60 protein-coding genes and 1 tRNA gene (2 of these 61 running past the window's edge) are annotated in these 55,178 nt (G+C 65.1%); 31 read left to right on the forward strand and 30 right to left on the reverse strand.

What is annotated here, in order from left to right:
• From N2602_RS10830 to N2602_RS10860, 7 genes are all read right to left on the reverse strand, one after another.
• A protein-coding gene (locus N2602_RS10830; RefSeq protein WP_172789764.1) for an IS110 family transposase crosses the window boundary here: on the reverse strand, positions 1–1,249 show its 5' portion. The gene continues 5 nt to the left of window position 1, outside the view; only the first 1,249 of its 1,254 coding nucleotides appear in the window; the start codon lies at positions 1,247–1,249; its stop codon lies beyond the left edge, outside the window.
• 325 nt (positions 1,250–1,574) lie between these two features.
• Entirely contained in the window at positions 1,575–2,768 is a 1,194-nt protein-coding gene (locus N2602_RS10835) for a CaiB/BaiF CoA-transferase family protein (protein WP_260382630.1), read from the reverse strand.
• A gap of 34 nt (positions 2,769–2,802) precedes the next feature.
• Entirely contained in the window at positions 2,803–3,732 is a 930-nt protein-coding gene (locus N2602_RS10840; RefSeq protein ID WP_260382631.1) for a glycine reductase, read from the reverse strand.
• A 281-nt stretch (positions 3,733–4,013) separates the two neighbouring features.
• Positions 4,014–4,595, reverse strand: a complete 582-nt coding sequence (locus tag N2602_RS10845; protein ID WP_260382632.1) for an NUDIX domain-containing protein — start codon at positions 4,593–4,595, stop codon at positions 4,014–4,016.
• A 188-nt stretch (positions 4,596–4,783) separates the two neighbouring features.
• Positions 4,784–5,227, reverse strand: a complete 444-nt coding sequence (locus N2602_RS10850) for a GNAT family acetyltransferase (RefSeq protein WP_260382633.1) — start codon at positions 5,225–5,227, stop codon at positions 4,784–4,786.
• A complete protein-coding gene (locus N2602_RS10855; protein WP_260382634.1) occupies positions 5,224–6,651 on the reverse strand; it encodes an FAD-binding oxidoreductase in 1,428 nt (475 codons plus the stop codon). The genes N2602_RS10850 and N2602_RS10855 overlap by 4 nt, the downstream gene beginning before the upstream one ends.
• Positions 6,652–6,667: 16 nt before the next feature.
• Positions 6,668–7,657, reverse strand: coding sequence for an L-threonylcarbamoyladenylate synthase (locus tag N2602_RS10860; RefSeq protein WP_260382635.1), 990 nt, complete (start codon positions 7,655–7,657; stop codon positions 6,668–6,670).
• A 68-nt stretch (positions 7,658–7,725) separates the two neighbouring features.
• Here N2602_RS10860 and N2602_RS10865 point away from each other — a divergent pair.
• Positions 7,726–7,802 (forward strand) — tRNA-Pro (locus N2602_RS10865).
• A 447-nt stretch (positions 7,803–8,249) separates the two neighbouring features.
• Here the strand turns inward: N2602_RS10865 and N2602_RS10870 are convergent.
• The 3 genes from N2602_RS10870 to N2602_RS10880 form a co-directional block, all read right to left on the reverse strand.
• Positions 8,250–9,377, reverse strand: coding sequence for a DSD1 family PLP-dependent enzyme (locus N2602_RS10870; protein ID WP_260382636.1), 1,128 nt, complete (start codon positions 9,375–9,377; stop codon positions 8,250–8,252).
• A 2-nt stretch (positions 9,378–9,379) separates the two neighbouring features.
• Complete coding sequence (locus tag N2602_RS10875; RefSeq protein WP_260382637.1) at positions 9,380–10,270, reverse strand: tripartite tricarboxylate transporter substrate-binding protein; 891 nt, start codon at positions 10,268–10,270, stop codon at positions 9,380–9,382.
• Between the two features lie 83 nt (positions 10,271–10,353).
• Positions 10,354–10,983, reverse strand: coding sequence for an HAD-IA family hydrolase (locus tag N2602_RS10880; protein ID WP_212254907.1), 630 nt, complete (start codon positions 10,981–10,983; stop codon positions 10,354–10,356).
• A gap of 71 nt (positions 10,984–11,054) precedes the next feature.
• On the opposite strand from N2602_RS10880, the gene N2602_RS10885 reads away from it, so the two are divergent.
• Positions 11,055–11,966 (forward strand): LysR family transcriptional regulator, encoded by a 912-nt coding sequence (locus N2602_RS10885; RefSeq protein WP_172787289.1) that lies wholly within the window; start codon positions 11,055–11,057, stop codon positions 11,964–11,966.
• A 178-nt stretch (positions 11,967–12,144) separates the two neighbouring features.
• Here N2602_RS10885 and N2602_RS10890 read toward each other — a convergent pair whose 3' ends face one another.
• The 3 genes from N2602_RS10890 to N2602_RS10900 all read right to left on the reverse strand — a co-directional run bounded on the left by N2602_RS10890 (position 12,145) and on the right by N2602_RS10900 (position 13,374).
• Entirely contained in the window at positions 12,145–12,447 is a 303-nt protein-coding gene (locus N2602_RS10890; protein ID WP_260382638.1) for a hypothetical protein, read from the reverse strand.
• A gap of 156 nt (positions 12,448–12,603) precedes the next feature.
• Positions 12,604–12,930, reverse strand: coding sequence for a hypothetical protein (locus tag N2602_RS10895; protein ID WP_260382639.1), 327 nt, complete (start codon positions 12,928–12,930; stop codon positions 12,604–12,606).
• Positions 12,931–13,149: 219 nt separating this feature from the next.
• Positions 13,150–13,374: a hypothetical protein gene (locus N2602_RS10900; RefSeq protein WP_018648745.1), complete on the reverse strand. Its 225-nt coding sequence runs from the start codon at positions 13,372–13,374 to the stop codon at positions 13,150–13,152.
• Positions 13,375–13,654: 280 nt separating this feature from the next.
• Here N2602_RS10900 and N2602_RS10905 point away from each other — a divergent pair, with 280 nt between their 5' ends.
• The 5 genes from N2602_RS10905 (at position 13,655) to N2602_RS10925 (ending at position 17,588) form a co-directional block, all read left to right on the forward strand.
• Positions 13,655–14,602, forward strand: a complete 948-nt coding sequence (locus N2602_RS10905) for an N-carbamoyl-D-amino-acid hydrolase (RefSeq protein WP_409241896.1) — start codon at positions 13,655–13,657, stop codon at positions 14,600–14,602.
• 232 nt (positions 14,603–14,834) lie between these two features.
• Complete coding sequence (locus N2602_RS10910) at positions 14,835–15,455, forward strand: TetR/AcrR family transcriptional regulator (protein ID WP_311739348.1); 621 nt, start codon at positions 14,835–14,837, stop codon at positions 15,453–15,455.
• Between the two features lie 56 nt (positions 15,456–15,511).
• Positions 15,512–16,705, forward strand: coding sequence for an MFS transporter (locus N2602_RS10915; RefSeq protein ID WP_260382642.1), 1,194 nt, complete (start codon positions 15,512–15,514; stop codon positions 16,703–16,705).
• A 136-nt stretch (positions 16,706–16,841) separates the two neighbouring features.
• Positions 16,842–17,258 carry a DUF4118 domain-containing protein gene (locus N2602_RS10920; protein WP_260382643.1) on the forward strand — a complete coding sequence of 139 codons (417 nt, stop codon included), beginning with the start codon at positions 16,842–16,844 and terminating at the stop codon, positions 17,256–17,258.
• 132 nt (positions 17,259–17,390) lie between these two features.
• The gene (locus N2602_RS10925; protein WP_260382644.1) at positions 17,391–17,588 is read left to right on the forward strand and encodes a hypothetical protein; all 198 of its coding nucleotides are present in this window, start codon (positions 17,391–17,393) and stop codon (positions 17,586–17,588) included.
• A 242-nt stretch (positions 17,589–17,830) separates the two neighbouring features.
• Here the strand turns inward: N2602_RS10925 and N2602_RS10930 are convergent, their stop codons facing one another.
• Entirely contained in the window at positions 17,831–18,808 is a 978-nt protein-coding gene (locus tag N2602_RS10930; protein WP_172787296.1) for a LysR family transcriptional regulator, read from the reverse strand.
• Positions 18,809–18,927: 119 nt separating this feature from the next.
• Between N2602_RS10930 and N2602_RS10935 the strand changes: the two genes are divergently transcribed.
• From N2602_RS10935 to N2602_RS10985, 11 genes are all read left to right on the forward strand, one after another.
• A complete protein-coding gene (locus N2602_RS10935; RefSeq protein WP_260382645.1) occupies positions 18,928–19,965 on the forward strand; it encodes a class 1 fructose-bisphosphatase in 1,038 nt (345 codons plus the stop codon).
• Between the two features lie 13 nt (positions 19,966–19,978).
• The gene (locus N2602_RS10940) at positions 19,979–20,854 is read left to right on the forward strand and encodes a phosphoribulokinase (RefSeq protein WP_035716173.1); all 876 of its coding nucleotides are present in this window, start codon (positions 19,979–19,981) and stop codon (positions 20,852–20,854) included.
• A gap of 16 nt (positions 20,855–20,870) precedes the next feature.
• The gene (tkt, locus tag N2602_RS10945; protein WP_260382646.1) at positions 20,871–22,889 is read left to right on the forward strand and encodes a transketolase; all 2,019 of its coding nucleotides are present in this window, start codon (positions 20,871–20,873) and stop codon (positions 22,887–22,889) included.
• A gap of 12 nt (positions 22,890–22,901) precedes the next feature.
• Positions 22,902–23,984: a class II fructose-bisphosphate aldolase gene (gene fba, locus N2602_RS10950; protein WP_260382647.1), complete on the forward strand. Its 1,083-nt coding sequence runs from the start codon at positions 22,902–22,904 to the stop codon at positions 23,982–23,984.
• Between the two features lie 38 nt (positions 23,985–24,022).
• Positions 24,023–25,483, forward strand: a complete 1,461-nt coding sequence (locus tag N2602_RS10955; protein ID WP_172787300.1) for a form I ribulose bisphosphate carboxylase large subunit — start codon at positions 24,023–24,025, stop codon at positions 25,481–25,483.
• 11 nt (positions 25,484–25,494) lie between these two features.
• Positions 25,495–25,899 carry a ribulose bisphosphate carboxylase small subunit gene (locus N2602_RS10960; protein ID WP_212254651.1) on the forward strand — a complete coding sequence of 135 codons (405 nt, stop codon included), beginning with the start codon at positions 25,495–25,497 and terminating at the stop codon, positions 25,897–25,899.
• A gap of 97 nt (positions 25,900–25,996) precedes the next feature.
• Positions 25,997–26,932, forward strand: a complete 936-nt coding sequence (gene cbbX / locus N2602_RS10965; RefSeq protein WP_172787302.1) for a CbbX protein — start codon at positions 25,997–25,999, stop codon at positions 26,930–26,932.
• Entirely contained in the window at positions 26,929–27,666 is a 738-nt protein-coding gene (gene rpe, locus N2602_RS10970) for a ribulose-phosphate 3-epimerase (RefSeq protein ID WP_260382648.1), read from the forward strand. The genes cbbX and rpe overlap by 4 nt, the downstream gene beginning before the upstream one ends.
• Positions 27,667–27,910: 244 nt before the next feature.
• The gene (locus N2602_RS10975) at positions 27,911–28,399 is read left to right on the forward strand and encodes a PAS domain-containing protein (RefSeq protein WP_260382649.1); all 489 of its coding nucleotides are present in this window, start codon (positions 27,911–27,913) and stop codon (positions 28,397–28,399) included.
• The gene (locus N2602_RS10980) at positions 28,383–29,765 is read left to right on the forward strand and encodes a bifunctional diguanylate cyclase/phosphodiesterase (RefSeq protein WP_260382650.1); all 1,383 of its coding nucleotides are present in this window, start codon (positions 28,383–28,385) and stop codon (positions 29,763–29,765) included. The genes N2602_RS10975 and N2602_RS10980 overlap by 17 nt, the downstream gene beginning before the upstream one ends.
• Positions 29,766–29,933: 168 nt before the next feature.
• A complete protein-coding gene (locus tag N2602_RS10985) occupies positions 29,934–30,146 on the forward strand; it encodes a hypothetical protein (protein WP_172787305.1) in 213 nt (70 codons plus the stop codon).
• A gap of 21 nt (positions 30,147–30,167) precedes the next feature.
• On the opposite strand, the gene N2602_RS10990 is transcribed toward N2602_RS10985, so the two are convergent.
• Positions 30,168–31,004, reverse strand: coding sequence for a universal stress protein (locus N2602_RS10990; protein ID WP_260382651.1), 837 nt, complete (start codon positions 31,002–31,004; stop codon positions 30,168–30,170).
• A gap of 205 nt (positions 31,005–31,209) precedes the next feature.
• On the opposite strand from N2602_RS10990, the gene N2602_RS10995 reads away from it, so the two are divergent.
• A complete protein-coding gene (locus N2602_RS10995; protein ID WP_260382652.1) occupies positions 31,210–32,745 on the forward strand; it encodes a Do family serine endopeptidase in 1,536 nt (511 codons plus the stop codon).
• A gap of 263 nt (positions 32,746–33,008) precedes the next feature.
• Positions 33,009–33,371: a hypothetical protein gene (locus tag N2602_RS11000; protein ID WP_172787308.1), complete on the forward strand. Its 363-nt coding sequence runs from the start codon at positions 33,009–33,011 to the stop codon at positions 33,369–33,371.
• A gap of 6 nt (positions 33,372–33,377) precedes the next feature.
• Here N2602_RS11000 and N2602_RS11005 read toward each other — a convergent pair whose 3' ends face one another.
• Together N2602_RS11005 and N2602_RS11010 are read right to left on the reverse strand one after the other, a co-directional pair.
• The gene (locus N2602_RS11005; RefSeq protein WP_172787309.1) at positions 33,378–33,686 is read right to left on the reverse strand and encodes a DUF6496 domain-containing protein; all 309 of its coding nucleotides are present in this window, start codon (positions 33,684–33,686) and stop codon (positions 33,378–33,380) included.
• A gap of 168 nt (positions 33,687–33,854) precedes the next feature.
• On the reverse strand, positions 33,855–34,049 hold the full coding sequence (locus N2602_RS11010) for a DUF3072 domain-containing protein (protein WP_260382653.1): 195 nt from the start codon (positions 34,047–34,049) through the stop codon (positions 33,855–33,857).
• A 115-nt stretch (positions 34,050–34,164) separates the two neighbouring features.
• On the opposite strand from N2602_RS11010, the gene N2602_RS11015 reads away from it, so the two are divergent.
• Positions 34,165–34,386 carry a hypothetical protein gene (locus tag N2602_RS11015; RefSeq protein ID WP_172787311.1) on the forward strand — a complete coding sequence of 74 codons (222 nt, stop codon included), beginning with the start codon at positions 34,165–34,167 and terminating at the stop codon, positions 34,384–34,386.
• 96 nt (positions 34,387–34,482) lie between these two features.
• On the opposite strand, the gene N2602_RS11020 is transcribed toward N2602_RS11015, so the two are convergent.
• Entirely contained in the window at positions 34,483–34,725 is a 243-nt protein-coding gene (locus tag N2602_RS11020) for a hypothetical protein (RefSeq protein ID WP_172787312.1), read from the reverse strand.
• Positions 34,726–34,820: 95 nt separating this feature from the next.
• Positions 34,821–35,084, reverse strand: coding sequence for a hypothetical protein (locus N2602_RS11025; RefSeq protein WP_172787313.1), 264 nt, complete (start codon positions 35,082–35,084; stop codon positions 34,821–34,823).
• A 153-nt stretch (positions 35,085–35,237) separates the two neighbouring features.
• Between N2602_RS11025 and N2602_RS11030 the strand changes: the two genes are divergently transcribed.
• On the forward strand, positions 35,238–35,459 hold the full coding sequence (locus N2602_RS11030) for a hypothetical protein (RefSeq protein ID WP_172787314.1): 222 nt from the start codon (positions 35,238–35,240) through the stop codon (positions 35,457–35,459).
• On the opposite strand, the gene N2602_RS11035 is transcribed toward N2602_RS11030, so the two are convergent.
• Together N2602_RS11035 and N2602_RS11040 are read right to left on the reverse strand one after the other, a co-directional pair.
• Positions 35,456–36,943 carry an HWE histidine kinase domain-containing protein gene (locus tag N2602_RS11035; RefSeq protein ID WP_172787315.1) on the reverse strand — a complete coding sequence of 496 codons (1,488 nt, stop codon included), beginning with the start codon at positions 36,941–36,943 and terminating at the stop codon, positions 35,456–35,458. The two genes, N2602_RS11030 and N2602_RS11035, sit on opposite strands and share 4 nt — an antisense overlap.
• A 13-nt stretch (positions 36,944–36,956) precedes the next feature.
• On the reverse strand, positions 36,957–43,250 hold the full coding sequence (locus tag N2602_RS11040; protein WP_260382654.1) for a HAMP domain-containing protein: 6,294 nt from the start codon (positions 43,248–43,250) through the stop codon (positions 36,957–36,959).
• A gap of 279 nt (positions 43,251–43,529) precedes the next feature.
• Here N2602_RS11040 and N2602_RS11045 point away from each other — a divergent pair, with 279 nt between their 5' ends.
• Positions 43,530–43,823 carry a hypothetical protein gene (locus N2602_RS11045; protein WP_172787317.1) on the forward strand — a complete coding sequence of 98 codons (294 nt, stop codon included), beginning with the start codon at positions 43,530–43,532 and terminating at the stop codon, positions 43,821–43,823.
• Between the two features lie 3 nt (positions 43,824–43,826).
• On the opposite strand, the gene N2602_RS11050 is transcribed toward N2602_RS11045, so the two are convergent.
• Complete coding sequence (locus tag N2602_RS11050) at positions 43,827–44,279, reverse strand: DUF4142 domain-containing protein (protein ID WP_260382655.1); 453 nt, start codon at positions 44,277–44,279, stop codon at positions 43,827–43,829.
• A gap of 96 nt (positions 44,280–44,375) precedes the next feature.
• Between N2602_RS11050 and N2602_RS11055 the strand changes: the two genes are divergently transcribed.
• The 3 genes from N2602_RS11055 to N2602_RS11065 all read left to right on the forward strand — a co-directional run bounded on the left by N2602_RS11055 (position 44,376) and on the right by N2602_RS11065 (position 45,088).
• Complete coding sequence (locus N2602_RS11055; protein WP_172787378.1) at positions 44,376–44,570, forward strand: hypothetical protein; 195 nt, start codon at positions 44,376–44,378, stop codon at positions 44,568–44,570.
• A 114-nt stretch (positions 44,571–44,684) separates the two neighbouring features.
• On the forward strand, positions 44,685–44,813 hold the full coding sequence (locus N2602_RS11060) for a hypothetical protein (RefSeq protein ID WP_257187568.1): 129 nt from the start codon (positions 44,685–44,687) through the stop codon (positions 44,811–44,813).
• 71 nt (positions 44,814–44,884) lie between these two features.
• Positions 44,885–45,088, forward strand: a complete 204-nt coding sequence (locus tag N2602_RS11065; protein ID WP_172787319.1) for a hypothetical protein — start codon at positions 44,885–44,887, stop codon at positions 45,086–45,088.
• 144 nt (positions 45,089–45,232) lie between these two features.
• Here N2602_RS11065 and N2602_RS11070 read toward each other — a convergent pair whose 3' ends face one another.
• The 7 genes from N2602_RS11070 to N2602_RS11100 form a co-directional block, all read right to left on the reverse strand.
• The gene (locus N2602_RS11070) at positions 45,233–45,478 is read right to left on the reverse strand and encodes a hypothetical protein (protein WP_172787320.1); all 246 of its coding nucleotides are present in this window, start codon (positions 45,476–45,478) and stop codon (positions 45,233–45,235) included.
• Positions 45,479–45,807: 329 nt separating this feature from the next.
• Positions 45,808–46,296, reverse strand: a complete 489-nt coding sequence (locus N2602_RS11075) for a DUF3147 family protein (protein WP_260382656.1) — start codon at positions 46,294–46,296, stop codon at positions 45,808–45,810.
• Positions 46,296–46,643, reverse strand: coding sequence for a DUF3147 family protein (locus N2602_RS11080; RefSeq protein WP_260382657.1), 348 nt, complete (start codon positions 46,641–46,643; stop codon positions 46,296–46,298). The genes N2602_RS11075 and N2602_RS11080 overlap by 1 nt, the downstream gene beginning before the upstream one ends.
• A complete protein-coding gene (locus N2602_RS11085; RefSeq protein ID WP_260382658.1) occupies positions 46,640–47,227 on the reverse strand; it encodes a phosphatase PAP2 family protein in 588 nt (195 codons plus the stop codon). The genes N2602_RS11080 and N2602_RS11085 overlap by 4 nt, the downstream gene beginning before the upstream one ends.
• Positions 47,228–47,389: 162 nt before the next feature.
• On the reverse strand, positions 47,390–47,941 hold the full coding sequence (locus tag N2602_RS11090; RefSeq protein WP_260382659.1) for a DUF4142 domain-containing protein: 552 nt from the start codon (positions 47,939–47,941) through the stop codon (positions 47,390–47,392).
• A gap of 85 nt (positions 47,942–48,026) precedes the next feature.
• On the reverse strand, positions 48,027–48,254 hold the full coding sequence (locus N2602_RS11095) for a hypothetical protein (RefSeq protein ID WP_172787326.1): 228 nt from the start codon (positions 48,252–48,254) through the stop codon (positions 48,027–48,029).
• An 8-nt stretch (positions 48,255–48,262) separates the two neighbouring features.
• A complete protein-coding gene (locus N2602_RS11100; protein ID WP_260382660.1) occupies positions 48,263–50,050 on the reverse strand; it encodes a thiamine pyrophosphate-requiring protein in 1,788 nt (595 codons plus the stop codon).
• 150 nt (positions 50,051–50,200) lie between these two features.
• Here N2602_RS11100 and N2602_RS11105 point away from each other — a divergent pair, with 150 nt between their 5' ends.
• Positions 50,201–50,575, forward strand: coding sequence for a PRC-barrel domain-containing protein (locus N2602_RS11105; RefSeq protein WP_172787328.1), 375 nt, complete (start codon positions 50,201–50,203; stop codon positions 50,573–50,575).
• 21 nt (positions 50,576–50,596) lie between these two features.
• Here N2602_RS11105 and N2602_RS11110 read toward each other — a convergent pair whose 3' ends face one another.
• Positions 50,597–51,061: a helix-turn-helix domain-containing protein gene (locus N2602_RS11110; RefSeq protein WP_260382661.1), complete on the reverse strand. Its 465-nt coding sequence runs from the start codon at positions 51,059–51,061 to the stop codon at positions 50,597–50,599.
• Between the two features lie 174 nt (positions 51,062–51,235).
• Between N2602_RS11110 and N2602_RS11115 the strand changes: the two genes are divergently transcribed.
• The 4 genes from N2602_RS11115 to N2602_RS11130 form a co-directional block, all read left to right on the forward strand.
• Positions 51,236–51,973, forward strand: a complete 738-nt coding sequence (locus N2602_RS11115) for an SDR family oxidoreductase (protein ID WP_260382662.1) — start codon at positions 51,236–51,238, stop codon at positions 51,971–51,973.
• Between the two features lie 62 nt (positions 51,974–52,035).
• Complete coding sequence (locus N2602_RS11120; RefSeq protein ID WP_172787331.1) at positions 52,036–53,037, forward strand: nitronate monooxygenase family protein; 1,002 nt, start codon at positions 52,036–52,038, stop codon at positions 53,035–53,037.
• Between the two features lie 109 nt (positions 53,038–53,146).
• Positions 53,147–53,566 (forward strand): hypothetical protein, encoded by a 420-nt coding sequence (locus N2602_RS11125; RefSeq protein ID WP_260382663.1) that lies wholly within the window; start codon positions 53,147–53,149, stop codon positions 53,564–53,566.
• A gap of 187 nt (positions 53,567–53,753) precedes the next feature.
• Positions 53,754–55,178, forward strand: partial view of an alkaline phosphatase gene (locus tag N2602_RS11130; RefSeq protein ID WP_260382664.1) — the 5' portion only. The gene runs 141 nt beyond the window's last position; only the first 1,425 of its 1,566 coding nucleotides appear in the window; it begins with the start codon at positions 53,754–53,756; its stop codon lies beyond the right edge, outside the window.

The raw sequence follows: 55,178 nt of genomic DNA on the forward strand, positions 1-55,178 counted from the left end.
CGTTCGCGGAGTTCTTTGTGCCGTTATGGTCCGCATCGTATGGGGTCTGTCGCTTGAGCGTCGTGCACAGGGCAAAAAGCAAGCGATCTCCCACGCTGCGCAGAGCCCGCGCGTGACCGTGTCCTTTTCTGCGCAAGGCATCATACCGTCGCCTGCTGGCAGCGTCGTGTTGGATGGCGACACGCGACCAGTGATGGACGGCGCTCTGTAGCCGCCTGTTGCAGGCGAGGCGGCGGATCACGAAGCGTTGTTTGCCGCTTTGCCGCGTCACCGGCGCAGCCCCTGCCAAGGCGCGCAGAGCATGGTAATCTCGTCTGCGCAGGGGCTCTGCGGCCTCGGCGAGCAGTGTGGCGAGATTGATCCTGCCGATTCCTGGCCAGGAGCGTAGGATCGTCACGTCGCACTGCTCCGAGCTCTGCCCCGACGGCTTCTCCTCTCCTTCGAACTCGGCACATAGCCGGTCCAGGTTCTGATGAGCCTCTTTGATCTGCCGATTGACCAGGTGCAGACGTGCCGCCAGGCTGCGGATGTGAGCGCAGGCTGCCTCCGTCGTGCCGGGGGCTACGAACAGCGGTGCCTCGCGCAAAGTCCCGAGCACCGTCGCCGCATTGAGACGGCGGATACGATAGTCCCTGAGAACACCTGCGATGGCCTTCTCGCTGGCCTTGACCGCACTGGCGGGGGTCGGCACCTTCTGCCAAAGCGCCAGGAACCATTCGTCGGCGACATCGTCGGTCAACTTGGTGGCCTGGGGATAATATCGCCACAACTGCTGACGCAAGCGGTTGGCAAGCCGCGTGCGTTCCTGCTGCAGTTCGTCCGCCAGGCGCGACCACTCCCGCAGCTCAATCATCGCCGCATCGTCTGCCACAAGCCGACGGAAAGCAGCACGGTCAGTGCGCAGCGAGGCGCCGAGCACATGAGCATCGCGGCGGTCGTCCTTGGCACCGGCCACCGTGAAGCGATCGCGGAAGCGATCCAGTTGCTTGGGATTGATGGCAAACACCGCAAACCCGTGCTCGAGCAGCATCTCCACCACCGGGCCGTGCGGCATCTCGATCGCCACGGCGATCTGTCCCGGTGCGGCCTTGGTCTTCTCCAGCAGCCAGTCACGCAACTCCGTCAGCCCGGCGCCGCCATGGTCGAACTCGTGCTGCGCAACCTGTCTTCCCGCGGCATCCAGCAGGCAAACGCTATGGCTCCGCGTTGCCCAGTCGATCCCGACGAACCAGCGTACATCTTCGATCATTGTTGAGACCTCCTTGCTCGCAAGGCGGGCCACCACGATCCTGATCAGTCCCTGTACCGGCGCTCTTGGCGCGACCTCCTACCGGATCTCGATCGCGGTCGCTCCGCCGGGGCGCGGTTCCTACGTCGGTGCTCGAGGCACAGGTGGACAAGGCTGCTCCCGGCGGATCGGCCCGGACGGCCAGTCTACATCCGAAGGCCGCCACGAACCCCACAAGGGTACAGGGTGGGCAAAGCGAAGCGTGCCCACGATCGCTCACCGACGAAACGGATAGATTGGTGGGCACGGCGCGTTGCGCCTTTGCCCACCCTACGGCAGCGGAGTTCTAAACGATCTCCCTCGCCCGTAAGCCCGCGATCTCCGCCGCGCCGAATCCCAGCTCGCCGAGCATCGCGTCCGTATCCGCGCCCAGCTCCGGCGCCATGCGATCCAGCCTGCCGCCGCCATGCGCGAGCTTGAAGCCGCTGCCGGCAAAGCGCAGGCGGCCGTATTGCGTGTCCAGCTCCTGGATAGCACCGCGCGCCTTCACTTGCGGATGGTCGATGACCTCCTCGACCTTCCAGATGCTGGCGCAGGGCGCGCCGGCGTCTTCCAGGATCGTTTCCCATTCGCGCGCCGGCCGTGCGGCGAGCGCTTCCTCGATGATGGCGCGGAGCGCCGGCTCGTTCTCGTTGCGGGAGAACCAGTCGGCAAAGCGCGGATCTGACAGCGTGTCCTCGCGACCGAGCGCAGCCATCAACGCGCGGTATTGCTTCTCGTTGTTGACGGCGAGCAGGATATGGCCGTCGCCGCACTTGAACAAATTCGCCGTGGTCCGGCGGCTCACCGCCTGATTGCCCGACAGTGTTTGCCGATGACCAGCGACCGACCAGTCGGCGATCTGGCCCGAGAGAAACGCCAGCGTCGCCTCCAGCATGGAGACGTCGATCAGCTGCCCCTTGCCGGTGCGGTCGCGCTGATAGAGCGCGCTTGACACGCCGAACGCGGCCGTGGCGCCCGAGAGCACGTCGCACACCGCAAAGCCGGCGCGGGTCGGTCCGGTCTCGGGGTGGCCGGTGATGGCCATGATGCCCGACAGCGCCTGCATCTTGCCGTCATAACCGGGGCGCAAGCGATCCGGCCCGGTCTGGCCGAAGCCCGACACCGCGCAATAGATCAGCTTCGGATTGATCGCGGACAGCGCCTCATAGCCGATGCCGAGCTTGTCCATCACGCCCGGACGGAAATTCTCCATGACGACGTCGACGCGGCTTGCGAGCTTCTTCACGATCGCGATCGCCTCCGGCTTCTGCAGATCGAGCGTCAGGCTGCGCTTGTTGCCGTTGATGGCCTGGAATGCCGGCGCCAGGCCGCGCTCGGCCCATTCGCGGGACAGCGGCGTGCGGCGCATGTCCTCGCCCTCGCGCCGCTCGACCTTGATGACGTCGGCGCCGAGCAGCGCGAGCTGATAGCTCGCATAGGGGCCGGCCAGCACTTGCGTGAAATCCAGGATCTTCACGCCCTCGAACGGTCGCGTCACGTTGCTCTCCCTTGATTGTTGTTATCGGAGGACGTCAGGCGGCGCGGTTGCCGCGCGCGATCTCCTTCTGCTTGTCGAACTCGGCACGGCGGCGCGCCAGCTCTTCAGGGCTCAGCTGCGCGACGTTGTTGTAGTCGAGCTTCCAGGAGGCGTCCTCGCTCCAGCGCAGCGGCGACTGCATCGTGGTCTGCGGACCGCTCGCGGTCTCCAGCAGCCGGAGCGCGAGCTCGAGCGTCTGCGCCTGCGAGGCGATGTCGTGCGGCTTGCCGGCAGAATTGCCGAGCGGGAAATCAGAGAACAGGAAGCGCGGCACGGCGGCGTGCTCGACGATGTCCTTGGCACAGCCCATGATCACGGTCGGAATACCGTTGCGCTCCAGATGCCGCGCCACGAGCGCGGTGGTCTGGTGGCAGACCGGGCAGTTCGGCACCAGCACCGCGACATCCACCTTGTCCGCGAGGCAGCGCGCCAGGATCTCCGGCGCGTCGGTGTCGAGCGTGACACGATGGCTGCGGTTGGTCGGCGCGCCGAAGAAGCGCGGGGCGATCTCGCCGATCCGCCCCGCGGCGGACGCTTTCAACAGCTGTGGCAGCGGAAACCAGGTGCCGCTGTCGGTGGCGGATGTGTGCTTGCGGTCGTAGCCGATGTGCGAGATGCGCAGGTCGTGCTCTATCGACGTGTCGCCGTCATAGACCTGATAGAACTTCGCGCTGCCATTATACGCCGCGCCCGGCCCCTGGTCGCCCTTGGCCGGATCGTAGGGCGCAGCGGTGGTGATGATGGTGACGCGCGATTGGGCCAGCGGTTTCTTCAGCGGCTGGAACGGCGCCTCGGTGTAATGCGCCCAGCGGTACGGCGTGGTGTAGCCGATCGCCGCGTAATAATCGCGGGTGCGCTGCATGTAGGGAACGGGGGAGTCGTAGTCGGGCGCAAAGCCGAATTCGTCGTCGCGCGGAGCAGACATGGCGCGTCTCCTGGTTCTTGGTTGGGGCCAGACTAGAGATAGTTGCGGGGTTGCTCAACGGGGGGAGCGGCGGCGCAGGTCAGAATTGCGGTAGCAATGGCTTGCCGCACGGCAGGTGCGCCCCCTCGCCCCGCTTGCGGGGAGAGGGTTGGGGTGAGGGGGAGCCTCTGCGAGGACGGTGAGAGTTGGACTCGCGGAGGCTCCCCCTCACCCGGATTGCATCTTCGATGCAATCCGGCCTCTCCCCGCAAGCGGGGAGAGGCGAAGCAAGGCAGCGCCACCTACCTGAACACGTGCAGCGCCGCATATTGCAGCAGCATGATCGCCTTGGCGTCGATGATGCGGCCGTCGGCGATCATCGCCAGGGCCTCGTCGATGGAAAGCTCCAACACCTCGATGTCCTCGCCCTCGTGCTCGAGGCCGCCGCCGTCGCTCACCCGCATCTCGGGCTCGTATTCGGCGACGAAGAAATGCAGCTTCTCGGTGATGGCGCCGGGGCTCATGAAGGCCTCGAACACCTTGTGGACGTGGTGCAGGCGATAGCCGGTTTCCTCCTCGGCCTCGGCGCGGATGCGCTCCTCGGGCTCGGCGTTGTCGAGCACGCCGGCGGCGGCCTCGATCAACAGGTCGTCGTAACCGCGGATGAAGGCGGGCAGGCGGAACTGGCGGACCAGGATCACGGTCCGCCGCGCGAGATTGTAGGGCAGCACGGCGGCGGCGTTGTCGCGCTCATAGGTCTCGCGATGCTGGGTCTGCCATTCGCCGTTGGCGCGCCGGTACTCGAACGTCGTGGTCTTCAGCGTGGTCCAGCCGTCCGAGAGCACGCGGACGTCCTTGATGCGGACGCGGTCGGAAATGGTCATGAGGTCTCTCTCTTCTTCACCTCTCCCCGCTTGCGGGGAGAGGTCGCATCCCATCGGAGATGGGATGCGGGTGAGGGGGTACAGGTCCATCGACGATCTCACGTGCGGAGAGAAGCCCCTCACCCCAACCCTCTCCCCGTAAGAACGGGGCGAGGGGGCGCAGTTGCGTTCGCGGCCGCATCTCGATCTCAATTGCTTGGCGTGGTCGCGCGGCCGTCGAGCCACTTCTGGAACATCACGGAGGTCGAGAGCTCGAAGCCCAGCGAACCATAGAACGCGTTGGCCTGCGCGTTCTCGCGGCGGACCAGGAGCTGCAGCTTCGAAATCCCGGCGCTTCGCAGCCAGTCCTCGGCCGCGGCCATGATGATGCGGCCATAGCCGCGCTTCTGACAGGTGGGATCGACGGCGACGTAATAGACCCAGCCGCGATGGCCATCATGGCCGACCATCGCGGTGGCGACGATCGCGCCGCCCTCGCGGCCAACCAGCACGGTGGAATTGGTCCGCCGCCGCGCCAGCGCGATGTCGGCATGCGGATCGTTCCAGGGCCGCGTCAGGCCGCAGCGCTGCCATAGCGCGACGACTGGCTCGACATCGGCGTCGGAGATGGGCTCGATCGCAAGGGCGCTCACAGCACCTTCCCCGGATTCATGATGCCGAGCGGATCGAGCATCGCCTTGACCTGTCGCATCAGCTCGAACGCGGTCTTGTCCTTCACCTCGGGCAGCTCGTCGCGCTTGAGCACGCCGATGCCGTGCTCGGCCGAGATCGAGCCGCCCATGCGCAGCACGATCTCGAACACCACCGCGTTCACATCATGCCAGCGCGCGAGGAAATCGGCGGTGTTGGCGCCGATCGGCTGACTGACATTGTAATGCAGATTGCCGTCGCCGAGATGGCCGAACGGCACCGGTCGGGCGCCGGGGATCAGCTTCACCACGGCCGCATCGGCTTCCGCGATGAATTCGGGCACGGCCGCAACCGGGACGGAGATGTCGTGCTTGATCGAGCCGCCTTCCGGCTTCTGCGCCGCCGACATCTCGTCACGCAGCTTCCAGAACGCCGCGCGCTGGGCGAGGCTCGCCGCGATCACGGCATCGTCGACGATCTCCTCCTCCATGGCGCGGGCGAGGATCGTCTCCAGCGGCGTGCGGGCATCCTCGCTTGGCGATGACAATTCCATCAGCACGTACCAGGGATGCTTCTCGGCGAGCGGATCGCGCACGTCGATGCCGTGGCGCACGGAGAAATCCACCGCTAGCTGCGACAGCAGCTCGAAGCTCGTCAGCGCATTGGCGGCCTCGCCTTGCGCGATGGTGAGCAGCTTCAGCGCCGCCGCCGGCGATTTCAGCCCGACGAAGGCGGTCTCGATCGCCCGCGGCTTCGGAAACAGTTTCAGCGTCGCCGCGGTGATGATGCCGAGCGTGCCTTCAGCGCCGATGAAGAGGTTGTGCAGATTGTAGCCGGTGTTGTCCTTCTTCAGCTTCGACAGCGCGTTCAGCACGCGCCCGTCGGCGAGCACCACTTCCAGCCCCAGCGCCATCTCGCGCGCGACGCCATAGGCGAGCGCCGCGGTGCCGCCGGCATTGGTGGAGAGATTGCCGCCGATGGTGCAGCTGCCTTCGGCACCGAGCGACAGCGGAAACAGCCGATCGACCTCGGACGCCTTGGCTTGCGCGATCTGCAGCACCACGCCGGCTTCGACCGTCATGGTGTTGGAGGCGGTGTCGACCTCGCGGATCTTGTCGAGCCGGCGCAGCGACACCACCACCTCGCCATTGTGCGGCGTCTGGCCGCCGACGAGCCCGGTGTTGCCGCCCTGCGGCACCAGCGCGATGTTGTGCGCGGAGGCGAGCTTGCAGATGGCAGAGACCTCCGCCGTCGAGCCCGGGCGCAGCACCAGCGGCGAGCGGCCGTGGAACAAATTGCGCTCCTCGGTGACGTAAGGCTCGATATCGGTCGGATCGATGATCGCGTGGCGGTCGCCGACGATCTTGCGGAATTGCGCGATCAATTCGGGGGCAAGCGGCGGGGTGGCAGGCTTGTTGATGTTCATGTCCTCGTCTCTTGCTTCACCGCGCCACCGCGGCGCGGCGCAGCCGGTCGTTGATCGCCTCGCCCAGACCATCTTCGGGTATCGGCATCACCGCAATCGCCCGCGGCCCTTTCGCATCGAGGCTGCGAAGATAGCCGAACAGATTGGCGGCGGCTTCATCGAGATCACCGGTGGGCGACAAATTCATGACGGCCGACGCGGCGTCAAGGCCGGGCAGGCGCGCGGGGCCGAACGCCAGCAGCGCCTCGCCCGGCGCGATCTCACGCGCATCGAGCCGCACATGGGCGCGCGGCGCGTAATGCGAGGCCAGCATGCCCGGCGCCAGCGGCTGGCCGTCGTCGCTCTCGGCCTCCGCCGGCGGCCGCGCCAGCGGCGCGCCCAGCACCGCCTCGATCCGCTCGCGTGACAGCCCGCCGGGACGGAGCAGCATCGGCGCGTCGAGGCAGCCGACGATCGTCGATTCCACGCCGACCGTAACAGGCCCGCCATCGACGATCAGGTCGATCCGCCCGGAAAGGTCGCTCTCGACATGGGCAGCCAGCGTCGGCGAGACGTGGCCGGAGATGTTGGCCGACGGCGCCACCACCGCGCCGCCGAAGGCGCGCAGGATCGCCTGCGCGACGGGATGGGCGGGGATGCGGATCGCGACCGTGTCGAGTCCGGCGGTGGCAAGATCCGCCACCGGGCAGTCCTCGGTCTTCGGCACCACCAGCGTCAGCGGCCCCGGCCAGAACGCTTCCGCCAGTGCCAGCGCGCGCGCATCGAATCGCCCGATCCGCCGCGCGGCCTTGAGGTCCGCGACATGCGCAATCAGCGGATTGAACGCCGGCCGCCCCTTGGCGGCGTAGAGATGGGCGATCGCGGTGGCATTGGCTGCATCCGCCCCGAGCCCGTAGACCGTCTCGGTCGGGAACGCGACCAGCCCGCCGGCCGCAAGTCGCCGGGCGGCGGCTTCCGCGCCGGCCGCGCCGGCCGGCAAAATCAGCGTTTCAACACCCGTTTTCACGAGGGCAAAATTCCTCAGCTCGGCCGCTTGCAGTGCGTCAAACCCGACGCTATAAGCCGCCTTCTTGTCGGAGTGTGGCTCAGCCCGGTAGAGCACTGCGTTCGGGACGCAGGGGTCGCAGGTTCGAATCCTGCCACTCCGACCATCATTTCAAGTACTTATACTTTCTACGTTTTTCCCACGCAATCAAATGCGCAATGATTTGAGGCACGGCAGCCATCCCTGTCGATCCCAGGCTTATGCCAGGGGCGTCGAGGAGCAGATCAGGCTGATGCGGGACGACCTAAACGAACCCTGGCGGGATGTCACGTAGGACATGATCGAGCATCACAAATGCTCCCTCCGGACTTACGGGCCTATTTTGGCTGACCTCCGGGCGCGAATGGCGCGCGGGGGATAGAGTTCAACTCAGCGCCTTCCTCCAAACGCCTACGCAGCCTCTTCATCCGGATGAAGGTCCTTGTCAGCAAGCCTCGCACCATTGGCGGAGATCGGCAATTGTCCGGAAACAAAGACAAAAGCACCGGCTCTCACCGCATGACTGTCGTACCCACCTGGGGCCGCCACTCCGTGAGGTTCTAGGCAGGCAATGTCACCAGCCATTAAACCTCCGCCATCTTTCAATGCCGTTTTCCGTGGCATGATATTCGGAGAATTGTGCTCCGGTAGCACAGGCGTGATTCGGGAGTATTCGAAGTCGTGTGCCAATCGGAAAGCAATTTTCAAGAGAGATGACAGGACCGTTTCTTACGGCAAGGATTCCGTGTTCCTGATTTGCTGCGATCATCACCAAGTCTTCCTTGAGCGGGCGCCCCTCTAAATCGCATGCGATCCCGTATCCGTAATCACGGCGCTGACGAGCAGTGCCGCGGTCTCGGCTCATCGCCATCCATCCGGCGTCGACGATAATCCAGCCTTTCTCCGACTGATGGCCGACCACGCTCGTCAGCACGGACAGGGCGATATCGTCGAACGCGCAGACGCCGACATTCGTCATGAATAGATCGAAGAACACGTACACGCCGCAGCGCACTTCCGTAACGCCGTCCAAGGCGCGGGCGGACAGCGCTGTCGGGGTCGATCCGACGCTCACGACCGGGCATGGAAGGCCGGCAGCGCGAAGCCGTTCGGCCGCGCGAACGCTCAAGGCACGCTCCTGCTCCGCCAACCGCTCCAGGGCCCCGGGCTCGTCGAGCTCATAGGAGTTTCCGGCATGAGTCAGCACGCCGCGAAGTGTGGCGCCGCCGGTGTGAAGAATGCGGCCGATCTCGATGAGACGCTCATCCTCGGGGCCTACACCCGAGCGGTGTCCGTCAGTGTCGACCTCGATCAGGACGTGGAAAGGATCGCGATGGGACTGCGCCTCGACGACGGCTTGCGCAGCCTCGACCGAGTCGACCAGAATTTTGAGGCGGCAGCCTCGATCACGCAGTCGCTGGGCTCGGCTGAGCCGGTGCGGCGCGATGCAGACCGCGTAGAGGATGTCGTCGTAGCCCGCAGCAAAAAACTCCTCGGCTTCGCGCAGGGTCGAGACGGTGATGCCGTTCGAGCCCGCGGCGCGCTGCCTGTCCGCAACAGCGAAGCATTTGGTCGTCTTGACGTGGGGACGGAAACTGACGTCCAAGGCGTTCATCCGGTCCTGCATGCGGGCGATATTACGCTGCATGCGCACGACGTCGACGATGGCAGCGGGCGTTTCGATGTCGGAAAAAGATGTCATGCTTAGTCCAGATATTCGCCCTTGGCGCGCAGCACTGGCACGTCGTGCTCCAGCCCTTGGGCGATCAGCGCGCTGACGGCACCGGGCTCGAGATCCGCTCCCCGTGGCAGTTCGACACCCACCGCTGTCATTTGCCGCATGACATCCGGGTCGACGAGTGCTGCGCGCAAGGCGTCGTTTAATTTCTGACGCACCGGAACGGGCGTTCCCCTTCGCACGAAGATCGCGTTCCAGGAGCGGAGTTTCACGCCCGGATAGCCGGCCTCTGCCGTAGTGGATATTTGAGGCGCCTGCGGCAGGGGCTGATCACTCAGAGCTGCGATGGCCTTGATCGTTCCGCCGAGCACTTGAGGTAGCGCTGTGGTGGTCTGGTCACACATGAAGTCTACGTGACCACCCATGAGGTCGTTCATCGCTGGGGCAATGCCGCGATATGGAACATGGGTGATGCTCAGTTTCAGGTTTGACAGCAGCAGAACGCAGGCATAGTGCGAAATCGATCCGACGCCAGCGCTGCCATAGGTGAGTTTCTCGCCGTTGGCACGGGCATAGGTGACGAACTCATGTAGATTGGATGCTGGCAGGTCCATCTTCGCGACAAGAAGTGTGGAAGCCATCCCAGCGAGGCCCACAGGCTCGAAGTCGGCGATTGGGTCGTATGGAAGGCGTTTGTAGAACGCGACATTCGCGACATGTGTGCCGATGGTGCCAAATCCGAGCGAGTATCCATCCGCAGGCGCCTTCAGCAATTTGGTCAGGCCGATGGTGCCGCTGGCGCCGCCAATATTTTCCACGATGATCGATTGCTTCAAGTGGGCGGCCATGGCTTGAGCCACCGCCCGGCCAAGTGCATCGCTCGGGCCACCGGCTGGAAACGGAACGATCAGCGTCAATTGCCTCTCGGGAAACTCCTGAGCCGTTGCCCCAGAGATGCTCAATCCGACCGCGAACATGGCAGCCAACGTGCGAGATATCATCATGAAAAGTCCTCCAGCCACGGAACGAGGTCATCGAGGTTCGGAGATTCTCTCTCGGCTGCCGGGGCGCCCTCCGGACGAGCCAAGCCCACGCGATTGTGCCAGTAGGTGCGCAGCCCGACGGCTGAGGTGCCGATGAGGTCGTAGCCGGAGCCTGCGACAAACGCTGCGTCCGCAGCCGACACGCCCAGCATGTCCAACGCAAGACGATAGGGGCGGGTGTCGGGCTTATAGAAGCCGGCCTCTTCCGCGGTGATCACGACATCCCATTGTGTGCGGAGGCGGGCGGCAGCCATTCGTCCAAGGCGCGTCGAGCAATTGGTGACGACTGCCAGGCGCGCGCGTCCGGCCAACTGGTCTAGCGCAGCCTGCGCGCCGCTCCAGACCGGGAGGGACATCCAATTTGCTTCGAGGGCGTCTGCCGCCGACGGAGCGAGACCAGTTGCGCGCGCAGCCTGGCGGACCAGATCCTCATACGGAACATAACTACCGCAACCATAGGTCATGCGGAGATACTCGGCCCTCCAGGCTCGGCCCGACGCTTCGGATCCGGCGGAGGCATTCCAGACGCTCCAGGAATCGAGGAGCGCCGTGAGAAGATCGAAAAGAACGGCGCGGGGCATGGTCATTGTCAAACTTCTATCACTTCGGTGATCAGTTGTGTTTAAGTATGATTATCTTATCCTTTCAGGAAAATTGAATGATTGCGCTTGAGGATTTTCGATTTGTGGTAGCCCTGAGCCGAACCGGCTCGCTTAGCGGGGCGGCGAGGGCGCTCGATGTCACGCCGCCGGCGCTTTCCATGCGATTGAAAAAGCTGGAGGCCGTTCTCGGAATCAATCTTGTCGTCCGCAACTCCCGAGGCCTGCGCTTCACGCCGGAAGGCGAACGGCTCGTTCATGAAGCCCAGTCCCTGTTGGCGCGTATCGATGATCTGGGGAACAGTCTCAGCGGTGGCGCATTTGCCGGCCCCCTACGGGTTGTCGCGCCCTTTGGCTTTGGCAGGATTCATGTCGCGCCCGTCATGGCGGCATTCATTCGCGACTACCCACAGGTGCGTGCGACGCTGGATCTTTCCGAAACCCCCTGGAACAGCAATGTCGAAGCTGACGTCGTCATCCATATCGGGACAGTCCGGGATTCCTCGTGGATTGCTCACCTTCTTGCCCGCAACGCGCGCTGGGTGTGCGCCAGTCCCGGCTATCTTCGACGACGCGGAACGCCGTCACATCCCCGCGACCTGGCCCAGCATGCATGTCTCTCCGTTCGCGAAAACGAAGAGGACGTGACGCTTTGGCGCTACAGGAACAGCCACGCATCATCCCGGCGATCAGAAGCGCTTCGAATAACTCCGGCACTCACCAGCAACAATGGTGAGGTTGTTCGCGAGTGGGCTATTGCAGGGTTGGGCATCGCACTCAGGTCCGAATGGGACGTGGCGCCGTCGGTTAAGAAGGGCGAACTGCGTCGGCTGTTTCGTGAATATGAATTCGAAGGCGCCGATATTCTGGCCTTGGTGCCAACGCGTCGCGGGGTCTCAGCCCGTGTCTCGCATTTTGTTGAAAGCCTGAAAACCCGCTTTCAACCGAGGCCGCCTTGGCGAAGTATTTGACGTGCAGCGCTCGAAGCCGCCTTGCTGACGGTTCGGCCGACCGATTTGGCTCTTGCCATGGGGATGCGTTCAGCAATGTCCGCTATCAGCGCGAGAGAGCGGGGTCATGACCCAGAGCCGAACCGGGGCGGGACAGCGGCGCGGCCGTGATCGGCCGCGCCGCTGTGACCTTGCGGTCCTAGTCCTCGTAGGGCGCGTAGACTGAGGTACCCGTGCCCCAGCGGGGCTCGTCATATCCGTAGCCCGGGCCCTGATAGCCGTAGGTGTTGGTGGGGTGCCAACCGCCGATGCGCTGGCATTGGCCGACGCCGGCCATCAACTGGCCGCCGCTCATCGCCGGGCCGGCGGCGCCGACAGCTTCTCCACTAGGTGTCGTGCACCAGCCGGGACCGCGTCCTGCAGCGAGGCTGGGGCTTGCAGTTGCGAGCGGCAAAATCGCGGCAAGAGTTGCGGCGACGCTCACGAGTTTCGTACGTGTCATGGTTGTCTCCATGTTCGGGCTTCAACGGGGGACCAATCCCTCCTGCCGCGAGACGTTCCGCGCGGAACGGTCGCAATGTCGCGAGCAAAGGGTTTCCTCGGGTTTCCCGGAACGCGGTGATTCCATTCATGTGAGCGCGTCGTCGCGAGCGCATCATCATCTGCGCGCGATCAGCACACCCACCAGGAAGGCCACCAGCAGCGACGGCAGCGGGGCGTCGCGCACCATGCCGCGGACCACGTCCTGCCAGTGCTGCTCCGGCACCAGTTTCGGCGATCGCACGTTTGGGGCGGGCTCGAGCGCCCAGCTGGATGCGAGCTCGGCGATCTCGCTTTGCGCGAGGCGCACGCCGTCGCGGACGCGAAAGATTGCGGCCTCGGACCGCTCGCGCGGCGCGAGCAGCATCAAGGTCTCGACGGCCGTGCGCAGCGTCATCTCGCCGTAGCCTTGCAGCCTGACCTGCTCCTCGGGATCGGACGTCATGCGAAATCCCTCACAAGCCGAATTCTTCATAACGCGAAGGGGCGCGCGATGGTGAAGACGCCGCCGCGCACAGGACCGGCATGGATACCGCGCCGGCCACGCCGCGCGCGAGATAGGCGCGCGTCGGGTGCCTGCTCATGATCTCGCTCCATGCTTTGCATGGAAATGGCTGCCGCCGCGCTTGGTTCCCCCTGGCGCGGCGCGAATCGGTAGGCCTGGTTATTTCCGCAGCAGCTCGCTCAAGGCCGCCGTCGCCTCGGCGCAGCGGATGTCGTCGATCTCGCGCGACAGGCTGAGCGCGCTCGATCTCAGCTCTTCCAGCTTCCAATTCTCCGGATTCTGGTTCTCGAGCTGGCTGAGGCGCTTGTTCAGATCGTCCAGCCTGGATTGGAGCTGCCCGATGCTGGCGGCCCCATTCACTTTCCAAACGCGTTGTGCACGCATCGTCTTCCCCTGATAGTCTCACGGCCTTGTGAGAGCGGTTCGTGGCCGGAATGGGAGTTTGTTTTGTCCAGCTTCAGACGGTGGGGAACCGTTGCAGATCGGCAACGAAATTCCCGTCCAGGGTGCTCACCCAGCGCCGCAAGATGATACCCGCAGGCACGGAATTTGATTGTGCCCTCGGCACGGAGGGCCGAGGCGGCCTGTGCGCGCGGTGCGCCGCCCGATAGGCTCAGGCCCGGCGCACTCGAAAAAAAATGAGGAATGACGCGTGGCGAGAATTATGACCATCGCAGCCGGCCAGCTCGGACCGATCGCGAAGAACGAGACCAGGACCGCGGTGGTGGCTCGGCTGATGGCGTTGATGCGCGAGGCACGGGCTTGCGGCTGCGACCTGATCGTCTTTCCCGAGCTGGCGCTGACCACGTTTTTCCCGCGCTGGTACTTCGAGGACCAGGCCGAGATCGACAGCTTCTTCGAGCGCGAGATGCCGGGCTCCGAGACGCAGGCGCTATTCGATCTCGCGCGCGAGCTCGGCATCGGCTTCTGCCTCGGCTATGCCGAGCTGACCGCCGAGGCCGGGATCGTCAGGCGCTACAACACGTCCATCCTCGTCGACAAGAGCGGCGCGATCGTCCTGAAATATCGCAAGGTGCATCTGCCCGGCCATGCCGAGCACGAGCCGTGGCGCGAATTCCAGCATCTGGAGAAGCGCTATTTCGAGCCCGGCAGCGGCTTCGGCGTGGTCGATGCCTTCGGCGGCGTGATCGGCATGGCGATCTGCAACGATCGCCGCTGGAGCGAGACCTATCGCGTCATGGGGCTGCAGGGCGTCGAGATGGTGCTGATCGGCTACAACACGCCGGTGCACAATCCGCCCGCGCCGGAGCATGACGATCTCTCGCTGTTCCACAATCACCTGGTGATGCAGGCCGGCGCCTATCAGAACGGCACCTTCGTGGTCGGCGTCGCCAAGGCCGGCAACGAGGAAGGCGTCGATCACATCGGCGGCAGCTGCATCATCGCGCCCTCGGGCGAGATCATTGCGGCCTGCACCACCAAGGGCGACGAGATCGCGCTGGCGCGCTGCGATCTCGATCTCTGCAACTCCTACAAGCGCACCACCTTCAATTTCGACGTCCACCGCCAGCCGCGGGCCTACGGCATGATCGTCGAACGGAAGGGCGTGACGACGATGGCGGATGGCACGCCGGTGCTGCCGAAGGGGTGATGAGAGTGCGCGCACCACGCTCCGCTCTCGTGCCCCGGACGCAGCGCAGCGCGTAGCGGTGCGCTGCAGAGCCGGGGCCCATTTATCCGCGCCGTGTCGCCTGGGTCCCGGCTCTGCGCCGCAACGCTTACGCGTTGCAGCTTGTCCGGGACGCGAGAATGACGTCACCATCATGTCCCCCTTCACAACCACGTGTCTTTATTCGGAAACGTTCATTCCCTATTATCCCGCAATGCAAAAGACCGCCCGCCGCTCCCGGCCTGCCGCACGTCCGCCCGGCCGCCCCCGGGAATTCGACATGGACACCGCGCTCGACCGCGCCGTGCGCGTGTTTCGCGAGCGCGGCTATCATGCCACCTCGATCGGCGAGCTCACCGCGGCGATGCGGCTCGCTACGGGAAGCGTCTACAAGGCGTTTCGCGACAAGCATGCGGTGTTCCTCGCCGCCTTCGAGCGCTACGCGGCGCTGCGCCAGGAGCAGACCCGCAGCGCGGCGGCGCGCGGCGCGAACGGCCGCGAGCGCATCCGTCACCTGCTGCTGTCCTATGTCGAGCATTCCCAGGGTAGCGAGGGGCGGCGCGGCTGCCTGGTCGTCGGCAGTGCCGTCGAGCTCTCCGCGGTCGATCCGGTCGTCGTCGCCCGCGTCAATGCGCAGCTCGAGCGCAACGAAAGCTTCATCGCCGGCCTCATTCGCGAGGGCCAGGCCGACGGCTCGATTCCCCGCCACGTCGCGGCCGATGACACCGCACGGCTGATGATCTGCATCACGCAAGGCCTGCGCGTCGTCGGCAAGGCCCGCGTGCCGCTCGAAGGCGAGCGCCTCGTCGGCGTCGCCATGAAGCTGCTCGCCTGAATTTATCGTCATAATAGGGAATGATCATTCCCTATTAATATCTGGAGTCGATGCGAATGACCATGAATGCCACGATCGAGACCGCGCCCGGGTCGGATGCGGTGTCGCAGCGCCTGACCTTCGTGCTTGCCGCGGCCTGTGGCATGGTCGCCGCCAACATCTATTATGCGCAGCCGCTGATCGCCCCGATCAGCGCCGCGCTCGGCCTGTCGCATGCAGCTAGCGGGCTGATCGTGACCATGACGCAGATCGGCTACGGCACCGGGCTGCTGCTGATCGTGCCGCTCGGCGATCTCGTCGAGAACCGCGCCCTGATCTGTTCGGTGATCATGCTCGGCGCCGCAGCGCTCATCGCCGCGGCGTTCGCAACCCATGCGCTGCCGTTCCTGCTCGCGGCGCTGTTCATCGGCCTCGGCTCGGTCGCGGTGCAGATCATCATCCCCTATGCGGCGCATCTGGCGCCCGAAGCCATCCGCGGCCGCGTCGTCGGCAACGTCTCGACCGGCCTGATGCTCGGCATCATGCTGGCGCGTCCGGTGTCGAGCTTCGTCACGGCCTTGCTGTCCTGGCACGCGGTGTTCTTCGCCTCCGCCGCGCTGATGATCGTGCTCGTGGCCGCGCTCTGGATGACGCTGCCGAAGCGCAAGCCGGTCACGCGGATGCATTACGGCCAATTGCTGCTGTCGATGCCGGATCTGGTGCGGGCCACGCCCCTGCTGCGGCGCCGCGCGCTCTACCAGGCGAGCCTGTTCGGCGCCTTCACCCTGTTCTGGACGGTGGCGCCGCTCCAGCTCGCCGGCGAGTTCGGCTTCTCCCAGCGCGGCATCGCGCTGTTCGCGCTGGCCGGCGTCGCCGGTGTGTTCGCCGCGCCGATCGCCGGGCGCCTCGCCGACCGCGGCCATAGCCGCATCGCGACGCTGATTGCGATGCTGCTCACGGCCGCCGGCTTCCTCGTGACCGCCATCGGCGCGCCCGGCTCGATGCTGAACCTCGCCTGTCTGGTGGTCGCCGCGATTGCGATCGATATCGGTGTCCAGGGCAACGTGGTGCTGGGTTTCCGCGCCATCTTCGCGCTCGGCCATGAGCACCGCAGTCGCCTCAACGGTCTCTACATGGCGACGTTCTTCGCCGCCGGCGCGGCCGGCTCCGCAGTCGGAGCCTGGGCGTTCGCACAGGGCGGCTGGATGCTCGCATCGGCCATTGGCCTTGCTTTGCCCGTCGCGGGGTTGCTCTACGCGGTTACCGAGTAGCGGCCGGTCGCCGGGATGGCGCTATGCGAGCCGTTCACCAACCGCGCGATGAGGCAATTTCCATCTCGCGGATGGGTTGCGGTTGTAGTACTTTCGTCGCAAACGCACCTGGTTAACGGGCGGCAGGGGGAGGCTGATGAAGCGTGCGGGGCTGTTTGGCGTACCGCGGGTACGGCCATGGTCGTGGCAGGCGTTTCTGCTCGGATTGGCCGTCGTCGCGATGTCGGCCGTGCTTCAGGGTATCTGCGTCGTGCTCGGCGCAAAGTTCTATTTCGCAGCATTCCTGCCCGGCCTGTTCGTGCTTGCGCTCATGACGGGCGCACCGGCGGCGGCGTTGGCCGCGCTGCTCACGGTGCCGCTGGTGTGGTGGGCGTTCATCCCGCCCTTTTTCGAGTTCAACGCACTGACCAGCGCGAATGCCGATTCCATCAACCTGTTCTGTCTTCTCGCAGTCCTCCTGATCGGCCTTGCCGATCTCTGCCGCGCCACGATGACAATCGTCAGAAGCGGTGGGCTGAAGCCCTCGGGCGAGAGCGCGGCAACGAATCCGTAATAGATCACGCCGCGCGCGTTGCGGCTGCGCAACAGTCCGGCAACCATCCGCGGACTTGCCGCGCGCCGCTAACTTTTCGAAAAAGATTTGGCCGCAGTTTCTCCCGCGGGAATGACGAGGGAGTTTTCGGACATGAACGGTCACGCCATCTTGGAGAACGTGCGCCGCTACCGCGGCATCGCATCGCTCTATCGCCAGACCGCAGCATTCCGCCCAGGCCAGAGCTGGTCGCTGCTGGAGCAGGCGAGGGAGTGGGAAGCGCGGGCGCTGTCGGAGCTGGAAGCCTATTTCGCCTCGCGCTCGGACCATGCCGCCCCGCTCGCGGCCTGATCGTTAACGACCTGCGCGGCCGTGAACCGGGGCGCCGCAGGCAAGATCCCTCACGGGGCGATTACGGAGTTGTCTCCGCGCCCTTCTGTGCTAGCAACGGGCCGATCGAAATCTACTTCAAGACGGCCGGGGCAAAAGATGACCACGTTCAACCGCATCTTCACGACGGAGCGCCTGCTCCAGATCATCGTGGTGCTGGCGGCGACCCTTGCCATGAAGCTGTTGAGCTGAGCGCCGGCCGGCTACCGCCCGCCGAGTTCGGGCACGTCGGGCAGATAATTCGAGCCTTCCGAGCCGAGAAAATCGAACATCGCCTGCGCCGGCGGCAGCAGCACCTTGTCGCTGCGGCGGATCACGTACCATTGCCGGACGATCGGCAGGCCTGCGACGTCGAGCACGACCAGCCGGCCCTCGGCGAGCTCATGCGCCACGGTGTGGGCCGAGATGAAGGCGATGCCGAGCCCGGCGATCACCGCCTGCTTGATGGTCTCGTTGCTGCTCATCTCCATGCCGATGATCGGCTCGAGATCGGACTTCTGGAACATGCCCTCCATCAGCGTCCGCGTGCCCGAGCCGGGCTCGCGGGTGAGGAAGGTCTCGTGCACGAGGTCGGTCAGGCTGAGGCCGGAATCCTTCTCCAGCCAATGCCCCTTGCGCGCGACGATGACGTGCGGGTTGCGCCCGAGCTGGCGGACGTCGACGGTGACGTCGGCCGGCGGCCGACCCATCACCGCGAAGTCGAGGTCGTAGCCGTGCATGGCCTCGCGGATCTCCTCGCGATTGCCGATGGTGAGCTTGATCTCGATCTTGGGGTAGCGCTTGGAGAACGCCGCGATCGCATGCGGCACGAAATACTTGGCCGTCGAGACCGCACCGAGATGCACCGTGCCGCCGGTCCGCCCCGCGAGCAGGTCGAGCGCGCCCTGGCAATCCGTGATCGCGGCCTCGACTCGTTCGGCCAGCGCCAGCACTTCCTTGCCCGCCTCGGTCAGCAGCATGCCGTCGCCGGTCCGCTGCACCAGCGGCAGGCCGGCGAGGTCCTGAAGCTGCCGCAGCTGCTGGGTCACGGCCGGCTGGGTCAGCCCGAGATGGCCGGACGCCGCCGTCACGCTGCCCTTGGCCGACAACGCCGCGAGCGAGCGCAGCTGCCGGATCGTCAAATGCCGGAGCTGGGCCGCCGCATGGCCGGGACCATTATAAGAAAATTCTTTGAGGCTCATTATGAATAGAAATTTTCCTTATTAAGCCGCCGCTGTCAATCTCCTGATGTCGGGACTGACCGCACCGACCTCCAGAGTGGAGGGAACGGATGCGGCACCGGCCCAGGGGATGGACGCAGATGACCGGGCAACTCAGGCTGGACGACCACCTTCAACGGTATTCCGAGACCGCACCTCACGCGCTCGCGGTGGCCGGCGCCGTCGACGCCATCGCGGCGGCGGCGATCGAGATTGCCGGTCTCATCGCCAGCAGCGATCTCGCCGACGCCTCGGGCCTCACTACCGGGCGCAACAGCGACGGCGATCTCCAACGCGACCTCGACGTCCAGGCGGACGCGATCCTGCGCCGTTGCCTCGGCCGGCTGCCGATCGCCGCGCTGGCGTCGGAGGAGATGCGCGAGGCCCAGATCGTCGATCGTCAGGGGCGCATCTGCATCGCGATCGATCCGCTCGATGGCTCCTCCAACATCGACATCAACATGACCATCGGCACGATCTTCTCGATCCTGCCGGCCCCCGATGATCTCTCACTGGCCTTCCATCAGCGCGGCTCGGCGCAGCTCGCGGCGGGCTTCGTCACCTACGGCCCGCAGACCTCGCTGGTGCTGACGCTCGGCGAAGGCGTCGACATCTTCACGCTCGATCGCAAGGCGGGCTGCTTCCGCCTCGCGCGCAGCGCCGTGCAGATCGTCGAAGCCTGCGAGGAGTTCGCGATCAACGCCTCGAACCGCCGGCACTGGGATCCGCCGGTGCGCGCCTTCATCGACGAATGCCTCGCCGGCGTCGACGGGCCCGCCAACCACGATTTCAACATGCGCTGGATCGGCTCGCTGGTCGCGGAGGCCTATCGCATCCTCACCCGCGGCGGCGTGTTCCTCTATCCCTCCGATGCGCGTCCGGGCTACGGCGACGGCCGTCTGCGCCTGACCTACGAGGCGAATCCGATGGCCATGATCATCGAGCAGGCCGGCGGCTCGGCCTCGACCGGGCGCGAGCGCATCCTCGATCTGTCGGCGCAGAGCCTGCACCAGCGCGTGCCGCTGATCATGGGCTCGAGCAACGAGGTGCGGCGCGTCGAGGAGCTGCATTGCGATCCGCTGCTGGTCGCCAGCGTCTCGGCGCCGCTGTTCGCGCGGCGCGGATTCTTCCGGCTCTGAGCGAGGTCACGCCATGTCCAGGAAACATCCGATCATCTCGATCACCGGCTCCTCCGGCGCCGGCACCACCTCGGTCAAGAAGACCTTCGAGCAGATCTTCTTCCGCGAGAAGGTCAATGCCGCCTACATCGAGGGCGACGCCTTCCATCGCTACGACCGCGCCGAGATGCGTGCGCAGATGGCGAAGGAGGCCGAGCGCGGCAACAAGCACTTCAGCCATTTCAGCCCCGAGACCAATTTGTTCGAGGAGCTTGAGCGCGCCTTCCGCGACTATGGCGAGACCGGCACCGCGGTGACGCGCCACTACGTCCACGACGCCGAGGAATCGGCGCTGCATGGCGCGGCACCCGGCACCTTCACCGACTGGAAGCAGCTGCCGGAGAACTCCGACCTGTTGTTCTACGAGGGCCTGCACGGCGCGGTGGTCACCGACAAGGTCAACGTCGCGCGCTATGCCGACCTCAAGATCGGCGTCGTGCCCGTCATCAATCTCGAATGGATCCAGAAGCTGCACCGCGACCGCAGCGCGCGTGGCTATTCGACCGAGGCCGTCACCGACACGATTTTGCGGCGGATGCCTGACTACATCCACTACATCTGCCCGCAATTCACCGAGACCGACATCAACTTCCAGCGGGTGCCGACGGTGGATACCTCGAATCCGTTCATCGCGCGCTGGATCCCGACGCCGGACGAATCGATGGTGGTGATCCGCTTCAAGAACCCGCGCGGTATCGACTTCCCCTATCTGCTCTCGATGCTTCCGCAGAGCTGGATGTCCCGCGCCAATTCAATCGTGTGCCCCGGCGCCAAGCTCGACCTCGCGATGCAGCTGATCCTGACGCCGCTGATCATGCAGCTGATCGAGCGCAAGCGCAGCCTGAAGTGAACAGGGAGAGACTCCGATGAACATCTCCGTCCACGCCGAAGCCGACCTCAATGCGGTCACGCACAACGATCTCGCTAATGCCGTCCGCTTCCTTGCGGTCGACGCCATCGAGGCAGCGCAGTCTGGCCATCCCGGGCTGCCCATGGGCATGGCTGATGTCGCAACCGTGCTGTTCTCGCGCTTCCTGAAGTTCGACTCGGCCCACCCAAACTGGCCGGACCGCGACCGTTTTGTCCTCTCGGCCGGCCACGGCTCGATGCTGCTTTATGCACTGCTGCACCTGACCGGTGGTGATGTCAGCATCGACGACATCAAGGCCTTCCGCCAATGGGGCTCGAAGACGCCGGGCCATCCCGAATATGGTCATACGCCCGGCGTCGAGACCACGACCGGTCCGCTCGGGCAGGGGATTGCCACGGCGGTCGGCATGGCGCTTGCCGAGCGCATGGCGAATGCGCGGCATGGCGATGGCCTCGTCGATCACTTCACCTATGTCATCGCGGGCGACGGCTGCCTGATGGAGGGCATCAGCCAGGAGGCGATCTCGCTTGCCGGCCATCTCGGGCTCGGTCGGCTGATCGTGCTGTTCGACGACAACGGCATCTCTATTGACGGGCCGACCTCGCTGGCGACGTCGGACGACCAGCTCGCGCGCTTCGCCGCCTCCGGCTGGTCGGTGCGCCGCGTCGACGGGCATGATCCCGAAGCGGTGGCGCAGGCGATTGCGGAGGAGCGGGGGACCGCAAAACCGTCGCTGATCGCCTGCCGCACCATCATCGGCTATGGCGCGCCTGATCGGCAGGGCACCGAGAAGGCGCACGGCGCGCCGCTCGGCACCGAGCAGACGGCGGCGGCGCGCCGGACTCTGGGTTGGGACTATCAGCCCTTCGTGGTGCCGATCCCGGTGCTCAAGGCGTGGAGGATGATCGGGCAGCGCGGGCAGGTCGACCGTCTCGCCTGGCTTGATCGTTACGAAAACGCCACGCCGGAGCAGCGTGACCTGTTCATCGAAGGCAAGGCCGTCGCGCTGCCGGCGGCGTATGCGCTGGCCGCGGCGAAATTGCGCGAGCGCTTTGCCAGCGAGCGGCCGAAGCTCGCAACGCGGCAGGCCTCGCAGCAGGTGCTCGACGGGATTGCTGGAACGATAGCCGGCCTGATCGGCGGCTCGGCAGACCTCACCCATTCGAACCTGACGCACGCCAAGGCGCAAGCTGCGGTCAGGAGCGGTGCATTCACCGGCGACTACATCCACTATGGCATCCGCGAGCACGGCATGGCCGCCGCGATGAACGGCCTCGCGCTGCATGGCGGCTTCATCCCCTATGGCGGCACGTTCCTCGCGTTCTCCGACTACAGCCGGCCGGCGATCCGACTTGCCGCCCTGATGCGGCTGCGCGTCATCCATGTGATGACGCACGACTCCATCGGGCTCGGCGAGGATGGCCCGACGCACCAGCCGGTCGAACACCTTGCCGCGCTGCGGGTGATCCCGAACCTCCTGGTGTTCCGTCCTGCCGACGCGGTGGAGACGCTGGAAGCCTGGGACTGCGCACTCAGCTCCGAAAACCGTCCGTCCGTGCTGTGCCTGTCGCGGCAGGCGCTGCCGACCTTCCGCAGCGACGCCCGCGGGAGAAACCGCGTCGCGAACGGTGCCTATCTCGTCGTCTCGCCGGATGGCGGCCGCGACGTGACGTTGATCGCAACCGGCTCGGAAGTTTCCATCGCGCTGGAAGCCGCGCGCCTGCTCGCGACCGAACATATTCGTGCGGCTGTGGTCTCGGCGCCGTGCTTCGCGCTGTTCGAGGAGCAGCCGGAGGACTACCGCGCCGCCGTGCTCGGCACCGCGCCGCGTGTCGGTATCGAGGCCGCTGTCGCCGGCGACTGGCATCGCTGGATCGGCGCTGACGGCGAATTCGTCGGCATGCGCGGCTTCGGTGCCTCGGCGCCGGCGCCGGTCCTGTACCGCGAATTCGGCATCACGCCGCAAAGCATTGCGGAAGCGGCCCGCCGGGCGATCGCCCGCAAGAGCCAATAAGGAGGACGACCCGTGGCCCGTATCACCCTTCGCCAATTGCTCGATCACGCTGCCAGCCACGGCTACGCCGTGCCGGCGTTCAACATCAACAACATGGAGCAGGGCATTGCGATCATGCAGGCGGCGGCCGCGGTCGATGCGCCCGTCATCATCCAGGCCTCGCGCGGCGCGCGCAGCTATGCCGGCGATCTCATGCTCTCGCACATGATCGACGCGCTGGAGCGGACCTATCCGGACATCCCGCTCTGCATGCACCAGGACCACGGCAATGACGAAGCGACCTGCGCCTCGGCCATCGCGCATGGCTTCACCTCGGTCATGATGGACGGCTCACTCAAGGCCGACGCCAAGACGGCGGCTGACTATGACTACAACGTCGCGATCACGCGCCGCGTCGTCGATCTCGCCCATTGGGTTGGCGCTTCCGTCGAAGGCGAGCTCGGCGTGCTCGGCTCGCTCGAGCACGGCGGCGGCGAGCAGGAGGATGGCCACGGCGTCGAGGGCAAGGTCAGCCACGACCAGCTCTTGACCGATCCGGACCAGGCCGTCGACTTCGTCCGCGCGACGAAGGTCGATGCGCTGGCGATTGCGATGGGCACCTCGCACGGCGCCTACAAGTTCAGCCGCAAGCCCGATGGTGACATCCTGGCGATGCGGGTGGTCGAGGAGATTCACCGCCGGCTGCCGAACACGCATCTGGTCATGCACGGCTCCTCCTCGGTGCCGCAGCCGCTGCAGGACATGTTCAACCAGTTCGGTGGCGAGATGCCGCAGACCTGGGGCGTGCCGGTGGAGGAGATCGTTCGCGGCATCCGAAGCGGCGTGCGCAAGGTCAATATCGACACCGACTGCCGTCTCGCGATGACCGCCGTGTTCCGGAAAGTGGCCGCGGAAACGCGCTCCGAGTTCGATCCGCGCAAGTTCCTGAAGCCGGCGATGGACGCGATGCGCGAATTGTGCCGCGAGCGGTTCGAACAGTTCGGCACCGCAGGCCACGCCAGCAAGATCAAGGTGGTCCCGATGAGCGAGATGGCGCGGCGCTATCGGGCGGGCGAATTGGACCCGCGCATCACCCGCGAGCCTGTTGCCGCTTAACCAATCAGCAAGAAGAGTGAAAAGAGCAGGAGAGAGACATGAATGCACATGCAGGCACGGTCCGCGGCAAAGAGCGCTATCGCTCCGGCGTGATGGAGTACAAGCGCATGGGCTATTGGGAGCCCGACTACACGCCAAAGGACACCGACGTCATCGCGCTGTTCCGCGTCACGCCGCAAGAGGGCGTCGACCCGATCGAGGCCTCAGCCGCTGTGGCAGGCGAATCCTCGACCGCGACCTGGACGGTGGTGTGGACCGATCGCCTGACCGCGGCCGAGAAATATCGCGCGAAATGCTACCGAGTCGATCCGGTGCCGGGCACGCCGGGCTCGTATTTCGCCTATATCGCCTACGATCTCGACCTGTTCGAGCCGGGCTCGATCGCGAACCTCTCGGCCTCGATCATCGGCAACGTGTTCGGCTTCAAGCCGCTGAAGGCGCTGCGCCTCGAGGACATGCGCTTTCCGGTCGCCTATGTGAAGACGTTCCAGGGACCGGCGACCGGCATCGTGGTCGAGCGCGAGCGGCTCGACAAGTTCGGCCGGCCGCTGCTGGGCGCAACTGTGAAACCGAAGCTCGGGCTCTCTGGCCGCAACTACGGCCGCGTGGTCTATGAGGCGCTGAAGGGCGGGCTCGACTTCACCAAGGACGACGAGAACATCAACTCACAACCCTTCATGCACTGGCGCGACCGCTTCCTTTACTGCATGGAGGCGGTGAACCGCGCGCAGGCAGCTTCCGGCGAGGTGAAGGGGACGTATCTCAACGTCACCGCGGGGACGATGGAGGACATGTACGAGCGCGCGGAATTCGCCAAGGAGCTCGGCTCGGTCATCGTCATGATCGACCTCGTGATCGGCTACACCGCGATCCAGTCGATGGCGAAGTGGGCGCGCCGCAACGACATGATCCTGCATCTGCATCGCGCCGGTCATTCGACCTATACGCGGCAGAAGAGCCATGGCGTGTCGTTCCGCGTCATCGCCAAATGGATGCGGCTCGCCGGTGTCGACCACATCCATGCCGGCACCGTGGTCGGCAAGCTCGAAGGCGATCCCAACACCACGCGCGGCTATTACGATGTCTGCCGCGAGGATTTCAATCCGACCAAGCTCGAGCACGGCCTGTTCTTCGACCAGCACTGGGCGAGCCTCAACAAGATGATGCCGGTCGCTTCCGGCGGCATCCATGCCGGGCAGATGCACCAGCTGCTCGACCTGTTGGGCGAGGACGTCGTGCTGCAGTTCGGCGGGGGCACGATCGGCCATCCCATGGGCATTGCGGCCGGCGCGACCGCCAATCGCGTGGCGCTGGAAGCGATGATCCTCGCCCGCAATGAGGGCCGCGACTATGTCCACGAAGGCCCGGAGATCCTGGCCAAGGCAGCCCAGACCTGCACGCCGCTGAAGGCCGCGCTCGAGGTCTGGAAGGACGTCACTTTCAACTATCAATCCACCGACACGCCGGACTTCGTGCCGACGGCGCTGGAAACCGTCTGAGGAGATTTGAGATGAAGATCACCCAGGGCTGCTTCTCGTACCTGCCGGATCTGACCGACGAGCAGATCACCAGCCAGGTGCAGTACTGTCTCGCCAATGGCTGGGCGGTGAACATCGAGTTCACCGACGATCCGCATCCCCGCAACACCTATTGGGAGATGTGGGGCCTGCCGATGTTCGATCTCCAGGACGCCGCCGGCGTGATGATGGAGCTCGCCGAGTGCCGCAGGGTCTATAGCGACCGCTACATCCGCATCAGCGGCTTCGATTCCAGCCACGGCTGGGAATCGGTGCGGATCTCCTTCCTCGTCAACCGGCCGAAGCAAGAGACGGAGTTCGAGCTGGTGCGCCAGGAGGTCGGCGGTCGCGCGATCCGCTACACCACGGCTCGAAAGCCGGCGCCCGCACCAGCTTAGGTCATCCGCTTCCGCGCGAAGCTCTCCCTGCTTCGTATCCTGGCGGACCACTGCTTCGCCGCCTCCCGCGGCGAAGCTCTTTTCTTCGAGGGTAGCCATGCTCGATGTCCCCCACGCAACCACGACCGAACACAGCGAGACTCATTTTGATCTCCGCAAGGAGGCTGAAGCGGCCGGAATCACCGAGACGCTGCAGCAGCTCGATCAGGAGCTGATCGGGCTCAAGCCGGTCAAGAACCGCGTGCGCCAGATCGCCTCGCTGCTGCTGATCGAGCGCATCCGGCAGCGTGCGGGGCTGGCATCGGCGCCGCCGACGCTGCACATGTCGTTCACGGGCAATCCCGGCACCGGCAAGACCACCGTGGCGCTGCGCATGGCCAAGATCCTGCACGGGCTGGGCTTCGTGCGGCGCGGGCAAGTGATCTCTGTGACGCGCGACGATCTCGTCGGCCAGTATATCGGCCACACCGCGCCGAAGACCAAGGAGATCCTGAAGAAGGCGATGGGCGGCGTGCTGTTTATCGACGAGGCCTATTACCTGCATCGTCCCGACAACGAGCGCGACTACGGCCAAGAATCGATCGAGATCCTGCTCCAGGTCATGGAGAACCAGCGCGAGGACCTCGTCGTGATCCTCGCCGGCTATGGCGAGCGGATGACGAGCTTCTTCGCCTCCAATCCCGGCTTCCGCTCGCGCATCGCCCACCACATCGAATTCCCTGACTATGCGGAGGCCGAGCTGCTCGTCATTGCCGAGCTGATGTTGAAGGAGCGCGGCTATCGCTTTTCGGCCGCGGCGCGCGAGGCGTTCGAGACATACATCGCGCTGCGCCGGACGCAGCCGTTCTTCTCCAATGCGCGCTCGATCCGCAACGCCGTCGACCGCATCCGCCTGCGGCAGGCCGATCGGCTGGTGTCCGATCTCGATCGCATGCTCGATGTCGCTGACCTCGAAACCATCGACCCGGCGGATGTCCTTGCAAGCCGCGTCTTCAGCGGCGGTCCGGTCGCGGAAAGGAGCGTGAAGGCATGACCAGCGAGATCCTTATTGCTCCCTCGATCCTGGCCGCAGACTTCGCGCGTCTCGGTGAGGAGATCGCGGCGATCGACGCGGCCGGCGCCGACTGGATCCATTGCGATGTCATGGACGGCCATTTCGTCCCCAACATCAGCTTTGGTGCTGACGTCATCAAGGCGATTCGGCCGCTGACGAAGAAGGTCTTCGACGTGCACCTCATGATCGCACCGGTCGATCCCTATCTCGAAGCGTTCGCAAAGGCGGGCGCTGACGTCATCACTGTTCACGCCGAAGCGGGTCCGCATCTCGACCGTTCGCTCCAGGCGATCCGGGCGCTCGGCAAGAAAGCCGGCGTCAGCCTGTGTCCTTCGACACCGGAGAGCACGATCGAATATGTGCTCGATCGTCTCGACCTCGTGCTGGTGATGACGGTCAATCCGGGCTTCGGCGGCCAGGCTTTCCTTGAATCCCAGCTCGACAAGATCCGGCGCATTCGCAGCATGATTGGCGATCGGCAGATCCGGATCGAAGTCGACGGCGGCATTACGCGCGACAATGCTGCTGCGGTTGCCGCCGCCGGTGTCGATACGCTGGTGGCGGGGTCCGCCGTGTTCCGCGGCAAGGGCAGCGCGGACTATGCCGCCAACATCGCCGGCATTCGGATCGCTGCGGAGGCGGGACGGGTTCCGAAACTGCAACATAGTTCCGTACAGCCGAAGCGCGTAAGCGATGGAGGCCGTATCCGGTAGACTACGGGAGGTTTACGCATCGGAAGATCCGGCGTGCCGGTTGTCCCAAGCCGTGGCACTTTCGACGAAGTTAGCGGGCAAGTCTTTCAGGCCGGGGTAACCAACGGGTTTGACGCGAAGCTTCGATTAACGCCCGGGCAATGCTGTGCGTCGCAGTCTGCGGTCCAGGAACGCGAGAGAGCGCGGGGATGCGGATCCAGCAAATTGGCAGGCATGAGGCCTGTACGCGGCGCGAGGCGATGCCATGAGCATGCATCGCCTGTTCGCCGAGCAGCTTCGCTGCGCCACAGACGCCAGCGGAGGAGTCGACGTGGTCAAGCTGGGCGAACTCGTCAGCGCGGCCTATGTGGCTAGCGAGCGCGACCGCCAGCGAATGATCGAGGCACGCGCGCACACGCACGATGAGGTCGAGCAAGATCTGCTGCGGACGCAGGAGTTCCTCGACACTATCGTCGAAAACATCCCGATCGCGGTGTTCGCGAAATGCGCGAAGGATTCGCGCTACATCCTGCTCAACCGCGCCGGCGAGAGCTATTATGGCATGCCCCGCGAGCAGATGCTGGGCCGGACACCCGACGAGATCTTTCCGGCCGACGTCGCCCGTATCGTCAACGAGCAGGATCGTCGAGTCGTTGCCAGCGGCATGCCGGTGTTCCTCGAGGAGCACCTGCTCGAAATAGGCGTCAAGGGTCACGACCGTCGTCAATTCACGCAAAATGCTGATCACGGATGACGCCGGCGATCCGCAATATCTGGTCGGCGTGATCGAGGACGTCACCGAGCGCGTCACCACCCGGGAACGCATCAGCCACCTGGCATATCATGATGCGCTGACCGACCTGCCTAACCGCAGCGCCTTCGCCGCGGCGCTCGACGAACGGCTGGAGCGGGCGCAGGAGGCGTCGACCAGTTTCGCCGTGCTGAGCCTCGATCTCGACCGCTTCAAGGAGGTCAACGACGTGTTCGGTCACCCCGTCGGCGACATGCTGATGCGGGCGACGGCCGACCGGCTTGCCGCGGAAGCCGAAGGCGCCTTCGTCGCCCGCATCGGCGGCGACGAGTTCATGATCCTGATGCCCGACGATGCCACCCGTGAGGATGTTCTGGCGCTGGCCGAACGCCTGGTCGAGACGATCGGCAAGGAGCTCGAGGTCGACGATTATCTCTCCCATGTGGGCCTCAGCGTCGGCATCGCGTTCTATCCGGACGATGGCGTGAACGCGGCGACGCTGCTTGCCAACGCCGACTCGGCTCTCTACCGCGCCAAGCGCGAGGGCAGGGGCCGGGTCCGCTGCTTCGAATCCGAGATGGACCAGGAGCTGCGCGACCGCAGGCTGTTGCAGCACGATCTGCGGCAGGCGCTGGAGCAGAACCAGCTCCTCGTCTATTTCCAGCCGCAGGCGCGGGTGGATGGCGAGGTCATCGGCTTCGAGGCGCTGCTGCGCTGGAATCACCCGACGCGGGGCTTCGTGCCGCCGGACCAGTTCATTCCGCTCGCCGAGGAGAATGGGCTGATCGTCGAGATCGGCGAATGGGTTCTGCGCGAGGCGTGCCGCGAGGCGGCATCCTGGCCCAGGCCGTTGCAGGTCGCGGTCAATCTGTCGCCGGTCCAGTTCCAGGCGGGCGATCTCGAGCGCTCGATCCACCAGATCCTGTTGGAGACGGGACTGACGCCGACACGGCTCGAGGTCGAGATCACCGAGGGCGTGCTGATCGGCGATTTCACCCGCGCGCTCGATCTGCTGCGGCGGCTGAAGGCGCTCGGCATCCGCATCGCCATGGATGATTTCGGCACCGGCTATTCCTCGCTGTCCTATCTGCAGTCCTTCCCGTTCGACAAGATCAAGATCGACCGCAGTTTCATCTCCAACCTGGAGGCGACGCCGCAATCGGCCGAAATTGTCCGCGCCGTCCTGAGCCTGGCGCACGCGCTGAAGATCCCGGTCGTTGCCGAGGGGGTGGAGACGGAAGCCCAGCGTGCTTTTCTGGCGCGCGAGGCCTGCGAGGAGATGCAGGGCTATCTCGTCGGCCGTCCCGACCTGATCGAACGCTATCTCGACCTGGTCGGCGTCGCCGTGGAGCGCCGCCTCTACGCCTAGGGTCGGGCACACAGTTCCAAGCGGACGTTTGGAACAAAAATCCCTATCGGCGCTTCTCGAAAATTAACTTGGCTTAGGCGCGTTGAGCGCGCAGCAAATGTTTTGCATAAGCGCCATCGGCCTGACGCAAATCAGGAGAATAAGCCTGTGAACGCGAGGGAGGGTCTCATGGAGAACGTACGTCGCTACCGGGCGCTGGCGTCCCTCTGCCGTCAGCAGGCGGCATACCGGCCGCTCCAGACCTGGGAACTCCTCGGCCAGGCCGAACATTTCGAATATCTCGCTGAAATCGAGCTCCAGGCGCATTTCGACGCGTGCAATGTGCACCGCGACAAAGACGCCGCCGCGCCGGAGACATGGAAAGCTCCCGTCGCGGCGTGACGGCGCCAAGCCGGGCTCGCCTCAATGGGACATCAGCGTCGGGACCGTCATGGCTTCCAGCATGGCGCGGGTGACGCCCCCGAGAACGCGCTCCTGCAACCGCGAATGGCCGTAGCCGCCCATCACCAGGAGATCCAGGCTCTCGTCGGCCGCCAGCGACAGAATGATCGGCTGAATGTCGGCGCGGGTTGCCGTCCGGCCGACGATGCGGGTCGTCAGTCCGCGCCGGCCGAGATGTCTGGCCAAGCCGTGTGCTGAAGCTTCACCGGCGACGGCGTCGGTCTCGTTGACGCTGATGATCACGATCTCTTCGGCGCGCGCCAGGAACGGGGCTGCGTCGCGCATGGCGCGGGCGGCAAGGCGACTGCCGTCCCAGCAGATGCCGATCCGGTTCGCCTTGAAGGCTCCTCGAAACGTGTAGGGCAGGAACAGCACCGGGCCGCCCGCCTGGAACAGGATCTCGCTGGGCACGTCGTTGTCGAACGCGCCTTGCGCCGGATCGGGCTGGAGCACGACGCTGAGGTCATGCAACCTCGCCATCTCGCCGAGCGAGCCGGCTGCATCCACCGGGATCGCGCCGAGTGCGTGGCAGGTATGGGAGATGCCGGCGTTCGCCGCCTCGCTCTTGAATACCGCGAGCGCAGCCTCGGCCCGCTCCACGGCGCGCTCGCGCTCCAGCTCGAACACGGCCGCCACGGCCGCGCCACCTTCCATGACGTAGGCTGCACTGGTGGCGACATAGCCGACCGCGACCGCGTCGAGATGCGCGTTGAACTTCGCCGCGAGCGAGATCGAGCCCTCGATCGCAGGACGCATGGGACGTTCGGTGGGAATGTGGACGAGAATGTCTTTGTACATGGCGCGCCTCCGCTGAGCATCATCGGATGGTCGCAGTTTTTCACTGCGCGAAGGAGGCGCGTTGAGCTGCATCAAACCTCCGGGTTGCCTGCTGCGCCCGCTCATCCATTCTTTGCCGAGATTTAATCGGACGGACGGGACGCCGTAAGGTGGCAGCGACCATGTTGAGGGCAAGGCGACACCCGCTCAACATGGATATTTCGACATGAACGATCGCGTCAATTCCGACATCACCACCTCTCGCAAGATCTTGCGGCCGCGCCGGCTCGCGCTGCTCGGCACCGTGGCCGCGCTGGGCGTGGCCGCCCTGGCTATTGCGCCGGGCGCTTCGCCGTACGGCATCACCTCCTTGATTGCGCCGGCTCAGGCGGCCGAAGCCGTCGCGACGCCGCCCGGCTTCGGCGATCTCGTCAGCAAGGTCAAACCCGCAGTGATCTCGGTGCGGGTCAAAATCGACCAGGACAACGACAAGAGCGCGATGCTGCAGCAGAACCGGATGGATTCGGACGAGGACACGCCGTTCGACCAGTTCTCGCGGCAGTTCGGCTTCCGCTTCCCGGGCGGTGCGAACGGCATGCCGCGCCAGCGCCACCAGATGATCACGGGCGAAGGCTCCGGCTTCTTCATTTCCGCGGACGGCTATGCCGTGACCAACAATCACGTCGTCGATCGCGCCCAGTCCGTGCAGGTGACGATGGACGACGGCACGACCTACACCGCGAGGGTCGTCGGCACCGATCCGAAGACAGATCTCGCGCTGATCAAGGTCGACGGCAAGAAGGACTTTCCGTTCGTCAATTTCTCCGACCAGAAGCCGCGCATCGGCGACTGGGTGGTCGCGGTCGGCAATCCCTTCGGTCTTGGCGGCACCGTGACCGCGGGCATCGTCTCGGCCAGCGGGAGGGATATCGGCAATGGTCCCTATGACGACTTCATCCAGATCGATGCGCCGATCAACAAGGGCAATTCCGGCGGCCCGGCCTTCGACATGAACGGCAACGTGATCGGCGTGAACACTGCGATCTTCTCGCCCTCGGGCGGCTCGGTCGGCATCGGCTTCGATATCCCGGCTTCGACCGCCAAGCTCGTCGTCGCGCAGCTGAAGGACAAGGGCGCGGTGACCCGCGGCTGGCTCGGCGTGCAGGTGCAGCCGGTGACCTCGGATATGGCCGACAGCCTCGGCCTGAAGGAGGCACGCGGCGCGATCGTCGACAATCCGCAAGATAGCAGCCCGGCGGCGAAGGCCGGCATCGAGGCGGGGGACGTCATCACCGCCGTCAATGGCACCGCGATCAAGGATTCTCGCGATCTCGCCCGCACCATCGCCGGCTTGGCGCCGGGCACGTCCGTGAAGCTCGATGTCTTCCGCAAGGGTGGCAGCAAGACCGTGACCCTGGCGCTCGGCGAGTTGCCGAACGAGCGGCAGGCCAAGGGCAACGAGGGCATGGGGCAGCCCGGTGCCGGCATGCCGCGCCTCGGCCTCAGCCTAGCGCCGGCAGGTGACGTTCAGGGCGCAGGCCAGAACGGCGTGGTCGTCACCGAGGTTGATCCGCAAGGCCCGGCCGCGCAACGCGGCATCCGGACCGGCGACGTCATCCTCAATGTCGGCGGCAAGGCTGTCAGCAGTGTCGGCGAGGTGCGCTCCGAGCTGGCGCAGGCCAAATCGTCGGGCAAGCGCAGCGTGCTGCTGCAGATCAGAAGCGCGGAGGCCACCCGCTTCGTCGCGGTGCCACTCGCCTAACGCGAACCTCGACCGCTACAAATCCAGAAAGGCGGCCTCGGGCCGCCTTTCGCACACGAGCTCGCCAGGTCCGATAACATTCTCGTTAACGGCAGGTAGGGTGACCGGGTGCGTCCGAAAAAGCCGTGTTCGCTGATCACACTCGCCAGGTGCCTCGGTGCTCTGCGGCAACGTCGCCGCTGAGAGGGGTTGCAAGCGTGGAACTTCGAACCTCGCGGCGATTTTTGGAACTCGCCGGCGGTTCACATGAGATCGGTGCCGACATGGATCGATTGAAGGTCTCGCTGAGGAGTGCGCTGCTGGTGGCGCCATTGGTGCTCTCAGGCGGAAACGCCCTCGGGCGCGACGACGGCCGCTACGCGGATTCCCCTCTGAAGCCCTGGTTCGACAGTTTGCGCAGCCATCTCGGTCCGTGCTGCTCTGATGCGGACGGTTTCGCCGTCGCCGATCCCGACTGGGAGTCGCACAACGGGCGTTACCGTGTGCGCCTCGACGGGCAGTGGATCGATGTGCCGGATGAAGCCGTCATCACCGAGCCGAACCGGGCCGGCCGCACCATGGTGTGGCCGGTCAAGACTGCGTTCGGGATTTCGATCCGCTGCTTCATGCCGGGGAGCATGATCTGAGACCGGTCAGCGCGACCGTTTGGATGATTTGCGCTTCGATGATTTCTTGCTCGATGATTTCCTGGACGACGTCCTCGACGATTTCTTGGACGTCTTGTTGGCGCTCTTGCGCGTCGAAGCCTTCTTCGGGACCTTCTTTCCCTTCTTGCGTGCCTTCGACAATCCGATCGCGATCGCCTGCTTGCGGCTCTTGACGCGGCCGCCGCGCCCGCCTCGGCCGCTCTTCGCGGTGCCCTTCTTGTAGCGCCGCATCTCGCTGGCGACATCGCTGCCCGAGCTGCTTGAGTAGCGGCGTTTCTTTGCCTTGCGTGCCATGCATGTTCTCCCTCGGCGAGGAGAACCATTCGGCACAGCCATGGTTCCGGGAGCGCGGGCGGCGCAGCTAAAGCGCGATGCGATTAGGATGAACCGTCATCGCGCTTTAGGCTATTGTTCGAGCATGATCTCTTCGGAAAATCGCCGCACACTTTTCCGGACCATGCTCTAGAAGGAATTTGCCAGCTCGATCTCCGCTTCCAGCGCCTGGATGCGTCGTGCGGCCTCGCTAAAGGACAGATCCCGCGCAGATTGGCCGGGCTGATAGGCCTCATCGCTCAGCCGCTTCAGCTTCAGGCCCTGCGCCCGCGTCATCTGCTCGCCAAGTACAAATCTGGCGTCGTATTTACCTTGAACCTGCATCTGGCGTCTCCGTCCTGAAATCGTGACTTGACTATATGTTCTTATTTTGTTCTAACAAGCCATGGACAACAGAATTAATGAAATTCGACGTAAAATCAGAGCCTTGAGGCTTGAGATGGCCGACGTCGAGGCGTCGGTGCGCGACCTCGTCGAGCGCGATCGCGACTGCACGGAAAGGGCCCTGGCGCAGATGGACCTGCGCCGGAAAATCAACCTCCTGATTGCCGAATGGAAGGCGGCCGGCGGCAGCGACGTTCTGCCTGACGTCCGCGACCGGGTGCGCCTTCGTCCCGTGAAGACAGGCGGCAATCCCGCGCGCGCAGCCGAGCGCCGCTGAGATCGTTGGCGCCGGATACCGCCAAGTGCCGACCCCAAGATAAGATGGAAGACAGAGGGTCCCGCAATGGCGGGGCCCTCCATGATTTGGGAGCGCCTATTTGGTGTTGGTCATGCTGCCCTTGTTCGTCATGGTGCCGCTCTGATCGGAGCCCGGGCCGGCGCCGCCTTGGCCCGTGGGGTCAGCGCCCTTGGAAGACTTGGTGTTGGCGCCGGTGGTCTGCGACGATGACGTCGAGGATCCATGCTTGGCCTTGTGCGACTTGGCCTGGGCGGCGAACGGCGTCGCGGCAAGGCCGGTTGCTACCATGACGGCGAGAGCGAGCTTGGTCGTGTTCATGCGGGGGAACTCCCTGTGTTAAATTGACGCAGGCAGCAAACCGCGCCTCGCGGCAGGAGTTCCCGGCAAAGCATCTTCCGTACGTCACGCACGCTTCAAGTTTGCTTGTCCTCGGCCAGGATGAACACGGCGCCGGTGAGCGTCGCGCCGATCGCGAAGGTCGTCACCAAGGTGAGGGCGAAGACCGTCGCGGCCTGGCCCCCGCCGTTATTCAGCAGGTTGGCCACGGCTGGATTGGACAGGACGAGCGCGAGGCTGAAGGTGAGGCCGAGCGCTGCGCCCATCATTGCATGCGTCATCAGCCTGATAAGGCCGCTGGCAGAGATCAGCTCGGACGACTTCTTGTTGTTGGTGCGCATGCGACGGCATCCCGAACTGCCACGCCAACGCGCTCGTGATTCCCTGGTTCCGTTCCGCTGAAGGAATTGTCATCGCCCGCTTCATCCGGCGTTCATGCCGGGCTTGCCAAGATGAGCGCCGGCAAAACGGGAACATCGACGGGGAACATCGACATGGGTAAGGTCGTCTTTCTTTACCGCTCGCTGGCCTATCGCAACGCAGCCGCGGACATCCTGCGCAAGGCGCGCAAGCTCCCGCGTGGCGCGGAGCGGAGCGCGGCTCGCCGCTACGCGAGGGCGCTGCGCGATCTCGCGCGAACGGAAGCCTGGCTCGAAGGGCGTATCGCGCGCGAACCGCGCACGGCTCAGCGCATGACGAGCGCAGCGTCCGGCTAGCCGGATGCGCGCTGCAATTCGGCAGCGCCCGCAGTGTCGAATTTGCCGGGTGCGGTCGTCGCGCTCTTGCGTGTCAACGGCACCTCCAGACGACACAACAGGCCCTCGGCGCGCCAATCGAACTGCGCCTGTCCGCCAAGCTGGGACTCGATGCTCGCAAGCAGGCTTCGCGTGCCGAAGCCGCGGGATTTCGGGGTCTTGACCAGGGGACCGCCGGATTCCTCCCAGCTCAGCGTGAGCCGCTCGGCGTCGACCTGCCAGTCGATCGCGAGCCGCCCCGATCGGGTCGAGAGCGCGCCGTACTTGGCCGAGTTGGTGAAGAGCTCGTGCAATGCGAGCGCCAGCGTCTGGGCCGTCGCCGGCACCAGCTGAACTTCGGGCCCTGCCAATTTGATCTGGCCGCCGAGCGAATAGGGCGCAAGCTCCTCGTCGATCAGCCTGGAGAGCTCGGCGCCCTGCCAGCTCGACAGCGACAGGATGGTGTGCACGCGCGCCAGTGCATTGATGCGCCCCTCGACGGCATTGACATAGGCCTTGACCTCGTCGGCCCGGGTGAGGCGCACGATCGACTGCGCCAGCGCCAGCGCGTTCTTGGCGCGGTGATCGACTTCCCGCGCCAGCAGGTTCTGCCGCTCCTCGGCCCGCTTGCGCTCGGTGATGTCGACGGTTACGCCGCTGACCCGCACCACGCGCCCGCTCTCGTCGGTCGTCGCAGCCGCCGTGCCGACGCACCAGCGCACCTCGCCGTCGGGCCGCACGATGCGAAACTCCGTCTCGTAGGCGCGCGTGCCCTTGTTGAATTCGGCGATCGCCTTGCGCAACTGATCGACGTCGTCGGGGTGCAACAGGGCCTGAACGCTGCCCGGAGTGACCTCGAAATCCTCGGGGCTGACGCCGAAGATGCGGTATTGCCCCTCGTCCCACATCCAATCGCCGCTGATCCAGTCCCAGTCCCAGGACCCCATCTTGCCGGCCGCGATCGCCATGCTGCGCCGTTGCTCGCTCTCGCGCAGCTTCGCGGTGGAAGCCTCCAGTTCCGCGGTGCGGGCGCGGACGCGGTCCTCGAGCTCGTGGTTCAGCCGTTCGAGCTCGCGCGTCTTGCGGTAGAGCTCGGCAAACACCTTGATCTTGGCGCGAAGCACCTCCGGCACGACCGGCACCGGCACGTAATCGACCGCGCCCATCTCGTAGCCGCGCAGCCGGTCGATGTCGCTGACCTGGATGGCTGAGATGAAGATCATCGCGGTCTTCTGAAAGCGCGGATGCTCGCGGATCATCGCGGCGAGCTCGAAGCCGTCGAGCTCGGGCATGCAGACGTCGACCAGGATCACCGCGATCTCGGTCTTGAGCAGCACCTCCAGCGCCTCGCGGCCCGAGGAGGCGATCACGAGGTTCTCGCCGAGATCCTTCAGGATCACCTCATAGGCGAGCAGCTTGGCCGGCTGATCGTCGACGAGCAGGATGTTGACCTTTTCCTGGTCCATACGCGGGTCCAACTCAGCGATGCAGCCACATGCGGATCGCAAGCAGCAATTGGTCGGTGTTGACCGGCTTGGCGAGGTAATCGGACGCGCCGGCTTCGAGGCACTTCTCGCGGTCGCCCTTCATCGCCTTGGCGGTCAACGCGATGATCGGCAGACGGGAGAAGGCCGGGTTCTCGCGGATCACGCCGATGGTCTGGTAGCCATCCATCTGCGGCATCATGATGTCCATCAGCACGATCGCGATCTCCGGATTGGATTCGACCAGTGTCACCGCCTCGCTGCCCGTCGTCGCCGTCAGCACTTTCATGCCGCGTCGTTCCAGCACGCTGGACAGGGCGAAGATGTTGCGGGCGTCGTCGTCGACGAGCAGGGCGGTCTTGCCGATCAGGTCCTCGTCGGAACTGTTCAGCTTCTCCAGCATGCGCTGCTTCTCGACCGGCAGCTCCGTGATCACGCGATGCAGGAACAACGCGGTCTCGTCGAGCAGGCGCTCGGGCGATTCCACGCCCTTGACCACGATGCTGCGTGCCATGGTGTGGAGCTCGGCATCCTCCTCGGCGGAAAGCTCGCGGCCGGTGAACACCACGACGGGGATGTTCGACAGCGCCTCGTCGTTGCGGATCTGATCGAGCACCTCGAAGCCGCTCATGTCGGGAAGCCTGAGGTCTAGCACCACGCAATCGCAGGGCTGCTCGCGCAGCGTCGAGAGCGCGCCGGCCCCGGTATCCGTGGCCAGGATCTCGATGTCGTCGTGGTGCAGCAGCTCGCGGATCGAGAGCTGCTCGGCCTCGTTGTCCTCGACGATCAAGAGCCGCTTGCGCCGCGGCCGCGCATATTCCTTGATCTGCGTCAGCGCGGCCGAGACGCCCTCGGTCGTCGTCGGCTTGTTGACGAAGGAGAACGCGCCGCGCGCCAGCGCATGCTGGCGGTCCTCGTCGAGCGTGATGATCTGGACCGGGATGTGGCGGGTGAGCGGATTGTGCTTGAGCTGGCTCAGCACGGTCCAGCCGAGCATGTCGGGCAGGAAGACGTCGAGGGAGACGGCCGTCGGCTGGTACTGCTTGGCGAGCTCGAGGGCCTCGGCCCCGCGCGCGGCGACCAGGACCTTGAAGCCCTTGTCGCGGGCCAGATCGACCAGCACGCGGGCATAATGGGGGTCGTCCTCGACGATCAGGAGGATGGTGTCGCCGGGCTCGAGGTTGAGGCGGTCGTCGGGCAGCTGCTCGATGACGCGCTGCTGGTCAGGCGCGGCCGGCTGCAGCGCCGGCGGCTGGCTGTATTGCTGCGGCGCTGGCGCCCGCGGCGCGAGGGTCGGGCCGGAATATTTCAAGGGCAGATAGAGCGTGAAGGTCGAGCCCTTGCCCGGCGCGCTGCGCAGGTGGATCTCGCCGCCGAGCAGGCTGGCCAGCTCGCGGCTGATCGCAAGGCCGAGGCCGGTGCCGCCATATTTGCGGCTGGTGCCGGCGTCGGCCTGCTGGAACGCCTCGAAGATCAGCTTCTGCTTCTCCAGGGGAATGCCGATGCCGGTGTCGGACACTTCGAAGGCGATCACGGCCGGCGCGGAGTTCAGCACCGGATGATCCGTCCCCCAGCCGCCGATGGCGCCGGTGACCTGCAGGCGCACTTCGCCGTCGGCGGTGAACTTGAAGGCGTTGGAGAGCAGGTTCTTCAGAACCTGTTGCAGCCGCTTGGAGTCGGTCACGATGCTGCGCGGCAGGTTCGGATCGACGTCGATCTTGAACGACAGGTTGCGGTTGTCCGCCTCGTGCCGGAACGGCCGGCCGACGGTCTCGAGCAGGTTCGCGGTCAGGATTTCCTCGGCGTCGACCGTCACGGTGCCGGACTCGATCTTGGAGAGATCGAGAATGTCGCTGATGAGGTTCAAGAGGTCGGTGCCGGCGCCGTGGATGGTGCGGGCGAATTCGACCTGCTTGGCCGAGAGGTTGCCATCGGGGTTGTCGCTGAGCTGCTGCCCGAGGATCAGGATCGAGTTCAGCGGCGTGCGCAGCTCGTGGCTCATATTGGCGAGGAATTCGGACTTGTACTTCGACGTCAGCGCGAGCTCGGTCGCCTTCTCCTCGAGCGCGCGGCGGGCCTGCTCGATCTCCTGGTTCTTGCGCTCGACTTCGACGTTGCGCTCGGCGAGCTGCTGCGCCTTCTGCTCGAGCTGGTCGTTGGTCTGCTGCAATTCGCGCTGCTGGGTCTGCAGCTCGCCGGCGAGCTGCTGCGACTGCTTGAGCAGACCTTCCGTCTGCATCGTGGCCTCGATCGAGTTGAGCACGATGCCGATGGAGTCGGTGAGCTGCTCCAGGAACGTCATCTGCGAGGTCGTGAAGGAGACGAGCGAGGCGAGCTCGATCACGGCCTTGACCTGGCCTTCGAACAGGACCGGCAGCACGACGAGGTTCTTCGGCGCGACGCGGAACAGCGCCGAGTTGATCGGCACCACGTCCGACGGAATGTCGGAGACGACGCGCGGCCGCTTGTCGAAGGCGCACTGGCCGATCAGGCCTTCGCCGAACTGCAGCACCGGCTGATAGGGGTAGACGCCGTCGCTGGCGTAGGAGGCGAGCAGCAGGAGCTGGGGATCGTTCTCGTTCTCGACCTGGTAGATCACGCCGGTGTGGGCGTTCACCAGCGGCGACAATTCGGTGAGCAGCAGCCGGCCGACGGTGGTGAGGTCGCGCTGGCCCTGGAGCATGTTGGTGAACTTGGCGAGGTTGGTCTTCAGCCAGTCCTGTTCCGTGTTCACGTCCGTCGTGAGACGGAGGTTGGTGATCATCGTGTTGATGTTGTCTTTCAGCTCTGCCACTTCGCCGCGGGCGTCGACCTGAATCGACCGCGTCAGGTCGCCCTTGGTCACCGCGGTTGCGACTTCCGCGATCGCGCGCACCTGCGAGGTCAGATTGGCCGCGAGCAGGTTGACGTTGCCGGTGAGGTCCTTCCAGGTGCCGGCGGCGCCGGGCACGTTGGCCTGGCCGCCGAGCCGGCCTTCGACGCCGACCTCGCGCGCCACCGAAGTCACCTGATCGGCGAAGGTCGCGAGCGTCTCGGTCATGTTGTTGATGGTGTCGGCGAGCGCCGCGACTTCGCCCTTCGATTTCACGGTGAGGTTCTGCTTCAGATCGCCATTGGCGACCGCGGTCACCACCTTGACGATGCCGCGGACCTGCTCGGTCAGGTTCGCCGCCATGAAGTTGACGGTGTCGGTGAGATCCTTCCACGTGCCGGCGACGCCGGGCACCTGGGCCTGGCCGCCGAGCTTGCCCTCGGTGCCGACCTCGCGCGCGACACGCGTCACTTCGCCGGCGAAGGCGTTGAGCTGGTCCACCATGGTGTTGATGGTGTTCTTCAGCTCGAGGATTTCGCCCTTCACGTCCACGGTGATCTTGCGCGAGAGGTCGCCGCGCGCGACCGCCGTGGTGACTTCGGCGATGTTGCGGACCTGGGTGGTGAGGTTCGCAGCCAAGAGGTTGACGTTGTCAGTGAGGTCCTTCCAGGTGCCGCCGACGCCGGGCACGACGGCCTGGCCGCCGAGCCGGCCTTCGGTGCCGACCTCGCGCGCCACGCGCGTGACTTCGGCGGCGAAGGAGCGGAGCTGCTCGACCATGGTGTTCAGGGTGTCCTTGAGCAGCAGGATCTCGCCGCGCACGTCCACCGTGATCTTCTTCGACAGGTCGCCGCCGGCAATGGCGGTCGCGACCTCGGCGATGTTGCGGACCTGCGCCGTCAGGTTGGAGGCCATGAAGTTGACGTTGTCGGTGAGGTCCTTCCAGGTGCCGGCGACGCCGGGCACTTCGGCCTGGCCGCCGAGCTTGCCCTCGGTGCCGACCTCGCGCGCCACGCGCGTGACTTCGCCGGCAAAGCCGTTGAGCTGGTCCACCATGGTGTTGATGGTGTTCTTCAGCTCGAGGATTTCGCCCTTCACGTCGACGGTGATCTTGCGCGACAAGTCGCCACGCGCCACCGCGGTCGTGACCTCGGCGATGTTGCGGACCTGGGCGGTGAGGTTGCCCGCCATCGAGTTGACGCTGTCGGTGAGATCCTTCCAGGTGCCGGCGACGCCGGGCACGTTGGCCTGACCGCCGAGGCGGCCTTCGGTGCCGACCTCGCGCGCCACGCGCGTCACCTCGCCCGCGAAGCGGTTGAGCTGATCGACCATCGTATTCAGCGTGTCCTTCAGCTGAAGGATCTCGCCGCGCACGTCCACGGTGATCTTGCGCGACAGGTCGCCGCCGGCGATCGCGGTCGCGACCTCGGCGATGTTGCGGACCTGGGCGGTGAGGTTGCCCGCCATCGAGTTCACGGAGTCGGTCAGGTCTTTCCACGTGCCGGCGACGCCGGGCACGTCGGCCTGGCCGCCGAGCTTGCCGTCGGTGCCGACCTCGCGGGCAACGCGCGTGACTTCGCCGGCGAAGGCGTTGAGCTGGTCGACCATGGTGTTGAGCGTTTCCTTCAGCTGAAGGATTTCGCCCGACACGTTCACCGTGATCTTCTTGGACAAGTCGCCCTTCGCCACCGCGGTTGCGACCTCGGCGATGTTGCGGACCTGGCCGGTGAGGTTCGAGGCCATCGAGTTGACGCTGTCGGTGAGGTCCTTCCACGTGCCGCCGACGCCGCGCACCACCGCCTGGCCGCCGAGCTTGCCTTCGGTGCCGACCTCGCGCGCCACGCGCGTGACTTCGCCGGCGAAGGCGTTGAGCTGGTCCACCATGGTGTTGATGGTGTCTTTCAGCTCCAGAATTTCGCCGCGCACGTCCACGGTGATCTTCTTCGAGAGGTCGCCGCCGGCGACTGCGGTGGTCACCTCCGCGATGTTGCGGACCTGCGCGGTCAGGTTCGAGGCCATCGAGTTGACGCTCTCGGTCAGGTCCTTCCAGGTGCCGGCGACGCCGAGCACGTTGGCCTGGCCGCCGAGCCGGCCCTCGGTGCCGACCTCGCGCGCGACGCGCGTCACTTCGCCGGCGAAGGCGTTGAGCTGGTCGACCATGGTGTTGAGCGTCTCCTTCAGCTGAAGGATTTCGCCCGAGACGTTCACCGTGATCTTCTTCGACAAATCGCCGCTCGCGATGGCGGTCGCGACGTCGGCGATGTTTCGGACCTGCGCGGTCAGGTTCGAGGCCATGAAGTTGACGTTGTCGGTGAGGTCTTTCCAGGTGCCGGCCACGCCGGGCACCTGGGCCTGACCGCCGAGCTTTCCTTCCGTGCCCACCTCGCGCGCGACGCGCGTGACTTCCGAGGCGAACGAGTTGAGCTGGTCCACCATGGTGTTGATGGTGTCCTTCAGCTCGAGGATTTCGCCGCGCACGTCCACCGTGATCTTGCGCGAGAGGTCGCCGCGCGCCACGGCGGTGGTGACGTTGGCGATGTTGCGCACCTGTGCGGTGAGGTTACCGCACATCGCGTTGACCGAGTCCGTCAAGTCCTTCCAGGTGCCGGCGACGCCCGGCACGATGGCCTGGCCGCCGAGCTTGCCGTCGGTGCCGACCTCGCGCGCAACGCGCGTCACTTCGGAGGCGAACGAGCGCAGCTGGTCAACCATCGTGTTGATGGCTTCCTTGAGCTGGAGGATCTCGCCGCGGACGTCGACCGTGATCTTCTTGGAGAGGTCGCCGTTGGCGACCGCGATCGTCACCTCGGCGATGTTGCGAACCTGGTTGGTCAGGTTGTTCGCCATCGAGTTGACGCTCTCGGTGAGGTCTTTCCAGACGCCGGTCACCTCGGGCACCTGGGCCTGGCCGCCGAGCTTGCCCTCGGTGCCGACCTCGCGCGCGACGCGCGTCACCTCCGAGGTGAACACGCCGAGCTGCTTGATCATGGTGTTGACGATGGTCGCCGACTGCAAGAACTCGCCGCCTAGCGGACGGCCGTCGACGTCGAGCTTGACGGTCTGCAGCAGGTCGCCTTGTGCCACGGCGGCGACGGCGCGCGTCACCTCGCGCGTCGGCCACAACAGGTCGTCGATCAGCGTATTGACCGAACCTTCCATGTCGGCCCAGGAGCCGGAGGCGAGGCCGAACTTCACGCGCTGGCGGGTCTTGCCTTCGCGCCCCACCACCTGGCCGACCAGCTCGAGCTGCTGTGCCATGCGCTGGTTGGCTGCGATGATTTCGTTAAGAGTGTCGGCAATTTTGCCGTCAATGCCGAGATAGTCGCCGCTCATGCGGACCGAAAAGTCACCGCTGCGCATCGCCTGCAAGGCGAGTAGCAGTTCGCCCCGCGAATCCGACTCGGACGTACCGTTGATTTTTGGCTTTGGGACGCGACGACCGGAGCGTGATGCAGTTCCGGGATCGAGGTCGCTCATACTGATTCCCCCGCAGGCGTCGGCCGAATCCGAGGCAAGACGCGTTGGTCGAATAGAGCGTCAGCCAAATTCGAAATCAAGCGCCAACGTATGGCGCCGGGAAATGGAACCCGCTTTGCTCAGCCCGACCGAGGTAACGACGATGCCCCGATTTGGTTCCACACCGCTCGGAAAGAAAATGCCCCCCGGGTCCGGTCGCCCCCTGCGTCCGTCGGCGTCCATCCTTCGGAACGGAGCGCCGAGCCCGACGGTTAGCCCGCGCAGACAGGGAGAACGGATATGAAAGCAGGACTTGCCGCCATCGCCATTATCGTGCTTGCCGCGGGATCGGCCCTGGCGCAGGGCGGTGCGCCGAGCGGGCGCGGGTCCGTGACGGGCGACCCCGCCGCAAGCTCCGCCAACCCGCGGGCGGACACGCCGACCACCGGAGCGGCCACCCGCTCGAATCCAAGCGGAAGCGGCACGTCGTCGTCCGGCGGCAAGGACGACAACGGCGATGCAGGCCGCGACAAGATGCCGGAGAGTGACCGCACCGTGCGGCCGCAAAGCCAGCAACGTCCGAGCGACAAGTAGAGGCTATTTGTCCGCCATGGTGCGCTCGGCGTCCCTGACCTGCGCGCGCAGCAGCGGCAGCTGTTCGCGCGCGAACGCTGCGAGCGCCGCGTTGTCGGGCGCCACCAGGTAGCGCTCGAGCAGGCCGATGATGGATTCATATTCGGGAATCTGCGCCGCATAGAAGCTTCTGACGTAGGCCGGGCCGTCCGACATTTCGGGCTCGACGAGGCTCGCGCTTGGAGAGGCGAGTGCTGCCTTTCCGATTTGCAGTTCCGCGCCGATGGCCTCCTGGACCTCTTTCAGCTTCTTGTCGCGCTTGACCGCTTCCTCGGCGCGCAAGGCGGCGAGATTCTTGACCTCCGCGTTGCCCTTGATCGCGGAGGGTGGCCGTTCGCCGGGCTTTCGTTCGGCAACGCTGTCGGCAAGCGCCGAGGTGCTGATGAATGCCAGGATGATTGCGGCGACAACTCGCATCGATCTTCAATGACCAACTCCGTGCGAAAGTTCCCTGAACCATTACGATCCGGTAAGCGGGTTGCGACGCAGGAGTTCCGTCCCCACGTCTTTTATATGAAACAGTCTGACATCTTCCGAGACAATGCCGACAATTGTCTTCAGCTTGCCGAGCGTGCCGACGGACAGCCCGCCCATAAGCGCTATTCGCGCATGGCCGACGCCTGGACGGCGCTGGCCAACGAGCAGGATTGGCTCGATGGCGAAATTTCGCCCGTCCCGGCTCATGCAGCCCCAAAGCGGAACGGGTGAGCTCGGCCTCACGAACCTGCATGTGAGACCGCTCACGGAAGGCACGCAACTGATTTGGGATCATCCGGGGAACGTCGATCGCGGCGATTTCCAGTTGCAGAAGGAGGTTTGGCGATGGCTCCACGTCTGGCTCTTCTTTCCCTCATTCTCGCCTTTGGCGTCTCCGTCGCCTTCGCGACGGTGACGACGGTGCGACAGGTGCATCTCGAGAACGCATCTGCCGTTCACGCCGCGCGCAGCTGATTGCAGCAGCGGAACATTCGAGGCCGTAATGCGTAAGCGCTCCGACACATCAGGAGAAGCGAGAACGCATCATGGCCCATTCCGACCAAGGCATCGTCAAGGACAAGCGTGGGGAGGTGCAGCCACGCGACAAGGAACGTGCGCAATCCGTGCACAAGACGGATCCGAAAGGCTCGCCTTCGCGTGAAGCGACGCGCGATCCCAAGCTGAACGACAACAGCAAGACGCCAGGTTCCGGCGCCATGCCGGACGGCTCGAGCGACGCCACAGGCTAGCTCTCACCAGGAACGAATTCGCGCGGGAAGAGTCGACGGATTGCTTCCGGCAGTCATGCCCCCGGTGCGCCGGAAGCATCTCCAAGGACGGCCCTGGCACCCACCGTGCCGGGGTCGTTTGCTTGTGGAAGAGGCTAATGTGCGTCAGCCGCCGCCGCTTTCCGGATCCCCCTGAGTATGTCCGTCAGGCCCGCGGCCGAACACGCCGAAGCTGCTTGACTTCACGCCGGCAGCGGCATCGACGCCCACAGCGGCCAGTCCGAACTTGAGGAGTTCGCGGACGGCTGCCGCCCGCGTCGGCATGCGGTGTTTGAACCGGAAATCGTCGACGGCGGCCAACTCTTCCGGCGAGAGCATGACCTGAAGGCGCTCGGCGCGAAGGTCGTTCATGGCAATCACGCAAATTGAGTAGGTTGAGTAGTTTACTCAACGAACCAACTTGATGAGAGTTCCGCGAAAGCCGATAAAGCCTCCAAATGAGTAGGAAAACAAAATAAAATCAATGATTTAGAAACGCGCCACGCCGTGAGGCATTGTTCCCGGAAGGAGAGAGACCATGGCGGACGAAGTCAGGTTGCCTCGCAAGCTGTCCGAAGAGCCCGCGGCGCCCGGGCCGGTGCGGCCAAGCCAGCAGAAGATCATCGATGAGGTCGAGCGCTGGGCCAACAGCCCGGGCCTCCAGCCGCCGCATCGCAGCCCTCGACGGGAGCGAAAGCGAACTAGGGCTTCGCGTAGCGAGAGCTTGTTGCCGACGCCGAATGGCCTGATCGGCGCGATGTGTGGGAGACGATGCGAAGCTTGCGCCTGAGCCACCACGCCGACACGGAAACGATAGCCCAGACCGTCAGCGCGGCGATGAAAGCGAATGCGGCGCTTGCCTCGATGATGGCATAGAAGATGGCGGCGAACGCGGCGAGGCCGATGCTGCCGAGTGCGGCGCCTGCGGCGTCGAGCGCCGCCGCCTTCTGCCCGCGACGGCGCCCGCTCAGGCCGGCCTTCTCCTTGGCGTGACGCTCATGGCTTTCGATCAGTGTCGCGCTGGCGCAGAAGACGGCCGGAAGAGCAAGAAAGAGCCCGCCGACGGCCGTGCCGAACTTCGAGCCGATAACGCCCGCGAGCACCGTGGCACCGCCGCCGAGCAGGAAGCGAATGGCGTACTCGTACCACCGCGTCTGTTTCAGCGCCGATGTCGATAGCTTCACCAGCATCAGGCCGCACCTCCCAGGCCGGCGAGCAGGCCGAAGGCGACCACGAGCCATGCGGCAAAGGCGAGGATCGTTGCTGGAAGCGCGCCGAGACGGAGCCTCATCAGGAGGTGGCAGACGACGATGCTGTAGCAGGCGAGCGCGATGGCGCCATAGATCATCGTCCAGCTCTCGGCCGCAGCATATTGCGGTCCGTGCTGGACCACGGCGATGCCGAGCGTAGCCAGCGCCACCGACGGCGCTGCGCCAAGCAGCCCGGCAAAGCTCTTCGGCCGCAGCATATCACCCAAGATCGCGAAGACGGATACGATCAGACCGCCGGCGACGAAGCGCACGAGATACTCGGTCATGGCTGTCCCTCCGAGCCCTCGCGCCGCTGCCGCCGTGACGTCGCCAGTGTGAACGGCCTGAGCAATCGCTCGACGATGATGCCGAGCGTGAAGCCTGCCACGACGTCGCTGGCCCAGTGCGCGAGCAGCGCGAGGCGCGTCAGGGACAGCGCTACGGCAAAGGAGCGCGCCAGGCTGCGGCGAGCCGGCGGCAACAGGCCGGCGGCCGAGGCAAGGGCGCCCATATGCACGGCGTGACCTGAGGGAAATGCGTCGCGGGCCCGCCCCGAAAAGGGGACACCGCGCCAGTGGCCGCTCACCGTCAGCCGGTCGGGCCTCGTTTGATCGAACACGGATTTCAAGACATGCGGCAACACGGCCGTCACCAGCGACACGATCAGGACGTGATCGGCCAAGGGGCGCTGCTGCGGATGCCGGAGGCGGGTGTAGAGCCATCCCGCCGCCGCGAGTGCGACCAGGATATGCTCGTCGGCACCCCAGGTCATGGCCTGGGCGGCATGCTCGAGCCCCGAGTTGGTATTGTGCGCGATCTCGTTGGCGATCGCCGTATCGATCCGGGTGGGTTTGACTGTTACTAAGGCCATCGGTCCGTCGGCGAGATATCCTCCATGACGGTTTTGTAAAGCCCGGACATAAGGAAGGTTCCTAGGCGCAACCGACAGGCATCGCGCAGCGGCAGCGCGATGACGTTTCTCATCGCGCTGCCGGGAAGCACGCCGGGACGGCCCGCATCCTGCAGCAATGCGTTACTTGGTTTGGCCGACGCTCGGCGCCCTGCCGAGGGTCTTGGCCATGTCGAGGTGGTGCTTCAACGCCGGGAGTGTCTTGCCGGCCCAATCCTTGAGCTCGGCATTGTCGCCACCCTTGGCGTAACGTTCGAACAGCGACACGGCATCTTCATGCGCGCTGACCTGATAGGAATTGTAGTCCGAGCTGAAATCCTTGCCGCTCGCATTCTTGAGCTTGTCGATCTTGCTCTGATGCGAGCTGTCGAGCGCCGTCGGCAGCGTGGCCTGCACCTTGCCATTGCCGACCAGTCCCTTGAGCTCGCTGCTCGTCTTCGTATGATCGGTGATCATCTGCTGCGCGAAGGTCTTCTCCTCCGCGTTGCCCTTCTGCTGAGCAAGCTTGCTTGATTCGATCTCGAACATGTCGCTGATCGCGACCTGGGTCACGAAGTCGGCGGTCGCAGGCGCAACGCCGAGCACCGAATTTACGCCGGTCTTTTCGCCGAGCGACTGGGCGAGGGCCGGGCCTGCGAGAACCATGCAGGCAAGCGCGATGATTGTGCGTTTCATGGTCAAATCCTTCCGATAGGTCGCGCGGCCGCTTGCCGGCGATGTGCGCCGACCAACACGCCGCCGGGGCCGAGGTTCCTAACGGCTAATCCGCGGGATTGCGTCCGGTGCGCGGATTGATCGGATCTGTCGGCTTGCGTCGAAGCCGCTCGGGCAGGAACGGTTCGGCCGGCGCAGCGGTTGCGTCGGCCCGGACGTCAGCATGGCGTTGCGCCCGCTCGTGCGGCGTCCGGTTGTCGTTGATGTGGTACTTCACGTCGACGCCATCGACGGGGTCGTTGACGCCGTGCCTGATATCGCGGAAGTCACTCATGGCTCACCTCATTGTTTTCCGGGCAGAATCGATTCCAGCACCTGCCGCGCTACTCCCTTGATCATCCCGCTTTCGTTCGGGTCGCCCTTCATCAGGGCGAGCGAGAAGTTCTTGGCCTGCTGCAAGGTGATGTGCGGCGGCAGCGGCGGCACCTCGGGATCGGTTTTCACCTCCAGCACGACGGGCCTCTCGCTCGCAAGCGCCTGCTCCCAGGCCGAGCCGAGCAGCTGTGGGCTGTCGACGAAGATGCCGCGCAGGCCGATCAGCTCGGCGAAGCGCGAATAGGAGACATCGGGAATGCGCTGCGAAGCCTCGAACTTGGGATCACCGTTGATGATGCGCTGCTCCCAGGTGACCTGATTGAGATCCTCGTTGTTGAAGACGCAGACGACGAAACGCGGGTCCTTCCAGTCGCGCCAATACTTCGCAGCGGTGATCATCTCGGCCATGTTGTTCATCTGCATGGCACCGTCCCCGACGAGTGCAATGACGGGGCGATCAGGCTGGGCGTATTTGGCTGCGAGCGCGTAAGGCACCGCAGCGCCCATCGAGGCGAGGCCGCCGGACAGCGAGGCCGTCATGCCGCGCCGCATCTTGAGGTCCCGCGCGAACCAATTGGCGCATGAGCCGGAATCGCTGGTGATGATGGCGCGGTCGGGCAAGCGCGGTGACAATTCCCAGGCGACGAGCTGCGGATTGACCGGCGCGGCGGGCTGATGCGCGCGGTCATCCAAGGTCTTCCACCATGTCGCGACGTCCTCCTGGATGCTCTGGCGCCAGGCGCCGTCGCTCCTGGTTTTCAGCCGTGGCAACAAGGCGCGCAGCGTCTCGGCGGCATCGCCGACGAGGCCGACCTCCATGGGAAAGCGGATCGACATCATGCTGGCGTCGATGTCGATCTGCACGCCGCGTGCGCTGCCTTCCTTCGGCAGGAATTCGGCGTAGGGAAAGGCCGAGCCCACCATCAGCAGCGTGTCGCATTCCATCATCATGTTGTAGCTGGGCTCGGTGCCTAGCAGGCCGATCGAGCCGGTGACCCATGGCAGGTCGTCGGGCAGCGCGGCCTTGCCGAGCAATGCCTTGGCGCAGCCGGCCGACAGCCGGTCGGCGACCGCAATGACGTCGTCGGTGGCGCCAAGTGCGCCGGCGCCGACGAGCATCGCGACCTTCTTGCCGGCATTGAGGATCTCCGCGGCACGGTCGAGATCGGCATCACGAGGGATGACTTTAGGCGCGCTGTAACCGACGCCGGAGTGCAGCGTGCCGTGCGCGCGCGGCGGGTCCTCGTAAGGCTCCTCCTGCAAGTCGTTGGGGAAGATGATGACGGTTGGAGTCCGCCGCGCCAGTGCGATCCGCACCGATCGATCAATCAGGTGTCGCACTTGTGCAGGCGAGGAGGCCTGCACGACATAGGCGCCTGCGACGTCCTTGAACATCGAGAGAAGATCGAGCTCCTGCTGATAGTGACCGCCAAGCGCATTGCGAGCCTGCTGGCCGACGATCGCCAGCACCGGCTGGTGATCGAGCAGCGCGTCGTACAGCCCGGTGACGAGATGCGAGGCGCCGGGACCAGAGGTCGCAATGCAGACGCCGAGCTCGCCCGAGAATTTCGCGTAGGCGGTCGCCATGAATGCCGCCATCTCCTCGTGCCGCGCCTGCACGAAGCCGATCTTGCCGTCGGCCCGGTTCATCGCACCGAACACGCCGTTGATGCCGTCGCCGGGGTAACCAAAGATGTGGCGTACGCCCCATTGATGCAGGCGCTGAATGATGAAGTCGGAGACGGTCTGGGACATGCGGGCGGCTCTCTTTGTTGTTGTTGCGGCCTCGGTCGTCTCAGAGAACCGGTTCTTTGTGGTGATGTTCCCAAGCATTTGCGGAACACGCGCCGGAACGATCACTCACCCCTTTCGGTTGATTCCCAAATGGCTGAGTGGAGAATGACGATGCTGAATCAGGGTGAACTGGACCGCAACGAGATGGGCCGGCTGATCGGAAGCGACAAGGTCGAGGGAACCGCCGTCTACGGCGCCGATCGTAACAAGATCGGATCGATCGAACGGGTCATGATCGACAAGATCAGCGGCAAGGTCTCTTATGCAGTGCTTGGTTTCGGCGGCTTTCTCGGCCTCGGCAATGATCACTATCCGTTGCCCTGGCAGTCGCTGAAGTACGACACCGAGCTCGGCGGTTACGTGACCGCGATTACCGCCAAGGATCTGGAAGGCGCGCCGAAATATAGTGAGAAGACCGACTGGAACTGGGGCGATGACGCCGCCGTGCGCGGCATCAACTCCTATTACGGCGTTCCCTTCGCTTGAGCTTTGTGAGGTGCGCCTCACTCATCCCAGCGCTTCCCTCCGCCCGGGGCCCGCATGCACATGCACCTGTTTGGCATGCAGCACTTCGCCGCATTCCGAGCACACCATGATGGGGTCGAACAGCTTGCCGCAGCTCTTGTGCTCATGCAGCAGCGGGCGGCCGCGCTCATCGCCCATATGGGTGTCGCCCCAATGCACCATCGCCATGATGATCGGGTAGAGGTCGAGCCCCTTCTGGGTGAGGATGTATTCGTAGCGCTTCGGCGCCTCGGAATAGGGGACGCGGCGCAGAATGCCGAAGCGGACCAGCTTCTTCAGCCGTTCCGAGAGCAGATGGCGTGTGATCTGGAGCGAGGATTGAAAGCCCTCGAACCGCCGTACCCGCAAGAAGCACTCGCGCAGGATCAGCAGCGTCCAGCGGTCGCCGATCACGGCGACGGTGCGGGCGAGCGAGCAGGGCTCTTCCTCAAGCGTGTCCCATTTCATGATGCGGTTCCTGCAGGAAGTCAGTCTGAAAAAGGAACTGAGTTGATCGGTCAGAGAGATTTGTGCCGAAGGTTAGCATTCGGCTGCTCAGTTTGACAGTTCTATTTTTGAACTATAGCCTCCGGCACATGAAACGCCGCACGCCCACAGTGCGGCTCACCGGAGGAGGCGATCTTGTCCAAGCGAAACGCCACTGCGACCGTCATCGGGGCCGGCGATTTCATCGGTGCCGAGATCGCCAAGAAGTTTGCCGCCGAAGGGTTCTCGATTTTCGCCGGCCGCCGCAATGGAGATAAGCTCGCGCCGTTGGTGCAAGAGATCGAAGCCGACGGTGGCGAGATCCACGCCCGCTCGCTCGACGCGCGGAAGGAGGATGAGGTCATTGCCTTCCTGAACGACGCCGACAAGCATGCACCGCTCCAAGTCTGCATCTTCAACGTCGGTGCCAACGTCAATTTCCCGATCCTCGACACCACCGAGCGCGTGTTTCGCAAGGTCTGGGAGATGGCCTGCTATTCCGGCTTCCTCGCGGGGCGCGAGGCGGCGCGGCTGATGCTGCCGCGCGGCGGCGGCAACATCTTCTTCACGGGTGCGACCGCAAGCTTGCGCGGCGGCAGCGGCTTTGCCGCCTTTGCCAGCGCCAAGTTCGGCCTGCGCGCGGTGGCGCAGGCGATGGCGCGCGAGCTCGGGCCGAAGAACATCCACGTTGCCCATCTCATCATCGATTCCGGCGTCGACACCGAATGGGTGCGCCAGCGCCGGCTCGAGGCGCACGGCCCGAATGCGCTTGACGATCCCGACCTCCTGATGCCGCCGTCGTCGGTCGCGAACGCCTATTGGCAGCTTTATCAGCAGCCGAAGAGCGCCTGGACCTTCGAGATGGAGATCCGCCCCTTCGGAGAGAAATGGTGACCGCGGCGGGAAAGTCCGGCTAGACTGATCTCAACATCGAGCAAATTCCGGGAGGACCTTCAGTGAAGACCGCGATCACCGAACTGTTCGGCATCGAGCACCCGATCATCCAGGGCGGCATGCATTTCGTCGGCTTCGCCGAGCTGGCGGCGGCCGTCTCCAATGCCGGCGGGCTCGGCATCATCACCGGTCTCACGCAGAAGACGCCGGAGCTGCTCGCCAAGGAGATCGCGCGCTGCCGCGACATGACGGACAAGCCGTTCGGCGTCAATCTCACTTTCCTGCCAGCCTTCTCGGCGCCGCCTTATCCGGAATACATCGCGGCCATCGTCGAGGGCGGCATCAAGGCGGTGGAGACCGCAGGCCGCAGCCCGGAAGCCTACATGCCGGCGCTGAAGGCCGCCGGCATCAAGGTCATCCACAAATGCACCTCGGTGCGCCACTCGCTGAAGGCCGAGCGCATCGGCTGCGATGCCGTCAGCGTCGACGGCTTCGAGTGTGGCGGCCATCCCGGCGAGGACGACATCCCCAACATGATCCTGCTGCCGCGTGCGGCGGAGGAGTTGAAGATCCCGTTCGTCGCCTCCGGCGGCATGGCCGACGGTCGCAGCCTGGTCGCGGCGCTCTCGCTGGGCGCGGCGGGCATGAACATGGGCACGCGCTTCATCGCCACCAAGGAAGCGCCGGTGCACCAGAACGTCAAGGACGCGCTGGTCGCGGCCACCGAGCTCGACACCCGCCTGATCATGCGGGCGTTGCGCAATACCGAGCGCGTCCTGAAGAACGCCAATGTCGACCGCCTGCTCGAGATCGAGCGCGAGAAGGGCGCCAAGCTCACCATCGACGACATTCACGACCAGGTCGCGGGCGTCTATCCCAAGATCATGCTGGACGGCCAGATGGACGCCGGCGCCTGGAGCTGCGGAATGGTCGCAGGCCTGATCCACGACATCCCGTCTTGCAAGGAGCTGATCGATCGCATCATGGACGAAGCGGAAACCATCATTCGCAGCCGCCTGCTGGGGTTCCTGGACGGGACGGGGGCGACGCGAAAGGTCGCCTGACGCCGTCAAACTTCTTAACCACGGCGGCATTTGACCGCTGGAATTGCGCGCGGCGCCTCCTAGATAGGGGTAAATTGCCCCTTTCATAAATCGATTTCAGGAGGCATCCGTGGTCCTGAAAAGTGTTCACTTCGCAATTGCCTTTGCCCTCGTGGTCGCAGGGGCCGGTGTCGCGCGCGCCGACGACTACAAGCCCGACGAATATCTCGGCCTCGATCTCTCAAAGGCCCTGCTGTCGCCGAAACGTCTCGGGCCGGAGACGCACTTCGCCCCGGTCGCGCTCGAAGCGCGTGGCGGCAACGAGGCACAGGCGCGCGCTGAGCCCGTCGAGGTGCCGAAGAAGGTTGCCGCCGAACGCGTTCGTGTGGCCGAGCCGAAGGCCGCGCATGCGGCGAGCACACCGCCGCGCGGCGCGGCCCGCGCCAAGCTTGCCCACCGCCGCGGCAATCCGCTCGATGCGCAGGCGATGGACACCCGTATCCAGACCTGGCCATGCCGCTCCGGCGGCATCTGCAACTGGAAGCGGTAGGCGCGGGAGCCGTCGCTGTGTCTTTACCTCTCCCCGAAAGAACGGGGCGAGGGAGCAGACCGCGCTCCGCGGTTGCAACAGCCGTCATCCCCGCGTCGCAAAACCGTAGGCGCGGAGTCAAGAAACCGTAAGCTGGGAGTCAAGGAGCGCAGGCACCTTCCGTCGCGATTCGACGAAGGTCTCCTGAATGGCAACGCTCCGCGCCTCGCGCGCATGGACCCGGCGGCAGTTCCTGGTCCGCTCCGCCTCCAGTCTCGCCATCGCCTCGCTCGCGAAGCCTCATTTGAGCCGCGCCGCCGACCGGCCGCAGATCGCAGCCGGCATCCAGTCCGGCGATGTCTCCGGCGGCTCCGCGGTGATCTGGGCGCGCGCCGACCGGCCCGCGCGGATGCAGGTGGAATGCTCGACCGTCGAGAGCTTCAAGACCATTATCGCCTCGGCTTCCGGCGATGCGCTGCCCGATGCCGATCTCACGTCGAAGCTTCTGCTGGCGGATCTGCCGCCCGGACAGGACATCTTCTACCGCGTCCGCTTCGCCGACATCGCCAGCGGTCTCCTCAGTGAAGGCCGCATCGGCCATTTCCGCACCGCGCCGGCAGTGCGCCAGTCGATCTCGTTCCTGTGGTCCGGCGACACCGCAGGGCAGGGCTGGGGCATCGACGTCTCCCGCGGCGGCTATCGCAGCTATCGCACCATGCTCGACAACAATCCGGATTTCTTCATCCACTGCGGCGACCACATCTACGCGGACTGCACGATCGCTTCCGAACAGAAGCTGCCGAACGGAGAGACCTGGCGCAACCTCGTCACCGAGGAGAAATCCGAGGTCGCGCACACCCTGGCGCAGTTCCGCGGCAACTACAAATACAACCACCTCGACGAACATTTCCGCGCCTTTCATGCAGAGGTGCCGATGTTCGCGCAATGGGACGATCACGAGGTGACCAACGACTGGTCGCCGATCGGGACCCATGACGAGACCGGTTACGAGGACGACGGTACCCCGCGCCTGGTCGCGCGGGCCCGCCGGGCCTTCTTCGACTTCATGCCGATCCGCAACATCAGCGCGCAGCACGGCCGCGTCTATCGCAAGATCGCCTATGGACCGCTGCTGGACGTCTTCATGATCGACATGCGCAGCTACCGCGACGAGAGCTGGAACAAGGGCGATGATCACCGCGGCTGGATCCTGGGCGCCGAGCAGCTCGCCTGGCTGAAGCGCGAGCTTGCCGCCTCACGCGCGACCTGGAAGGTGATCGCGGCCGATTTGCCGATCGGCCTGATCAGCCTGGATGCGGTCGCGCTCGGCGATGGGCCGCCCGACCGGCGCGAGCACGAGATCGCCGATCTGCTCGCCTCCATCAAGCGCGCCGGCATCCGCAACATCGTCTGGCTCACGGCCGACATGCACTACACCGCCGCGCACTATTACGATCCGAACAAGGCGCAGTTCCAGGATTTCGAGCCGTTCTGGGAGTTCGTCTCCGGCCCGCTGCATGCCGGCAGCTGGAGCCCGGGCGAGCTCGACGACACCTTCGGCCCGGTCGCAATGTACCAGCATGGCTGCAGCGCCGCGCAGGGCGACAATCTGGCGCCCTGTTTCGGCTTGCAG

This window comes from Bradyrhizobium sp. NC92, from assembly GCF_025200865.1.
GTDB lineage: Bacteria > Pseudomonadota > Alphaproteobacteria > Rhizobiales > Xanthobacteraceae > Bradyrhizobium.

Bases quoted from the DNA above. Each gene is read 5' to 3' on its own strand.
- rpe (WP_260382648.1), top strand. From the start codon at position 26,929: ATGACCAGCGAGATCCTTATTGCTCCCTCGATCCTGGCCGCAGACTTC.
- N2602_RS10995 (WP_260382652.1), top strand. From the start codon at position 31,210: ATGAACGATCGCGTCAATTCCGACATCACCACCTCTCGCAAGATCTTG.
- N2602_RS10935 (WP_260382645.1), top strand. From the start codon at position 18,928: ATGACCGGGCAACTCAGGCTGGACGACCACCTTCAACGGTATTCCGAG.
- N2602_RS10840 (WP_260382631.1), bottom strand. From the start codon at position 3,732: ATGTCTGCTCCGCGCGACGACGAATTCGGCTTTGCGCCCGACTACGAC.
- N2602_RS10940 (WP_035716173.1), top strand. From the start codon at position 19,979: ATGTCCAGGAAACATCCGATCATCTCGATCACCGGCTCCTCCGGCGCC.
- N2602_RS10845 (WP_260382632.1), bottom strand. From the start codon at position 4,595: ATGACCATTTCCGACCGCGTCCGCATCAAGGACGTCCGCGTGCTCTCG.
- N2602_RS11000 (WP_172787308.1), top strand. From the start codon at position 33,009: ATGGATCGATTGAAGGTCTCGCTGAGGAGTGCGCTGCTGGTGGCGCCA.
- N2602_RS10985 (WP_172787305.1), top strand. From the start codon at position 29,934: ATGGAGAACGTACGTCGCTACCGGGCGCTGGCGTCCCTCTGCCGTCAG.
- N2602_RS10905 (WP_409241896.1), top strand. From the start codon at position 13,655: ATGACCATCGCAGCCGGCCAGCTCGGACCGATCGCGAAGAACGAGACC.
- N2602_RS11005 (WP_172787309.1), bottom strand. From the start codon at position 33,686: ATGGCACGCAAGGCAAAGAAACGCCGCTACTCAAGCAGCTCGGGCAGC.
- N2602_RS11025 (WP_172787313.1), bottom strand. From the start codon at position 35,084: ATGCGCACCAACAACAAGAAGTCGTCCGAGCTGATCTCTGCCAGCGGC.
- N2602_RS11055 (WP_172787378.1), top strand. From the start codon at position 44,376: ATGAAACAGTCTGACATCTTCCGAGACAATGCCGACAATTGTCTTCAG.
- N2602_RS11030 (WP_172787314.1), top strand. From the start codon at position 35,238: ATGGGTAAGGTCGTCTTTCTTTACCGCTCGCTGGCCTATCGCAACGCA.
- N2602_RS11045 (WP_172787317.1), top strand. From the start codon at position 43,530: ATGAAAGCAGGACTTGCCGCCATCGCCATTATCGTGCTTGCCGCGGGA.
- N2602_RS11080 (WP_260382657.1), bottom strand. From the start codon at position 46,643: ATGACCGAGTATCTCGTGCGCTTCGTCGCCGGCGGTCTGATCGTATCC.
- N2602_RS11110 (WP_260382661.1), bottom strand. From the start codon at position 51,061: ATGAAATGGGACACGCTTGAGGAAGAGCCCTGCTCGCTCGCCCGCACC.
- N2602_RS11035 (WP_172787315.1), bottom strand. From the start codon at position 36,943: ATGGACCAGGAAAAGGTCAACATCCTGCTCGTCGACGATCAGCCGGCC.
- tkt (WP_260382646.1), top strand. From the start codon at position 20,871: ATGAACATCTCCGTCCACGCCGAAGCCGACCTCAATGCGGTCACGCAC.
- N2602_RS10915 (WP_260382642.1), top strand. From the start codon at position 15,512: ATGACCATGAATGCCACGATCGAGACCGCGCCCGGGTCGGATGCGGTG.
- N2602_RS11095 (WP_172787326.1), bottom strand. From the start codon at position 48,254: ATGAGTGACTTCCGCGATATCAGGCACGGCGTCAACGACCCCGTCGAT.
- N2602_RS10900 (WP_018648745.1), bottom strand. From the start codon at position 13,374: ATGCGTGCACAACGCGTTTGGAAAGTGAATGGGGCCGCCAGCATCGGG.
- N2602_RS11085 (WP_260382658.1), bottom strand. From the start codon at position 47,227: ATGGCCTTAGTAACAGTCAAACCCACCCGGATCGATACGGCGATCGCC.
- N2602_RS10880 (WP_212254907.1), bottom strand. From the start codon at position 10,983: ATGACCATGCCCCGCGCCGTTCTTTTCGATCTTCTCACGGCGCTCCTC.
- N2602_RS11100 (WP_260382660.1), bottom strand. From the start codon at position 50,050: ATGTCCCAGACCGTCTCCGACTTCATCATTCAGCGCCTGCATCAATGG.
- N2602_RS10855 (WP_260382634.1), bottom strand. From the start codon at position 6,651: ATGAACATCAACAAGCCTGCCACCCCGCCGCTTGCCCCCGAATTGATC.
- N2602_RS11050 (WP_260382655.1), bottom strand. From the start codon at position 44,279: ATGCGAGTTGTCGCCGCAATCATCCTGGCATTCATCAGCACCTCGGCG.
- N2602_RS10885 (WP_172787289.1), top strand. From the start codon at position 11,055: ATGATTGCGCTTGAGGATTTTCGATTTGTGGTAGCCCTGAGCCGAACC.
- N2602_RS10870 (WP_260382636.1), bottom strand. From the start codon at position 9,377: ATGACATCTTTTTCCGACATCGAAACGCCCGCTGCCATCGTCGACGTC.
- N2602_RS10920 (WP_260382643.1), top strand. From the start codon at position 16,842: ATGAAGCGTGCGGGGCTGTTTGGCGTACCGCGGGTACGGCCATGGTCG.
- N2602_RS10925 (WP_260382644.1), top strand. From the start codon at position 17,391: ATGAACGGTCACGCCATCTTGGAGAACGTGCGCCGCTACCGCGGCATC.
- N2602_RS10910 (WP_311739348.1), top strand. From the start codon at position 14,835: ATGCAAAAGACCGCCCGCCGCTCCCGGCCTGCCGCACGTCCGCCCGGC.
- N2602_RS10955 (WP_172787300.1), top strand. From the start codon at position 24,023: ATGAATGCACATGCAGGCACGGTCCGCGGCAAAGAGCGCTATCGCTCC.
- N2602_RS10990 (WP_260382651.1), bottom strand. From the start codon at position 31,004: ATGTACAAAGACATTCTCGTCCACATTCCCACCGAACGTCCCATGCGT.
- N2602_RS10980 (WP_260382650.1), top strand. From the start codon at position 28,383: ATGCTGATCACGGATGACGCCGGCGATCCGCAATATCTGGTCGGCGTG.
- N2602_RS10960 (WP_212254651.1), top strand. From the start codon at position 25,495: ATGAAGATCACCCAGGGCTGCTTCTCGTACCTGCCGGATCTGACCGAC.
- N2602_RS11105 (WP_172787328.1), top strand. From the start codon at position 50,201: ATGCTGAATCAGGGTGAACTGGACCGCAACGAGATGGGCCGGCTGATC.
- N2602_RS11020 (WP_172787312.1), bottom strand. From the start codon at position 34,725: ATGAACACGACCAAGCTCGCTCTCGCCGTCATGGTAGCAACCGGCCTT.
- N2602_RS10890 (WP_260382638.1), bottom strand. From the start codon at position 12,447: ATGACACGTACGAAACTCGTGAGCGTCGCCGCAACTCTTGCCGCGATT.
- N2602_RS11040 (WP_260382654.1), bottom strand. From the start codon at position 43,250: ATGAGCGACCTCGATCCCGGAACTGCATCACGCTCCGGTCGTCGCGTC.
- N2602_RS10930 (WP_172787296.1), bottom strand. From the start codon at position 18,808: ATGAGCCTCAAAGAATTTTCTTATAATGGTCCCGGCCATGCGGCGGCC.
- N2602_RS11060 (WP_257187568.1), top strand. From the start codon at position 44,685: ATGGCTCCACGTCTGGCTCTTCTTTCCCTCATTCTCGCCTTTGGCGTC.
- N2602_RS11070 (WP_172787320.1), bottom strand. From the start codon at position 45,478: ATGAACGACCTTCGCGCCGAGCGCCTTCAGGTCATGCTCTCGCCGGAA.
- N2602_RS11075 (WP_260382656.1), bottom strand. From the start codon at position 46,296: ATGCTGGTGAAGCTATCGACATCGGCGCTGAAACAGACGCGGTGGTAC.
- N2602_RS11010 (WP_260382653.1), bottom strand. From the start codon at position 34,049: ATGCAGGTTCAAGGTAAATACGACGCCAGATTTGTACTTGGCGAGCAG.
- N2602_RS11065 (WP_172787319.1), top strand. From the start codon at position 44,885: ATGGCCCATTCCGACCAAGGCATCGTCAAGGACAAGCGTGGGGAGGTG.
- N2602_RS11090 (WP_260382659.1), bottom strand. From the start codon at position 47,941: ATGAAACGCACAATCATCGCGCTTGCCTGCATGGTTCTCGCAGGCCCG.
- N2602_RS11015 (WP_172787311.1), top strand. From the start codon at position 34,165: ATGGCCGACGTCGAGGCGTCGGTGCGCGACCTCGTCGAGCGCGATCGC.
- N2602_RS10975 (WP_260382649.1), top strand. From the start codon at position 27,911: ATGAGCATGCATCGCCTGTTCGCCGAGCAGCTTCGCTGCGCCACAGAC.
- cbbX (WP_172787302.1), top strand. From the start codon at position 25,997: ATGCTCGATGTCCCCCACGCAACCACGACCGAACACAGCGAGACTCAT.
- N2602_RS10895 (WP_260382639.1), bottom strand. From the start codon at position 12,930: ATGACGTCCGATCCCGAGGAGCAGGTCAGGCTGCAAGGCTACGGCGAG.